The organism is Actinomadura bangladeshensis, from assembly GCF_004348335.1.
GTDB lineage: Bacteria > Actinomycetota > Actinomycetes > Streptosporangiales > Streptosporangiaceae > Spirillospora > Spirillospora bangladeshensis.
The window spans coordinates 1-46,757 of record NZ_SMJW01000025.1 but is presented as its reverse complement, the minus strand read 5'-3'; the positions used below and the strand labels follow the sequence as shown (position 1 = coordinate 46,757).

Genomic DNA, 46,757 nt, shown 5'->3' with positions numbered 1-46,757 from the left:
GGATATGGGCTGATCATGGCGGGGTTTCACGTTTAGACTGGGGGATCACGTCGGCCGACAGTGGAGACCTGATGGAGAGCAGAAACCCCGCGTTCCGGGGGAACGCCTTCGACCCGCGGGCCGGAGGTGCGGCCTACGGCGCACCCGGCTACGGAGCACAGCAGTACGGTACTGAGCAATACGGGGCCCCCGGGTACGCGCCGCCGGCGACCCGGCCGATGACCATGGACGACGTCGTCGTCCGCGGATTCCTGACCCTCGCCGCCCTGGTGGTCACCGCGGCGCTCGCCTGGGCGCTGGTGCCGGTCGAGGCGGCCATGCCCGTTCTCGTCGTGGCGCTCATCGCCGAGATCGGGATCTGGGCGTTCATCACGTTCGGCCGCAAGGCGAACGCGCCGCTGGTGCTGACGTTCGCGGCGGTCTACGGGATCGTCGTCGGCATCATCAGCCACGCCTACAACGACCTCTACCACGGCGTCGTCTTCCAGGCCGTGGTCGGCACCGCGCTGGCGTTCGGCGCCACGCTCGCCGTCTACGCGCTGCGCATCGTGCGGGTGACGCCGAAGTTCGCCAAGTTCGTCATCGCCGCGGGAGCCGCGCTCATCGGGCTGATGCTCATCAACATGGTGGTGTACCTGTTCGGCGGTGAGCAGGGCATCGGCATCCGCGACCCGGGCAGCCCGCTCGCCTACATCTTCAGCGTCGTCGCCATCCTCGTCGGCTGCTTCTTCCTGCTGCTGGACTTCGACGCCGTCGAGCAGGGCGTCCGCCAGGGGGCGCCGGAGAAGTTCGCCTGGTACTGCGCGTTCGGGCTGGTGCTCAGCCTCGTGTGGATCTACCTGGAGATCCTGCGGCTGCTCAGCTACTTCAGCGGACGCGACTAGCCGCAACAACGATCAGCCCCGCGCCGGACGGTGCGGGGCTGATCCGTGCGGGATCTCTGCGCCGTGGTCGTGCGCGGCGGCACGACGGCGGGGGCGTCCGCTGGCGGGATCCCACCGGGTTCTCGGGTCCGGTCCTCAGTAGTGCCGCTCGCGGCGCGTGCGCTCGTGCTCGCGCACCAGCGCGGCCGCGTAGCCGTGCGAGAGGTTGTGCTCGTCGGCCAGCCAACTGCTGCGTTCCTCGCAGCGGGTGAACGAGGGACCGTTCTCGATGGTGGTGAACCACTCGGGGATGTCACGTCCTGTGACTTGCGGAATGCGGGCGATCAGCTTGCTGTGCGTCTCCGGCGAGTGGTTCAGTGGCAATTGGCACCTCCAGGTCGCGGGGCTCTTCCTGCTGACTCTGCAACACCTCTCCGCATGTGACAAGACCCTAACGGGGACCTATCTTTTGCGTTACGTAGATCATTTTTAACGGGGATATTCCCCGGAAAAGCGCAGGTGGCCCGGCGGACGGCCGGGAAGGCCGTACCGCACGGACCACCGCGCGAATTCACGGGGAATCCGTCAGGAGAGGCGCTCCAGGACCATCGCCATCCCCTGGCCGCCGCCCACGCACATGGTCTCCAGACCGAACTGCTTGTCGTGGAACCTGAGCCCGTTGATGAGCGTGGAGGTGATGCGGGCGCCGGTCATGCCGAACGGGTGGCCGACCGCGATCGCGCCGCCGTTCACGTTCAGCTTGTCGTGGTCGATGCCGAGGTCCTCGGCGGACGGCAGCACCTGCGCCGCGAACGCCTCGTTGATCTCCACGAGGTCGATGTCGCCGATGGTCATGCCGGCCTTCGCCAGGGCCTTGCGGGACGCCTCCACCGGGCCGAGCCCCATGATCTCGGGGGACAGGCCGGTGACGCCGGTCGACACGATCCGGGCGAGCGGGGTGATGCCGAGCTCGGCGGCCTTGGTGTCGCTCATGACGACGACCGCGGCGGCACCGTCGTTCAGCGGGCAGCAGTTGCCCGCGGTGACCGTCCCGTCCGGGCGGAACACCGGCTGGAGCTGCGACACCTTCTCGTAGGTGGTGCCGGGCCGGGGGCCGTCGTCCTTGGCGACGACGCTGCCGTCCGGGAGCGTCACCGGGGTGATGTCCTTCTCCCAGAAGCCGTTGGCGAGGGCCTTCTCGGCGAGGTTCTGCGAGCGGACGCCGAACTCGTCCTGCGCCTGCCGGCTGACGCCGCGCAGCCCGGCCACGTTCTCGGCGGTCTGCCCCATCGCGATGTAGATGTCGGGGAGCGTGCCGTCCTCGCGCGGGTCGTGCCACACCGGCGCGCCGCCCTCGCCCGCCTTGGCGGTGCGGGCCTGCGCGTCCCCGAACAGCGGGTTCTGGGTGTCGGGCAGGCCGTCGCTGCTGCCCTTGGCGAACCGGCTGACGGTCTCCACGCCCGCCGAGACGATGACGTCGGCCTCGCCCGCCTTGATCGCGTGCAGCGCCATCCGGGTGGTCTGCAGCGAGGACGAGCAGTACCGGGTGATGGTGGCGCCGGGCACGTTGTCCCAGCCCAGCAGGACGGACACGACGCGGGCCATGTTGTAGCCCTGCTCGCCGCCGGGCAGCCCGCAGCCGAGCAGCAGGTCGTCGATCTGGTCCGGGCCGAGCTGCGGGACCTTCGCCATCGCGGCGGTGATCATCTGGGCGGTGAGGTCGTCGGGCCGGATGTCCTTCAGCGAGCCCTTGAAGGCGCGGCCGATGGGCGAGCGCGCGGTTGCGACGATGACTGCCTCGGGCATAACGGGTGTCTCCTGTCTCAGCGGCCGAAAAGATGTCAACCTACTCACCGGTCACGTCGCCAATCTAACCGCCGGCGGCGGGTCCGTACACGCCGACCCCCCGGCTTTATGGACGGCGAGTCCAATAAGTCCTCACTTACGCCGCTCACCTGCGGCGAATCCCGGTTTCCCGGTGACGTTCGCCCCATGCGGCCGGGACGCCGGGAGGCCGACCCTGGAGGCCACGCCACCGGCCGGTCCGGCGCAAGCGCGGGCGGCGGACCGGCCGGCGCGCGTGCGGCCCCGGCCGCTACCCATGCTCGGCCGCCGGCAGCCCGGCGCGGCGCGACCGCGCCCGCAGGCGGCTGCGGGCCTCGGACAGGCCGGTCGAGCAGCGCGCCGCCAGGCGTGCCGGAGCGATCGCGCCGACCGCCGCGATGCCGGTGGACAGCCGGCGGCCCAGGGCTCCGCGCAGCGGACGCTGCAGCGGATAGCGCAGTGTGGCCCAGCGGCCCCGCGGGCCCCGGTCGTCCCCGGCCACGGACGCGCCCGTGACCTCCGTCCCGGCCCGCTCGGCGGCCTCGGCCGCGGCCAGCGACACCGGGCGGGCGGTCTCGCCGGGCAGGTCCGGCTCCAGGCCGAGCGCGGCCGCCACCGACGGCAGCAGGGCCGCCGCCGCGGTGGCGTAGCCGCGGGCGGACGGGTGGTAGCGGTCCTCGCTGAACATCGCCAGCGGGTCGGCGGCGAACTCGCGCCCGAGCAGGTCGCCGAGGGACACCGAGCGGCCGCCGTGCTCGATGACGGCGATCGTCTGCGCCGCGGCGAGCTGGCGGCAGGCGCGCCGCGCGAACCACCGCAGCGGCTGCATCAGCGGTTTCACCGAGCCGAGGTCGGGGCAGGTCCCGACGACCACCTGGCCGCCCGCGGCGCGCAGCCGCGCGACCGCGTCCGACAGGTGGCGGACGGACTCGGCGGGGGAGACCCGGCCGGTCACGTCGTTCGCGCCGATCATGATGACGGCGATGTCCGGGCGGACCTGCAGCGCCTGCTCGAGCTGGCCGCCGAGGGCCTGCGACCGGGACCCGGAGCGGGCCACGTTCGTCAGCCGCACGGGGCGCCCGGCGATCCCGGCGAGCCCGGTGGCGAGCCGGGCGGCGGGCGTCTCCGCCGGGGTGTGGACGCCGAGCCCGGCGGCGGTCGAGTCGCCGAGCACGGCGAGCGACAGCGGCTCGCCGCCGAACTGCTCGCCGTAGAGGCCGTCGGCCGCGGGCGGGTCGCCGTTGGACGTCGACTGGATGATCCTGCGGGCGAGCCTCGCCTCCACGACGATGAGCCCGAAGGTGACGCCGCCGATCGCGGTGATGCCGCCGCCGCCGTAGGCCGCCGCGGCCGCGATCCGGCGCGCGGTGAATGCTCTCAACATGGTGCGCTGACCCTCCGTGATTAACTACCTACCCGCCCGCCGGTGCTTTGATGCCTGCCCCGTGGATCTCGGCTAACGTCGAAACGGGAAACCTTCCGGAGCCGCGTCCGCTCCGCCGCGCTACCGTCGGCGGATCGGGGACGCGATGCTCAGATCAACACTGAACCGACAAGGAAGTCGCGGTGCACGTACACGACTCGCTCGTCGAGCTGATGGGCAACACCCCGCTCGTTCGACTGCGCAAGGTGACCGACGGCCTGCGGCCGCAGGTGCTCGCCAAGGTGGAGTACTTCAACCCCGGCGGATCGGTGAAGGACCGCATCGCGGTCCGCATGATCGACGCGGCCGAGAAGTCCGGCGCCCTGCGCCCGGGCGGCACGATCGTCGAGCCGACGTCCGGCAACACCGGGGTGGGGCTCGCCATCGTCGCGCAGGAGCGCGGCTACCGCTGCGTCTTCGTCTGCCCCGACAAGGTCGGCAAGGACAAGATCGACGTGCTGCGCGCCTACGGCGCCGAGGTCGTCGTCTGCCCGACGGCGGTGAACCCCGAGCACCCCGACTCCTACTACTCGGTCTCGGACCGGCTCGCCGCCGAGATCCCCGGTGCCTGGAAGCCGAACCAGTACACCAACCCGCAGAACCCGCAGTCGCACTACGAGACGACCGGCCCGGAGCTGTGGGAGCAGACCGAGGGGCGCATCACCCACTTCGTCGCGGGGATCGGCACCGGCGGCACGATCAGCGGCACCGGCCGGTACCTCAAGGAGGCCTCCGGCGGCCGGGTGCAGATCATCGGCGCCGACCCGGAGGGCTCGGTGTACTCGGGCGGCAGCGGCCGCCCCTACCTGACCGAGGGCGTCGGCGAGGACATCTGGCCCGAGACCTACGACCGCGACATCTGCGACGACGTCATCGCGGTCTCCGACAAGGACTCCTTCCTCATGACCCGGCGGCTCGCCCGCGAGGAGGCGCTGCTCGTCGGCGGCTCCTGCGGGATGGCCGTCGTCGCGGCGCTGCGCGTCGCGGAGAAGGCCGGTCCCGACGCGGTGGTCGTGGTGCTGCTGCCGGACGGCGGCCGCGGCTACCTCGGCAAGATCTTCAACGACGGCTGGATGGCCGACTACGGCTTCCTCACCCCGCACAGCGAGGAGGCCCGGGTCGGCGAGGTGCTCACCCGCAAGGGCGGGACGCTGCCGGAGTTCGTGCACGTCCACCCGCACGAGACCGTGCAGACCGCGATCGCCGTCATGCGCGAGTACGAGGTGTCGCAGGTCCCGGTGATGAAGGAGGAGCCGCCGGTCATGGCCGCCGAGGTGGTCGGCTCGGTCGGCGAGACCGACCTGCTCGACATCATGGTGAAGGGCGAGGCGAAGATGTCCGAGCCGGTCGAGCTGCACATGTCGCCGCCGCTGCCGACGCTCGGCTACGGCGAGCCGGTCAGCAAGGCCGTCGGCGTCCTGGAGAAGTCCGGCGCGGCGGTCGTCCTCGTGGACGGCAAGCCCAAGGGCCTCGTCACCCGCCAGGACCTCCTGTCCTTCCTGGCTGCCGCCACCACCGGCTGACCCCCCGCCCTGTCCGGATGCGGCCGTGCCGGACGGGGTGGCGACGGCCGCGCCGTCCCGCCAAGATCGTCCTGTGACCGAGCAGACGATCCTGGCGGGACGGTACCGGCTCGAGAGCCTTCTCGGCCGCGGCGGGATGGGCGAGGTGTGGCGCGCCCGCGACGAGCGGCTCGGCCGCGCGGTGGCGGTCAAGCTGCTCACCGCGCCGCCCGGCGCCGGCGGCCGGACCGAGCCGGCCGCCGCGGCGCGGTTCCGCCGCGAGGCGCGGATCGCGGCCGGGCTGCGGCATCCCGGGATCGCGGCCGTGCACGACTTCGGCGAGGACGCCGGCCGGCTCTACCTGGTCATCGACCTGGTGGACGGCCGCGACCTGAACGCCGTCGTGGCCGACCACCCCGGCGGCCTGCCGCCCGAGCGGGTGTCCCGGCTCGCCGCGCGGATCGCCGCCGCGCTGGAGGCCGCGCACGAGCGGGGCGTCGTGCACCGCGACATCAAGCCCGCGAACGTCATGGTGGACGGCCGCGACGAGATCACCGTGCTGGACTTCGGCATCGCCCGCTACGCCGACGCCGTCACCGACCTGACCGGCAGCGCCGCCATCGGCACGCCCGCGTTCATGGCGCCCGAGCAGTTCGACGGCCGCGCGCCGGTCGACGCCCGCGCCGACCTCTACGCGCTCGGCGCGCTGATGCACGCCCTGCTCACCGGCGCGCCGCCCTACGTCGCCGACAGCATGCCGTCGCTGCTGCACGCGATCATGCTGAGCCCGCCGCCGAGCGTACGGGAGCGCCGCCCCGACGTCCCCGAGGCCCTGGACGGGCTGATCCGCGACCTGCTCGCCAAGGACCCGGCCGACCGTCCCGCGAGCGCCGCCGAGGTCGCCGCCCGCCTCACCGGCGAGCCGGCGCCACCGGAGGAAACGCGCCCCGCCGCCCCCACCCGGATCGCCGCGCCGCCCCGCAGGCCGGCGGCGGCTGCGGCGGGCACCCGACCGGCCGCGCCCGCCGGCGGCGAGCGCACCGCCTCGGCCCGCACCGTGCTCCGCCGCGTCTTCTACGGCGCAGCCGCGGTCTTCGCGGTCGCGACGTTCAACCCGGGCCACCTGGTCTTCAAGGGCGGCGCGTTCGACGAACCGCCGGACTGCCGGGCGATGGCGCCCGGCGACCTCGCGGGCATCGTCCCGTCCACCAGTGGGAACGACGAGGCGACAGCGTGCCAGTGGGCGGTGACGCAGGACCGCAACAAGTGGCTCTTCACCCTGCGCGCCGTCCGCGCGGCCCCCGGTGCGTACAAATCGGGCCCCCGCCGCGCGAGCGACTCGGTCCGGCAGGCGAGGAAGGGCGCGCCGGGCGCCCAGGAGCTCCCGCTGGGCGACGGCGGGCTCCTCCTTGAGGACAAGGACACCCACCGGACGCTGCTCTTCCGCGTCAGCAACCTGGTGGTGCGGCTGGAGGTCGGCTTGTACGGCCGGGACGAGCTGGACATCGAGCCGACCGCGGACAAGATCGCCGGGCAGCTGGCCGGGCGGCTGCGGGACCTGGCCTGACCGACGCGAGAGCGCCGGAGACCTGAGGCGGTCTCCGGCGCTCTCGTTCTTCATACCGGGTTGCGGAGCCGGCCGGTGGGCGGCGTTTCGGGCCGGGCTCCGCAACCCGGCGTCCAGGGGGCTCCTACTGGCGGAACCCGGACGGGACGTAGTCCTCGCGGGTGTCGGCGGGGCCGGCCGGCTGCTTCTGCGGCCGGTCGCCGTGCCCCGGCCACCAGGCCCGGTGGCCCAGCAGCGCGGTGATGCCCGGCACCAGGAACATCGACATGACGAAGGCCGACAGCGCGATGCCGATCGCGACGGAGAAGCCCATCTGCTGGAGCATCGACACCGGCGCGAGCATCATCACCGAGAACGTGCCGGCCAGGATGAGGCCCGCCGCGGCGACCGTCGGGCCGCCGTGGTGGACGGCCAGCGCGGCGGCCTCCCGCGGGCTGTGCCCCTCCTTGGCCTCCTCGCGCAGCCGCGCGGTCATCAGGATGTTGTAGTCGGTCCCGATGGCCAGCACGAACAGGTAGAGGATGATCGGCAGCTGGAAGGTGACGCCCGCTTCGCCCATCGCGCCCTGGAAGACGTACACCGCGGAGCCGAGCGTCGCGGCGAAGCCCAGAAGGACGGCCACCACCAGGTAGAGCGGGGCGACGACCGAGCGCAGCAGCAGTGCCAGGATCAGCGCGATCAGCACCGCCGCCACCGGCAGGATCACCGACAGGTCGCGGTTGTTGACGCTGTTGATGTCGGCGAAGATCGCCGTCGAACCGCCGACGTAGGCGCGGGTGCCCTCCGGCGCCGCCTTGTGCACGGCGGGCGTCAGGTCGTCCTTGACCAGGCTGATCGCCTCGTTGGACGCGGGGTTCTCCTTCAGGATCAGGTCGACGCGGACCACGGACTTGTCCTGGCCGGGGACGGGCTGCTGCACCGCGCCGACACCGGGCGCGGTCTTGGCCGCCTGGTTGAAGGACGCGAGCTGCTGCTCGCTGACCGGCTGCCCGTTGTCGGACTTGATGAACACCTGGACCGGGGTGGTCAGGCCGGGCGGGAAGCCCTTCTCCATGTCCTTGGTCGCCTGCGCGGACTCGGTGTCCTGCGGGAAGCCGGCGGCGAAGTCGTAGTCGGCCTTGAACCCGAGCGCGCCGAGCGCGAGGACGACCAGCACGAGGCCGGACGCGGCGGCGGCGACCGCCGGGCGCTTGCCGACGCCCCGGCCGATGGCCTGCGAGATCGAGCCCTTCGGCTGCTTCTTCCACGCCTTGGACGGCCAGAACACGGCGGTGCCGAGCAGCGACACGAGCGCGGGCATCAGCGTCAGCGAGGTGATGCCCATCACGATCACGGCGATGGCGAGGGACGGGCCCCAGGCGCTGAACACGCCGAACGTCGCGAGCAGCAGCACCAGGAAGGTGACGGCGATGGCGGCGGCGGCCGAGGAGATGACCTCGCCGACCCGCTCCACCGCGGTGATCATGGCGGTCTTCTTGTCGTCGCCGGCCCGCAGCCGCTCCCGGAACCGGAACATCAGGAACAGGTAGTAGTCCGCGCCGATGCCGAAGAGCACGATCAGGATGATGGTGCTGAGACTGTCGTCGCCGGAGAAGCCGAAGATCTTGGAGGCGACGCCGATCAGGCCCATCGAGACCTGCATCGTCACCGTGATCACGATGATCGGCAGCACCGCCGCCAGCGGGGCCCGGAAGATCAGCAGGATCAGGCCGATGATGAGCACGAAGGTCGCGATGCCGACGATCTCGAAGGACTGGTTGAAGGAGTCCTCGTTGTCGACGAAGCTCGCGACGTCACCGCCGACCTTGGCCTCCATGCCGCTGCCCTGCAGCAGCGCCGGAAGGTCCTTGCGGATCTCCTTGACCGCGTCGCCCTGCTTCTCGTTGTCGGCCATCGAGGTGCCCTGCATCGGCACCATGATCACCTGGACGGCCTTGTTCGGCGCCACGGTCTGCGGGCCGGTCAGGAAGTTCAGCACCGTCGCCGGCTTGTCGGCGTTCAGGGACTTGGCCGCCTCCGTCACCTTCGCGGTGTCCTCGGCCGTCAGCGGCTTCCCGTCCGACCGCTTCACGACGATCAGCGAGGAGGTGTCCTCCTGCTGCGGGAACGCCTTCTCAGCGATCTTCATCGCCTGGACCGACTCGTACTTCGAGGGCAGGAAGTCGCCCTGGTCGGACTCGGTGGTGAGCTTGGGGGAGAAGGCGATGATCACGACTGCGGCCACGAGCCACGCCACGATCGTCCACCACGGGTGTCTCACGACGAAGCGCGCGAGCCGAGCGAACATGGGGCTTCCTTAATCAAGGGTCGTTGGGGTACCTCTAAAACGGTAGAGATCACGCGGGCCCTTGGGGTCACCCCCAGCGCCGAAATGAGGGCTGATACCTCCGGGGGAGTGCCTCCTCCTCTAGGAGGGGCGAGCGGTGGATAGCCTCGTACCCATGGACAACGAGGTTCAGTACGGGTTCGAGACCCTGGCCATCCACGCGGGACAGGAGCCCGACCCCGCCACCGGCGCGGTCGTCACGCCGATCTACCAGGTCTCCACCTACAAGCAGGACGGGATCGGCGGCCTGCGCGGCGGCTACGAGTACTCCCGGTCGGCCAACCCGACCCGTACCGCGCTGGAAGCATGCCTGGCCGAGATAGAGAGCGGGGCGCGCGGGCTGGCGTTCGCGTCGGGGCTCGCCGCCGAGGACGCGCTGCTGCGCGCCGTCTGCCGGCCGGGCGACCACGTCATCATCCCGGACGACGCCTACGGCGGCACCTACCGGCTGTTCGCGAAGGTCGCCGCGCCGTGGGGCGTCACCTTCGACCCGGTGCCGCTCGGCGACATCGCCGCGGTGCGGGCCGCCGTCCGTCCCGAGACGAAGATCATCTGGGTGGAGACGCCGACCAACCCGCTGCTCGGCATCGCCGACATCGCCGCGCTCGCGGCGGTCGCGCACGACGCGGGCGCGCTGCTCGCCGTCGACAACACCTTCGCCTCGCCGTACCTGCAGCGCCCGCTGGAGCTCGGCGCGGACGCGGTCGTCCACTCGACCACCAAGTACATCGGCGGGCACTCCGACGTCGTCGGCGGCGCGCTGATCGTCTCCGACCCCGGCCTCGGCGAGCGGCTGGCGTTCCACCAGAACGCGATGGGCGCCGTCGCCGGGCCGTTCGACGCCTGGCTCACGCTGCGCGGCATCAAGACGCTCGGCGTGCGGATGGACCGGCACTGCGCCAACGCGGAGCGGATCGTGGAGATGCTGCAGCGGCACCCGGCCGTCCGGGAGGTCCTCTACCCGGGGCTGCCCGGCCACCCCGGCCACGACGTCGCCGCCAAGCAGATGAAGGCGTTCGGCGGCATGGTCTCGTTCCGGATGGAGTCGGAGGAGGCCGCCGTCCGGGTCTGCGAGCGGACGAAGCTGTTCACGCTCGGCGAGTCGCTCGGCGGGGTCGAGTCGCTGATCGAGCACCCGGGCCGGATGACGCACGCCTCGGCGGCCGGATCGCCGCTGGAAGTGCCCTCCGACCTGGTGCGGCTGTCGGTCGGGATCGAGGACGCGCACGACCTGCGGCGCGACCTGGAGCAGGCGCTCGGCTGAGAACTGGCTGACCATTCCCGCCCCTACTTGATCAAAACATCTATACTCGGCGCGCCAGGTTCGTTAAGGAGGGCCTCAGGGTGCGCAAGGTTCTGGTGTGCGGGGCGGCGTTCGCCGCGACATGTGTCTCCGCCGTGGCGGTCCCCATGGGCGCCCACGCCAACCCCCCGGCGCCGACTCCGTCGTCGGCCGCCCCGTCGCAGCCCGCGACCGGGGAGCCGGGGCCGTCGGGCGGTCCGCAGACCGGTGCCCCGGGGACGGAGTCGCCGTCGGCGTCCTCCACGACGCTGCCGGAGGAGGGCCAGGGCGCCCCGGACGGAGAGCCCGACGGCACCGTCACCGCGCAGGCCGTCATGGTCACCCCCGAGCTGCCGAAGTTCCGCACCTACGCCTACGGGAAGGCCGCCGCGCAGAAGATCGACGCGTACTGGCGCGACACCGGGCCCCGGGCCGTGCCGCGCCCGGTCGTGCTGATCCTGCACGGCGGCTACTGGCTGCAGGGCGACAAGGGCGGCGGCTGGAAGTACTTCGCGCGGCGGCTCACCGAGGAGGGGTTCGTCGTCCTGTCGGCGAACTACCGGCTCGCGCCCAAGGCGCACTGGCCGGCGCAGCGGGACGACTCGATGTCCGCGCTCGCCTTCGTCAAGCGGCACGCCCGGCTGTGGAACGCCGACCCGGCCCAGGTGGCGGTGGTCGGCTCGTCCGCCGGCGGCCAGCTCGCCACCCAGCTCGGCACGCTCGGCACGGGCACCCGGCAGGTCCGCACCGTGGTCGCGCTGTCGCCGCCCAACAACCCCTACCTCGCCTACCAGGACGGCGCGAAGCCCGGCGCCTCGAACACCCAGCGCAAGCTGCGCCAGGCCGTGGTCGACCTCATGGGCTGCGTGCCCGGCGCCCAGACCGGGACGGAGGCCGGCGCCGGCACCGAACCGGAGGCCGGCACCGGCGCGGACTGCTGGCCGCGCGTGGACGACGCCAGCACCGTCACGCACGTCTCACCGGACGACGCGCCGATGCTGCTCATGCACGCCACCGGCGACTTCGTCCCGGTGACGCAGAGCACCGGACTGGCCGCCGCGCTGCGCGCGGCAGGCGTCCAGACCACGGTGAAGACCGTCGAGGGCGACATGCACGCCACGCAGATGCTGAGCGACGAGCATACCTACCCGACGATCGTGAGCTGGCTCAAGAGCCACCTGAAGACCGCCGAGTAGGGCCCTGCGGGCGGACGGTTCATCCGTTCCAGACCATCAGGACGAGGATCACCAGCCAGAGCAGCGCGATGACGCCGGAGATGGCGGCCACCCGGCCGCGCTCCACCTGCGCGATCTCGCCACCTGCGGCGGCGGCCGGAGCGGCGGTGGCCTGCGCGGCCTTCTCCTCTCCCGCCGCGGCCTCCGCGGTGCCCGCCTCGGTGGCGCCCGCGTCCGCGGCGTCGGCGTCGGCGTCGGGGCGGACGGCCACCGCCGTGCGCGCCTCCTCGGCCGCCGCGAGCTCCAGCAGGTGCGCGGCCTTCCGCTGGTCGCGCTCGACGATCAGCAGCAGCACCAGCGCGACGATGAACAGCGTCATGGACACCGTCAGCCACACCTGCGCGAAGTTCCCCTCGGCCAGGCCGAGGCCGAACAAGAAGATGCCCAGCGCGGCGAGGCCGTAGACGCGCGTGGTCCAGTTGAGGAAGCGGACCACGGCCACATTGCGCTTGCGAATGTAGCGGGGGGTGGACATGGTCGCGGCGGTCAGCGGCCCCAGCGTGAAGATCGCGAAGCCGATGTGCAGGATCAGCAGGATGCGATCGGATGTCGACATGCCGCCGACACTAACCCCTCAGCGGCGGCCGCGGCGCACCCGCAGGTAGTCGCTGACGACGTACTCGCCGAGGCGGTCGGCGTCGGGCGCGAAGACCCGGCCGCCGTTGCGCCGCGCGACCTCCTCCACGAACGACACGAGCCGCCGGTCGTCGGCGAGCATGAAGAAGTTCATGGTGGCGCCGCGCCGGGTCATCTTGTCGACCTCGGCGAGGGTGAGGACGAGAGTCTCGGTGGACGGCGGGTAGTCGAACAGCGAGCGGCCGTCCGGGCGCAGGTGCGCGGTCGGCTCCCCGTCGGTGACGACGAGCACGATCGGCTCGAAGTCGGGGTGCCGGTCCAGGTGCCGTCCCGCGATCATCAGCGCGTGGTGCAGGTTGGTGCCCTGCACCATGTCCCAGTCGAGCCCGGCCATCTCCTCGGGGTGCAGCACCCGCGCGTAGTTGGAGAACCCGATGATCTGGATCGCGTCCTGCGGGAACTTGCCGGTCACGAGCGTGTGCAGGGCCAGCGTGGTCTGCTTGGCGACGGCCCACGTCCCGCGCAGCACCATCGAGTACGACAGGTCGACCAGCAGGCAGACGGCCGCGCCGGTGCGCCGCTCGGTCTCGTGGACCTCGAAGTCGTCCACGCCGAGTTTCACACCGCCCGGTCCCACTCCGCCGGGGGCCGCGTCAGCGGGTTCCACGCCGCCGCCCTGCCGCGGCACGCCGCCGTTGATCTCCGCGACCTCGGCGGTGCTCGGCTCGGCCACCTTCGCGAGCGACGGGCGCGCGGCGAGGCCGGTGCCGCCGTCCATGGCGCTGCGGCGGATCGCGTTGCTCACCGTCCGGACGACGTCGAGCGGCTGCTCGTCGCCGAACCGCCACTCCCGGCTGGCACCGGTCAGCTCGCCCGCCTGGCCGGCGTCGCGCTGGTCGTGGTCGCCCTGCCGGCCGGAGGCGAGCTGGGCGAACACCCGGCGCAGCGCGGTCTCGCCGAGCCGCCGCACCGCCTTCGGGGTCAGCTCCAGCCTGCCGCGGTTGCGGCGCAGGTAGCCCTGCCGCTCCAGCTCCTTCTCGATCCGGCGCAGCGCGTCCAGGTCGTCGACGGCCTGACGGCCGAGCGCGCGCCGGACGGCCTCCTCGTCGATGTCGTCGAGCCGCGCGCCGGGGTAGTCCTGCCCGAGCGCCGACTCCAGGTCGCCGAGGTCGGCCAGCTCCGCGAGCGCGGTGGTGGCGTCGCCCATGCCGAGCGGATCGTCGCCGGTCATCTGCTCCGGCTGCCCCCAGCCGAGGTCGGGACGGCGGGCCCGCAGCGCGTCGCCGAGCCGCGTCATCTCCATGGCGAGGCCCGCGTCCTGCATGGCCTGCTCCATGAGCCCGGCCAGCTCGGCGCGCTGCTCGGGGCTGAGCGAGGCGAGCAGCCGGTCCATCGCGGCGGCGCGGCGGGCGAGCGAGTCGACGAGTTCTTCGAGGTTCTGCGGATCGTCGGGGAACATGTCCCCGTACTGCTCCATGAACCGGTCGAAGTCGTCCTGGGTGTGCTCGCCGCGGGCGTCGCGCTCCAGCATCCCGTTGAGCGCGGCCATCATGTCCTTGACCCGCTCCATGGCGGCCGGGTCCTGGTTCTCCAGGGCCTGCTTCATGCCCTGGAACTGAGCGTCCAGGACCTCGCGGCGCAGCAGGTCCTTCAGCTGCTCGAACGTGCGGCGGGCCGCATCGGACCGCCACTGGTAGTCCGACAGCCGGCGGACGGCCTGCGAGGTGTCGGACGGCAGCGCGTCCAATTCCGCCTCGCGCAGCCGCGCGTCGTCGCCCGGGTCGGGGAACAGCTCGGCCCGCTCCTGTCCGATCGCGGTGTCCAGCAGCGCGCGCGCCTGCTCCAGCGTGCCGTCGAGGCGGCCCCGGTCGCGCAGCGCGCGGCGCCGCTCGCGCACCTGGCGCAGCATGTCGTCCAGACCGCGGCGGTTCCGCGCCCCGGGCAGCCCGCGGCGCAGCAGCTCGCGCAGCGCGTCGTCGGGCCGGGTGCCGTCCAGCACCGCGTCGCCCATCGCGTCGAGGGCGTCGCGGACGTCGTACGGCGGGGCGAGCGGGTCGGGCCCGTCCTCGTAGGCCCCGTAGCGATATCGGCTCATCGAAGCTCCTTACGCGTGGAGACCTCAGGTCCGGACGGTCAGGTCCGGTAGGTGGCCGTTCCGTCGGAGCGGCCCTCGGCGGTGTCCTTGGACAGCCGGCGGGTGAGGAACAGCCCCTCCAGGGCGAACTCCAGCGCGGCCGCGGCCTGCCCGGGGGACTCCCCGCTCAGCCCGAGCCGTTCCATGATCTTGGCGAGGCCGGGCACCTGGCCGATGCGGCGCAGCAGCTCGTTCGCCGGCACCAGCTCGCCCGACTCGACGCGCTCGCCGGAGTCGAACTTGTCGAGCAGCCCGGTCAGGTCGGCGGCGCCCAGCGTCCGCCGGTAGGTCTCGGCGACCGCGCGGCGCAGCAGGTGCTCCAGCACCTCCTGCTCGCGGCCCTCCTCGCTGACCTCGAACTCGACCTTGCCCATCAGCGACGGGACGACCGCGGGCAGGTCGCAGACCCGCGCGACGGCGTGCTCCTCGCCGGTGAGCGCGGCGCGGCGCACCGCGCCCGCCGCGACGGTCTCCGCGCCGGCCAGCGCGAACCGCGCCGACACGCCGGACCGCGCGTCCACCGCCGTGGACTCCCGGACGAGCCGGGTGAACCGCCCGATCACCTCGATCAGGTGGTCGGGCACCTCGGCGGGCAGCCCGGCGAGGTCGGCGAAGTCCGACTCCTGCCGGATCAGCGCGAGCTCGGCGTCCAGTTCGAGCGGGTAGTGGGTGCGGATCTCCGCGCCGAAGCGGTCCTTCAGCGGGGTGATGATGCGGCCGCGGTTGGTGTAGTCCTCGGGGTTGGCGGACGCGACGAGCAGCACGTCCAGCGGCAGCCGCAGCGCGTAGCCGCGGATCTGCACGTCCCGCTCCTCCAGCACGTTCAGCAGCGCGACCTGGATGCGCTCGGCGAGGTCGGGCAGCTCGTTGATGGAGAAGACGCCGCGGTTGGTGCGCGGGACGAGCCCGAAGTGCACGGTCTCGGGGTCGCCGAGCGTGCGGCCCTCGGCCACCTTGATCGGGTCGACGTCGCCGATGAGGTCGCCGACGCTGGTGTCGGGGGTGGCGAGCTTCTCGCCGTAGCGGTCGTCGCGGTGCAGCCACTCGACCGGCAGGGCGTCGCCCAGCTCGGCGGCGAGCCGCCGGCAGCGCACGCACACCGGCGCGTACGGGTGGTCGTTGATCTCGCACCCGGCGACCACGGGCGTCCACTCGTCCAGCAGCCCGGCCAGGGTGCGGATCAGCCGCGTCTTGCCCTGGCCGCGCTCGCCCAGCAGCACCAGGTCGTGCCCGGCGAGCAGGGCGCGCTCCAGGTGGGGGAGGACGGTGCCGTCGAACCCCAGGATCCCCGGGAAGCGCGGCTCCCCGGAGCGCAGCCGGTCGAGGAGGTTGCGGCGGATCTCGGCCTTGACCGAGAGCTGCACGTGGCCGCTGTTGCGCAGCTCGCCCAGCGTTGTTCCAGAGCGTGTCGTTTCACGGGGTGTGGATGGACGCACGCGACCGACACTACGTCGCCGTCCCGCGGAATCGCACCCTCCGCCCCTGGATTCGTCCGGTTGGCCCGTCTCGATGATGTTTGGGTGGAGCGCCTCCGGCGGGGGACACTGAGAGTGTGAACGGAGCCGGTGAACGCAGTGAGGGAGGCGGCGCCGATGGCGCGATTCGGTGATGGCCTGGCCCTCGGGCCCGACCTGTCCAGCGCCGCCGAGTCGGCGGTGGAGCAGGCGCTCGCCCCGCTCAGCGCGGCGCCCGACCTGGTGTGCGTGTTCGTCACGGGCGACGACCCGGACGAGATCGAGGCGGCGGCCGTGGCCGCGGAGCGGGCCGCGGGCCCGGCGATGCTGCTCGGCTGCAGCGCGTCCGGCGTGATCGGCGCCGGGCGCGGGGTGGAGGAGCGCGGCGCGGTCAGCGCGTGGGCGGCGGTGCTGCCGGGCGCGCGGCTCGACGCGTTCCGGCTGGAGACCCTCAAGGCCGACGACCGCCTCGTCGTGGTCGGCATGCCGGAGGGGCAGGACGACGACGTCGTCGGCGTGCTGCTCGCCGACCCGTACAGCTTCCCCGTGGACGCCTTCGTGGAGCGCTCCGACGAGGCCCTGCCCGGCCTTCCGCTGGTCGGCGGCCTCGCCGAGAGCAGCGGCCCCGGCGAGGAGGGGCTGCCCGGTGAGCCGGGACGCGGCCGGGCGCGGCTGTTCGTCGGCGGCGAGGTCTACGGGGACGGCGCGGTCGGCGTGGTGATCGGCGGGCCGGTGGCCGCCGCGACCGTGGTCAGCCAGGGCGCCCGCCCGATCGGGCCCGACATGGTGGTGACGAAGGCGGAGGACAACGTCCTCTACGAGCTGGCGGGCGTCCCGGCGCTGGAGAAGCTGGAGCAGATCGTCCTCGGCCTGCCGGAGGACGAGCAGGAGCTCGCCGGGCGCGGGCTGCTCATCGGCGTCGCGATGAACGAGTACGCCGACGAGCACGAGCACGGCGACTTCCTCGTCCGCGGCGTGGTGGGCGCCGACACCGACAGCGGCGCCATCGCGATCGGCGACGTCGTCGACGTGGGCCGCACCGTCCGGTTCCAGGTCCGGGACGCGGGCGCCGCCGAGGAGGACCTCGCCGCGCTGCTCGAACGGTTCGACCTGGCGCCGGTGGAGGGCGCGCTGCTGTTCTCCTGCAACGGGCGCGGCCAGGCGATGTTCCCCGACTCCGACCACGACGCGAAGGTCCTCGACCGCGCGTTCGGCCCGGCCGGGGTGGGCGGGTTCTTCGCCGCCGGCGAGATCGGCCCCGTCTCGGGACGCAACCACGTGCACGGCTTCACCGCGTCCATCCTCGCGTTCGGCCGCCCGGAGGACTCGTGAGCGACCCGACCGCCGGCCCCGTCCTCGCCGTCGACATCGGCGGGACGAAGCTGGCCGCCGCCCTCGTCGAACCGGACGGGCGCATCGCGGCCTACGACCGCGCCCCCACCCCGAACGGGCCGGGCGTGGACGGCGAGGAGCTGTGGCGGGCGCTGGAGGCCCTGCTCGACAAGGTCGCCGCCGACGCCGGCGACCCGCCGCTCGCGGGCGTCGGCGCGGGCTGCGGCGGGCCGATGACCTGGCCGGCCGCGGAGGTGTCCCCGCTGAACATCCCGGCGTGGCGCGGCTTCCCGCTGCGCGAGCGGCTCCGCGCCCGCCATCCGGGCCTGCCCGTCCGCATCCACAACGACGCGATCTGCGTCGCGGCGGGGGAGCACTGGCTCGGCGCCGGACGCGGCCGCGACAACGTCCTCGGCATGGTCGTGTCGACGGGGGTCGGCGGCGGGCTCATCCTCGACGGCCGCCTCGTCAACGGCGCCAGCGGCAACGCCGGGCACATCGGGCACGTCGTCGTCGAACCGGACGGGCCGCCGTGCGCCTGCGGCGGGCGCGGCTGCCTGGAGGCGATCGCGCGCGGGCCGGGCCTGGTGGCTTGGGCGCGGCGGCAGGGGTGGCGGCCCGGCGGCTCCGACCTCACCGGCGTCGAGCTCACCGCCGACGCGCGCCGCGGCGACCCGGTCGCCGGGGCGGCGATGCGGCGCGCCGGGCGCGCCATCGGCATCGCGATCGCGTCCGCGACCCACCTGTGCGACCTGGAGGTCGCCGCGATCGGCGGCGGCCTCTCGCAGGCCGGCCCGCTGCTCTTCGACCCTCTCGACGAGGCGTTCCGGACGCACGCCCGGATGGACTTCGCGCGCCGCGCCCGGATCGTCCCGGCCGCCCTCGGGCAGACCGCCGGGCTCGTCGGCGCGGCCGCCCTGGTCTACGCGCACGATCGCTACTGGAGTGCGGGCTGAGGGCCGCGGGGTGCGAGGATCTAAGAATGAGCGAAGCGAACCGGGGGGCGCGGGGGGTCGTCCCCCCGCAGGAACAACGCATGACCACCGTCAGCGTCGACGACGTCCGAGCTGCGCACGACCTGCTCAGCGAGGTCGCCGTTCCCACCCCCCTGATCCCGTCCCGGGTGCTGTCCGAGCAGCTCGGCGGGCCCGTCCTGCTGAAGTGCGAGAACCTGCAGCGCACCGGCTCGTTCAAGATCCGCGGCGCGTACGTGCGGATCGCCGGGCTGAGCGAGGCCGAGCGGGCCGGCGGCGTCGTCGCCGCCAGCGCCGGCAACCACGCGCAGGGCGTCGCGCTCGCGGCGTCCATGCTCGGCTGCAAGGCCACCGTGTTCATGCCGGTCGGCGCGCCGCTCCCCAAGATCGCCGCGACCCGCGGCTACGGCGCCGAGGTCGTGTTCCCCGGCCCGACCGTGGACGACTGCCTCATCGCCGCGCAGAAGTACGCCGACGAGTGCGGCGCGGTGTTCATCCACCCGTTCGACCATCCCGACGTCGTCGCCGGGCAGGGCACGATCGGGCTGGAGATCGCCGAGCAGTGCCCGGACGTCCGGACGATCGCGGCCCCGGTGGGCGGCGGCGGCCTGCTGGCGGGCATCGCGGTGGCGGCCAAGGGGGCGATGAAGGAGGCCGGCGGCCGGGAGGTCAAGATCCTCGGCGCGCAGGCCAAGCGCGCGGCGGCGTTCCCGCCCTCGCTCGCGGCCGGCCGGCCCGTCGCGGTCGAACTGGAGCCGACCATGGCGGACGGGATCGCCGTCGGCCGCCCCGGCGACCTCACCTACGCCCTGTTCACCGACCTCGTGGACGCCGTCGTGACCGTGACCGAGGAGTCCATCTCGCAGGCGCTGCTGCTCTGCCTCGAACGCGCCAAGCAGGTCGTCGAGCCTGCCGGCGCCGCCGGGGTCGCGGCGCTGCTGGAGCACGCGTACGCGGTCGAACCGCCTGTTGTCGTGGTGCTGTCCGGCGGCAACATCGACCCGCTGCTGCTGTCGAAGGTGCTGCGGCACGGCCTCGCGGGCGCCGGGCGGTACCTCGTCGTCCGCTGCCGGCTGAAGGACCGCCCCGGCGCCCTGATGACGCTGCTGGGCGAGCTCGCCGAGCTGGGCGTCAACGTCCTGGACGTGATGCACGAGCGCATTGCGGCGCGCCTGCACGTCGAGGAGGCCGAGGTCCTCATGCACCTGGAGACGCGAGGGGCCGACCACTCCGAAGACGTGATCGGCCGCCTGCGCGAGAAGGGCTACACCCTCACTCTGAGCTGACCCTCCGTTCACCTGCGGCGTGTTGTTGTTTTCGCCACGCTCATAACACCAACACGCCGCAGGTCAACGTCACAGGGAGGGCTTGCCCTCGGAGTAGAGCCACGCCTTCGCCCAGGCGTCCAGGTTCTTGTGGGAGAGTCGCTCGGCGAAGCGGACGAACTCCGCCGTCGAGGCGTTCCCGTACCGGTGGGCGGCGGGCCACGCCTCCAGCAGCCGGTAGAAGTCCCGGTCGCCGATCGTCTTGCGCAGGACGTGGATCGCCATCGCCCCGCGGTCGTAGACGAGCCCGTCGAAGATGTGGTCGCGGCCCGGGTCGGCGACCTTGCCCTTCCACAGGCCGTCGCTCGCCGGGGTCGCGTAGACGGAGTCGAAGCTCTGCTGGACGGGCGTGCCGTTCGCGTGCTCCGCCCACAGCCACTCGGAGTAGGTCGCGAAGCCCTCGTTCAGCCAGATGTCGGCCCACTTCGCCGGGGACACCGCGTCCCCGAACCACTGGTGGCCCAGCTCGTGCGCGAGCAGCCCGCCGCTCGGGATGCTGCCCGGCCGGCGGCCCAGGTCGTACACGGGGCGCCCCTGCGTCTCCAGCGCGTACCCGACACCGGCCTTGACCACGATCCCGCCCGTCGAGGCGAACGGGTAGCGGCCGAAGACGGACGCCTCGAAGTCGGTGACCGCGGCGGTCTGGTCGTGGAACTTCTTCGCGTCCTCCGGCTTGATCGCCATCGCGTGGTCGGTCGCGGTCAGGTTCGGGATGCCCGCGCCCGTCCGGCCCTTGAGGACGTCGTACCTGCCGATCGCGAGCATGGCGAGCTCGCTGGCCATCGGGCTGCGCATGTCCCAGCGGGTGGTGGTCCAGCCGTGCCGGGTCCGGCTGCCGCGCGGGTCGCCGTTCGCGAGCGTGGTCAGGCCCTTCGGCGCCGACAGCGTGAACGTGTACGTGGCCTTGTCGGTCGGGTGGTCGTTCACCGGGTAGACGGTCGCGGCGCCGAACGGCTGGTTGAGCATGACCGCGCCGTCCGCCGTGGGGATCCAGCCGGACGTGCCGAGCGTCGCGTCGTTGATCGTCGTCGGGACGCCCGAGTAGGCGACCGTCACGGTGAAGTTCCGGTGCTTGCGCAGCCCCTTGCGCGGCGTGATGACGAGCTCCTGCGCGCCCGTCCGCGTGAAGGACGCCTTGTGCCCGTCGACCGTCAGCGAGGAGATCTTCAGCGGGCCGAGGAAGTCCAGGTCGAACCGGGACAGGTTCTGCGTCGCCTTGGCCTTGATCTTGGTGACCGCCTCGATCCCCTTGGTGGCGGGATCGTACTTGAGGCCGATGTCGTAGTGGGCGACGTCGTAGCCGCCGTTGCCCATGTCGGGGAAGTAGGGGTCGCCCGCGCCGGGCGCGCCGGGGGTGAACCGCGCGGTGGCCGCGCCCGCGGGGGCGGCGGTCACCGCGAGGCTCGCGGCGACGCCCAGCGACACGGCGGCCAGGGCTCTGGGGGTTCTGCTCATCGACCTCGTCCTCGGATCATCGGTAAGCCGTCACAACCGTGATCAAGACTTTCTCGCGATCCGGGCCCGTGCAAGCGCGATTTGGTCTCGACTTCGCTCGGAGGAGGCGATTTTGTGGCCGGATCCGGCATCCGGCCCGCCGCTTCGGCCGGTCCCGCCGCTATTTCGCGGGCCGGCCCTTCTGGTACAGCCAGTCGTCGAAGAACGCGTCGAGTTTCTTGCCGGAGACCTTGTTCGCCAGCGCGACGAACTGCTCCGTCGTCCCGCTGGAGTGCGCCCGCTCCTTCGTCCACTCCTGGAGGATCTTGTAGAAGACGTCCTCGCCGACCCGGCCGCGCAGTGCCACCAGCGTCATGCCGCCCCGGTCGTACACCGAGCGGCCGAACATCTGCTTGCGCCCCGGGTTGCCGGGCGGGACGTCCCACAGCTCGCGGCCGCCCACCTCGTACGCCTCGTCGAAGTGCCGCTGGACGGTCTCCCCGCCGGTCTTCTCGTCCCACAGCCACTCGGCGTAGGTCGCGAAGCCCTCGTTCAGCCAGATGTCCTGCCAGCGGGTGAGGCTGACGCTGTCGCCGAACCACTGGTGCGCCAGCTCGTGCGCGACGATCGTCGGCTGCAGGCCGAACGCCCCGTACACCGGCCGGGTCTGGGTCTCCAGCGCGAAGCCGACGTCGGCGTTGTCGATCAGCCCGCCGGTGGAGGAGAACGGGTAGGGGCCGAACAGCCTCGACCACTCCTCGGTGATGTCGGCGTTCAGCTTGTGGAACTGGTCGAGGTCCACACCGGGCAGCGTGGGGTCGACCGCCGTGATGTTCGGGATCCCGCTCGCCGTCTTGCTCGACCGCACGCCGAACCGGCCGACGTCGACGGTCGCCAGGTAGGTGGCCATCGGGTTCTTCACGCGCCACTTCGACGTCGTCATGGCGCGCTTGCCCCTGCCGGCGAGCGTCGCGCCGGGCAGCGTGTGCCGGTGCTGCGCGACGGGCTCGACGCCGGGGCCGCCGCCCGTGCCCGGGCCGCCGGTCGGCGGTGTGCCCGGCAGTGTCGGCGTCCCGCCGGTCCCCTCCGGCGGCGTCTCGGGCTCGCCGTTCGCGATGGCCGTCAGGCCCTGCGGGACGGTGATCTCGAAGTCGAACGTGGCCTTGTCGCTCGGGTGGTCGTTGCTCGGGAACCAGGTGTGCGCGCCGCTCGGCTGGCAGGCGATGAACACGCCGTCGGACGTGCGGATCCAGCCGTACCGGCCGAGCACCGGGTCCGACACCGGCTCCGGGTTGCCCGAGTACTTGATCACCGTGGTGAACTTCGTCCCCTTCTTCAGGGGCTGGGCCGGGGTGACCTCCAGCTCCTTGCCGGCGCGCTGCTGCCGCGCGGCCGCCCCGTCCACCTTGATCGAGGCGACGTCCAGGCCGGTCAGATCGAGGTTGAAGCGGGCGAGGCGCTCGGTCGCGGTCGCGGTGATCGTCGCGGTGCCGTCGAGCTGCGTCGGCCCGTCCGGGGTGATGGTGAGCTTCAGCCCGTAGTGCTGGACGTCGTAGCCGCCGTTGCCGTCGCCCGGCACGTAGTCGTCGCCCGCCGTCGTCGGGCCCGCCGGTCCGGTCGCGGCGCCCTTCGGCGGCCCGCCGGACCCGCCCGGGTCGTCGTCGCCGAGGGGGGGCTGGCAGGCTGCGGTCAGCGACCCCGCGACGGCGAGGGCGGCCAGCCCCGCGGCACCGCGGACGGCCCGCGACCCCCGCGGGCGGGGACTGGGGGAGTATCCGGCCATATGCACTCGCCCAGCCTGCCCGTACCGCACCCCGCCGGGCAACTCGGATGCGCCGGTGGCGGGGTCAGCGGAAGTCGTACGGGTTGGGCGTGTCCGGTCCCGCCTTGACGACGACCGTGTGCGCCACCTTGCAGTGCAGGGCCTGCTTGCGGGAATCGAACAGGATCCACAGGATGTCGATGAGGCCGATGCAGCCGCAGATGCCGCCGAGCACGCTGTAGAACGCCGAACGCCCCACCGCCTGCCCGGTGGTGATCGCCTGCCCGTTGTCGTCCCGGACGACGCGGATCCGCAGCAGCATCTTGCCGAGCGTCTGCCCCCATTGGGCGTGCATCAGCCAGAAGTAGAGGAACGCGACGATGACGCTGACGGCGTTCGTCCCGACCTGGGCGCCGTTGTAGAAGTTCGTGCCCGGCTCCGGGTTGACGACGCGGTCCCAGTTGATGAACGGGATCGAGATCAGGCCCGCGACGATCCCGATGATGATGAGGTCGAGGATGCCGGCGCCGAGCCGCGCCCAGCGGCTCGCCAGTTCGGCCGTGGGACCGCCGTACCCCGGCACGTGCCCGTACCCGGCCTGGCCGCCGTAGGGCGACTGGCCGTAGGGCTGCTGGCCCCCGTACGGTTGCTGGCCTCCGTAGGGTTGCTGCTCCCCGTAAGGCTGCTGCTCCCCGTAAGGCCGTTGGCCTCCATAGGGTTGCTGGCCTCCGTAAGGCTGTTGGCCTCCGTAAGGCTGTTGGCCTCCGTAGGGCTGCTCGCCCTGCGGCGGCTGCCCGTGGGACTGCTGATCGCCGTAGCGGGGGAGGCCGCCGTACGGCTCGCCCTGGTGCGGCCCCGGCCGTCCGGGCTCCTCGTGTCCCTGCGGCCGGTTCTCCTCCGGCCCTTCCCCGGACGCGGGGTCTCTCGGCGGTTGCGTCATGCCGTCAGCGTGGCCGCGCCACCGCCGTCCAAACATCCCCGCGTCCGGGATCGTCCGAAATGGTCACCATTGATGATCAAATATTGCCGGGGTCGTTCGCCCGGCCGGGCGCGGGCGGACGGGCGTACGGGTTCGGCGTCCACGGCGTCGCCTTCATCACCACGGTCCCCGCGACCTTGTCGTGCACCGCCTGGCGCCGTTCGTCCCACAGGATCCAGGCGTTGTCGAGCAGCCCGAGGAGCCCGATGACGGCGCCGCCCGCGGCGAAGAAGTTGATCGCCACCGTCACGAGCGTGATCGCGTAGACGAAGCCCTGCCGGGCGAGCGCCTGCCCCCACGTCACCGCGGACAGGTCGGACGCCTTCACCACCCTGATGCTGAACGCCTTCTTGCCGAGCGTCTGGCCGTACTTGGCGTGCAGGACGGTGAAGTACGCGTAGCCCAGCAGGAAGACGATCAGATACCCGGTCAGCAGCCGCGGGATGTTGTACAGGTCCATCGGGTCGGTGATCGGCTCACCGGACTCGACGGACTCCCGCATCCTGTCCCAGCGGATGGAGAGCAGGGCCGCCGGGATGGCCGCGACGCTGAGGACGATGGTGTCGATGATGCCGGCGCCGAGGCGGGCCATGCGCCCGGCGAGCTCGTTCTGCGGTCCGCCGGGAGCGCCGTAGCCGGGGAGGGGCGGCGCCTGGGGCAGCGGCGGGCCGTATCCGGGCTGGCCGTATCCCGGTTGTCCGTGGCCGGCCGGGGGCGGTGCGGGCTGCCCGTGACCGGCCGCCGGAGGAGGAGGGGCCTGGCCTGGCTGGGCGCCGTACGTCCCCTGGTACGGGGGCGGACGCTCGGACGAGCCGGGCGCCTCGGCCGCCGGAGACTCGCCTCCGGCGCCGGGGGCCGCCCAGTCGCCTTCCTGGGGCTGGGGGTCCTGAGGGGGTTCGCTCATGCCCCCACAGTGTGCCCGCTGCCGGCCGGACCCGGCACACCGCGTCGGCCCGGCTCCGGACGAGACCGCGTCCGGAGCCGGGCCCCCCGAGTCGCGGGGGTTCCGGCGGCGGGGCGTCACAGGTTGCCGCGGCGCTCCTGCTCCCGCTCGATCGCCTCGAACAGGGCCTTGAAGTTGCCCTTGCCGAAGCCCAGCGAGCCGTGCCGCTCGATCAGCTCGAAGAACACGGTCGGACGGTCCTGGACGGGCTTGGTGAAGATCTGCAGCAGGTAGCCGTCCTCGTCCCGGTCCACCAGGATGTGGCGCTTCTGCAGCTCCTCGATCGGCACCCGCACCTCGCCGATGCGGGCCCGCAGCTCGGCGTCCTCGTAGTAGGAGTCGGGGGTGGCGAGGAACTCCACGCCGGCCGCGCGCATCCGGTCGACCGACGCCAGGATGTCGTTGGTGGCGAGCGCGATGTGCTGCACGCCCGGCCCGCCGTAGAACTCCAGGTACTCGTCGATCTGCGACTTGCGCCGGCTCTCCGCCGGCTCGTTCAGCGGGAACTTCACCTTGCGGGTGCCGTCCGCGACGACCTTGGACATCAGCGCCGAGTACTCGGTCGCGATGTCGTCGCCGATGAACTCCGCCATGTCGGTGAAGCCCATGACGCGGTGGTAGTAGTCGGCCCACTCGTCCATGCGCTCGACGTTGCCGACGCAGTGGTCGATCGCCTGGAAGTACCGCTTGTCCGGCCCCGCCACCACGGGGTCGGCTGGCGCGAAGCCCGGCAGGTACGGGCCGGTGTAGTTCGAGCGGTCGACCAGCGAGTGCCGCGTCTCGCCGTAGGTGGCGATCGCCGCGATGGTCACCTTGCCGTGCTCGTCCTCCAGGACGTGCGGCTCCTCCAGGCCCGTCGCGCCCTTCGCGAGCGCGTGCCGGTACGCGTGCTCCACGTCCGGGACCGCGATCGAGAGGTCGACGACCCCGTCGCCGTGCGCGGCGATGTGCCGGCCGATCTCCGTGCCGGCCTTCACCGGCCCGCGGAACACGAACCGGGCGCTGCCGGACTCCAGCACGTGCACCGCCTCGTCGGGGCTGCCGTTCTCGGGGCCGCGGTAGGCGACCCGGCGCATCCCGAACGCGGTCGAGTAGTAGTGGGCGGCCTGTTTGGCGTTGCCGACGGCGAAGACGACGGCGTCCATACCCTTGACCGGAAACTCATCCATGCCAACCAATCTCGGCATACGGCTACAAGGTGCGCAAGAGTGGCTTGAATTGCTGCACAATCTGTACAGTGACTCCCGGAACCCACCGGTATTTCTGTACATCGTGACCACGATCACGGGAGGTGTCGTGGCGATCGACGACCTGGACGCCCGGCTGATCGAGATGTTCGCCGCCGAGCCGCGCGTCGGCGTCCTGGAGGCGTCCCGCCGGCTCGGCGTCGCGCGCGGGACCGTCCAGGCGCGGCTGGACCGGCTCGCCCGGGACGGCGTCGTCGCCGGCTTCGGCCCGGAGATCGACCCGGCCGCGCTCGGCTACGGCGTCACCGCGTTCGTCACCCTGCAGCTGCGCCAGGCGGGCGGGCACGACCCGGTCGCCGCGCGGCTCGCCCAGGTGCCCGAGGTGATCGAGGCGCACACCATCACCGGCCCCGGCGACATGCTGTGCCGCGTCGTCGCCCGCAGCAACACCGACCTGCAGCGCGTCATCGACGTGCTGGTGGACGTGGCGGGCGTGGAGCGCGCCTCCTCGGTGATCTCCCTGGCCAACCAGATCCCCTACCGCACCCTTCCGCTGGTGCGGGCCGCCACCGGAACCCGAGAACGGAACCGCGAAAAATGAGCGGTGCCCTGCCGGTCGGAACGCCCCCGGGCGTTCCGACCGGCAGGGCACCGCGTACATCCATCGGCTCGCGGGCGCGTCTCCGTCGCCGGGCTGCCGACCGGGGACGCCGCCTGGGCGGCGCCCCCGCGCCAGGTGTCGCCGGGTCCCCCGGAGACGCTCTGCACTCGGCCGCGAAAGAGTGCCGCTCCGGCCGGGCGGCCGGGGCCGCCGGGGTGGGCGGTCAGGCGGCTCCGTACGGGGTCGCGTCGAGAATCTCGACCGTCATGGGGCGGCCGTTGGGCAGCGTGTAGGTGGCCTTCTCGCCGACCTTCTTGCCGTCGATGGCGGAGCCGAGGGGAGACTTCGGCGAGTACACGTCGATGGGGGCGCCGACCTCCTCGCGGGAGGCGAGCAGGAAGGTGACCTCCTCGTCGTCGCCCTCGAAGGAGATCGTGACGGTCATGCCCGGGCCGACGACCCCCTCGGTGCGCGGAGCCTCCCCGACGCGCGCGTTCTCCAGGATGCCCTGGAGTTGCAGGATGCGGCCCTCGATCTTGCCCTGTTCCTCCTTGGCCGCGTGGTAGCCGCCGTTCTCGCGCAGGTCGCCCTCCTCCCGCGCCGCCTCGATCTTCTGAGCGATCTCGATGCGGCCCGGGCCCGACAAATGGTCCAGCTCAGCCTTGAGCCGGTCGTACGCCTCCTGGGTGAGCCAGGTGACGTTGTCAGCGCGGGTCTCGGTCACGGGTACTCCTCATCCACATGTTGCGATCCTCACCCGCCCACGCGGGTGGGTGTCACATCGACATGAAGTGCGGCCGGGTGAAACCTCTAGCCTATCCGGTGTGTGCGGGTAAAGGTTCCCTGAACTCGGCGTCCGCAATCCGCCAATCGCGGCTCGGCGCACTCCGGGCGCATCTTCGGTCCGGCCCGTCCGGTCACGCCTTCCGGCAGTCGTGAATCCGGGCTCCGGTCGCGCGTGACGTGGTCGTCAGCGTCTCCGTGCCCTTCACTCCGGACTTCCCGGCCGGCACGGAGACCTCCTTCTTCGCGAGGATCGCGAAGTCGGCGTCGTAGGCGTCGATCGTGCAGCGGACCTCGTCGCCCGCTCCCTTGGCCACCGTGTACGTGATCGTCACCGAGCTGTCGGTGATGTCGTACGAGACGGTTTGTGGCACTATGCCGGGAGTCTGCCCAGCATGGGCGGCGAGAACCCCGATGCCGAGCGCCGTCGACGCCGCGAGCAGGCCGGCGATCACCATCCCGAGCCGGCCGCGCCGGGGTTCGGCGGGCGCCGCGGGTTTCGACACGCTGGTCGTCATGGCGGGGAATCTCCGTGCGGTGGGCGGACGTTGTCAGGGACAATTCTCGTCTGTGCCGGCGCATGCCTCGAACCGGGGGCGCCAAGAAGAGTTCCGAGAGGAAGATCCGTGTCCGAGGTCATCGACGGTACGCCGCTCGACCGGCCGTGCGGCGGCGGCGCCGGGCCGCTGCGGCTCATGGCGGTGCACGCCCACCCCGACGACGAGTCCAGCAAGGGTGCGGCCACGATGGCGAAGTACGTCGCGGACGGCGTCGAGGTGCTCGTCGTCACCTGCACCGGCGGCGAGCGCGGCGACATCCTGAACCCCGCGATGGACCGGCCGGAGGTCAAGGCCGACATCGGCAAGGTCCGCGAGGCGGAGATGGCGCGGGCCCGCGAGATCCTCGGCGTGCGGCAGCGCTGGCTGGGCTTCGTCGACTCCGGCTTCCCGGAGGGCGACCCGCTGCCGCCGCTGCCGGAGGGCTGCTTCGCGCTGGAGCCGCTGGAGACCGCGACCGAGCCGCTCGTGCGCGCCGTCCGCGACTTCCGCCCGCACGTGATGCTCACCTACGACGAGAAGGGCGGGTACCCGCACCCCGACCACGTGAAGTGCCACGAGGTGTCGGTGGAGGCGTTCGAGGCCGCGGGCGACCCGGAGCGCTACCCGGACGCGGGCGAGCCCTGGCAGCCGCTCAAGCTCTACTACCACATGACGTTCACCAAGGCCCGCATCCTCGCCCTCCACACCGCGATGCAGGACGCCGGCCTGGAGTCGCCCTACACCGACTGGATGAAGCGCTTCGAGGAGGAGGGCGACCGGCGCGCCAAGTGGGAGGTCACCACGCGCATCCCCTGCGCCGACCACTTCGAGACCAGGGACCGCGCCCTCCTCGCCCATGCCACCCAGATCGACCCCAACGGGCCCTGGTTCGCCGTCCCGATGGACGTCCAGCGCGAGGCATGGCCGACCGAGGACTACCATTTGGCCAGGTCCCTCGTCGACACCGAGGTGCCGGAGGACGACCTGTTCGCCGGCATCCGGGAGAAGGTGTGTCTGTAATGCCTCCCCTCTACGCCCTGCCGCTGAACGATGACACGGTCAGTCCCGGCGTCCTCGGCTTCGTGGTCTTCCTCGCCCTGCTGGCCGCGACGTTCTTCCTGATCCGCTCGATGACCAAGCAGATGAAGAAGATCCAGGCGCCCAGCGAGGAGGAGCTGAAGCAGCAGGAGTGGGAACGCGCCCAGGAGGCCGGGAGCGCCGCGGCGGCCAAGAGCCCGGCGGACGACGCCTGAGCCCGTCCGGCCCGGTTCGATCGGGCCGCGTCCGGGGAGGACCCCCGTCGTGCGCGCGAACTTCGAGGACGCCTACCGGGGGCTCGCCCCGGCGGCGGCCCGGCTGCTCCGGCTGCTGAGCCTGCCGCCCGGCGACGGCGTCGGGACCGCGGCGGCCGCCGCCCTCGCGGACGTCCCCGAGCCGGAGGCCCGCGACCTGCTGGAGACGCTGGCCGCGCACGGCCTCGTCAGCGCGTCCGGCGACCGGTTCCGGCTCGCCGACGACGTCCGCGACAGGGCGCGGAAGCACGCCGGGCGGGACGAGAGCGAGGCCGCGCTCCGCCGCCTCCTCGACCACACCCTCGCATCCGCGGTGGACGGCGACTTCCAGGGCGCGGCCCTCCTCGACCGCGAACGCTGGTCCGAGGCCGCCGACGTCATGCGGGAGAACCTCGGCCGCGCCGAGGCCGGCGGCGACCGGCGCGAGATCCTGCGGGCCCGCCTCGACCTCGCCCGCGCCCTGACCGAGACGGGCGACCTCGACCGCGCCATCGGGCTCCTCGGCCCGCTCCCGGACGAGTTCGCCGCCCTCCCCGAACCGGACGGCCACGAGCGCGCCCGCGCCCTGACCGCCCTCGGCGAGGCGTACCTGCGCGCGAACCGCCCCGTGGCGGCCACCAACTTCTTCGGCCAGGCCCTGGAGATCCTCCGCAAGGACGGCTCACCGGAAGAGCAGGCGGCCATGTTCGTCCACATAGCCGACGCCGCCCACCAGCGAGCCGACCACGCCGCCGAAACAGCCGCCCTCCTCCAGGCCGGCGATCTGGTCTGGACTGAGGGCGACGAACTCGGCTAGTCGTCGCGCGGTCAGATCTTGCCGTGGTCCCAGCTGACGATCCGGTCGGGCTCCATGACGATGAGGACGCGCTTGGCGAGGGCCTGCTCGATGCCCTCGGCGATGACCGGGTCGATCGGCTCGCCCATCTCCGGGACGGGCAGGCCCGCCATGCGGGAGCCGACGACCATGCCGACCTTGCTGCGGGTCGCGGGGTCCTCGATGATGACGCCGCGGCCGTAGAGGGCGACGCCGCGCAGCTTGCCGTACTCCGTGCCGTCCTCCACCAGGCAGGTCATGGTGGGGTCCCGGCGCAGGTTCAAGACCTTCTGCGACGCCTTGTAGGTGGTGAAGGCGATCTTCCCGTCGAGCAGGGCGTAGAACATGGTGACCAGGTGCGGCTCGCCGTCCTTGCCGATGGTCGCGATCTGCACCTTGAAGTTGTCGGCCAGGTAGGCGGCCACCTCGTCCGGCGTCATCTTGATCTTGTCGCGCTTGCTCCCGGCCAAGGGGGCCTCCCTGAGTCGTCTGTATCGCGCAGATAATAACCAAGCGCTTGCCCGGCTCCGCCACCCGGCACCATGGGGGGATGTCGGTTCGCGATCTGATCGTCCTCGGGTCCGCCAGCGCGGTGCCTACCAGGGCCCGCAACCATAACGGCTACCTGCTGCGCTGGGACGGGCACGGGGTCCTGTTCGACCCCGGTGAGGGGACGCAGCGGCAGATGTCGCGGGCCGGGGTCTCCGCGCACGACGTGACCTGGATCTGCGTGACGCACTTCCACGGTGACCACTGCCTCGGCGTGCCCGGGATCGTCCAGCGCATCGCGCGCGACGGCGTCGAGCATCCGGTGGACGCCGCGTTCCCGGCGAGCGGCGCTCAGTACTGGGAGCGGCTGCGGCACGCCGCCGCCTTCCGCGACACCGACGTGATCCGCGAGCGCCCGCTCTCCGGCGAGCGGATGCCGCTCGACACCGGCGACGCCCCGTTCACCCTGGCCGCGCGGCGGCTGTCGCACCCGGTCGAGGCGTACGGGTACCGGCTGGAGGAGCCGGACGGCCGGACGATGCTGCCCGCCGAACTCGCCGCGCGGGGCGTCCGGGGGCCGATGATCCGGCGGCTCCAGGAGGAGGGCCGGATCACCGCGCCGGACGGCCGCACGGTCACCCTCGGCGAATGCAGCGTGCCCCGTCCGGGGCAGAAGGTCGCGTTCGTCATGGACACCCGGCTCTGCGACGGCGTCCACGAACTGGCCGACGGCGTGGACATGCTGGTCATCGAGTCGACGTTCCTCCACCAGGACGCGGACCTGGCCGCCGAGTACGGCCACCTCACTGCGGCGCAGGCGGGCGCGGTCGCGGCCCGGGCGGGCGTCCGGCACCTGGTCCTCACCCACTTCTCCGAGCGGTACCCCGCCGAGGACGAGCACCGGTACGTGGACGAGGCGTCCGCCGTGTTCGGCGGAGACATCACCCTCGTCCATGATCTCGACCGGATCCCGATGCCGCCGCGCCGCCTAACCGGACTCCAGGAGGGGCAGGATTGACGGCATGGCTGACGAGTGCGATGTCGTGGTGATCGGTACCGGACCCGGGGGAGAGGACGCGGCCGGAAGGCTGGCGGAGGCGGGCCTGTCGGTCGTCGCCGTGGAGTCCCGGCTGGTCGGCGGCGAATGCCCCTACTACGCGTGCGTCCCCACCAAGATGATGGTGCGCGCCGCCGGGATGCTCGAAGAGGCCCGCCGCATCCCCGGGATGGCGGGGCGGGCCACCGTCACCCCGGACTGGGGGACGGTCGCGACCCGCATCCGGGACGAGGCCACCGACTCCTGGGACGACAAGGTCGCCGCCGACCGCCTCACCGGCAAGGGCGTGAGGCTCGTGCGCGGCGAGGGCCGCATCACCGCCCCGAACGAGGTCACCGTCGGCGACCGGGTGTTCCGCGCCCGCCGGGGCATCCTGCTCAACACCGGCACGGCGCCCGTGGCCCCGCCCATCGACGGCCTGGCCGGCACCCCGTTCTGGACGAACCGCGAAGCCGTCCAGGCCACCGAGGTCCCCGGCTCGATCCTCGTCCTCGGCGGGGGTGTCGTCGGCGCGGAGATGACGCAGGTCTTCGCCCGCTTCGGCAGCCGCGTCACCATCGTCGAGGCGGGCGACCGCCTCCTCGCCAACGAGGAGCCCGAGTCGAGCGCCCTGATCCGGAAGGTCTTCGAGCGCGAGGGCAGCACCGTCCGGACCGGCGCGGGCGTCACCGCCGTCACCCACGAGGACGACCGGTTCACCATGCACATCGGCGACGAGGCCCTCACCGCCGAACGCCTCCTGGTCGCGACCGGCCGCCGCCCCAACTTCAAGGGCCTCGGCCTCGACCGGGTCGGCCTGGACGAGAACGCCCGAAGGGTCTCCGTCGACGGCCACATGCGCGCCGCCGACGGCGTGTGGGCGATCGGCGACATCACGGGCATGGGCGCGTTCACGCACGTCTCCATGTACCAGGCGGCCGTCGCCGTCCGCGACATCCTCGGCGAGGAGGGGGCGCCCGCCGCCTACCGCGCAGTCCCGCGCGTCACCTTCACCGACCCGGAGATAGCCTCGGTCGGCCTGACCGAGGCCCAGGCGCGCGACCAGAACCTCCCCATCCGAACCGGCATGTCGCAGATTCCCGAGTCGACCCGCGGCTGGATCCACAAGGCCGGCAACGACGGCTTCATCAAGCTGGTCGAGAACACCGAGTGGGGCACCCTGGTCGGCGCGACCGCCGTCGGGCCGTCCGCCGGCGAGGTCCTGGGCTTCCTCGCGGTCGCCGTCCACACCGAGACCCCCACCGCCGCCCTCCGCGACATGATCTACGCCTACCCCACCTTCCACCGGGCCATCGAAGCCGCCCTCGCCGACCTCGCGACCTGAGCGAGTTAACCGCCCGGGGATATCGCCAGGCTCGGGTTGAGGACCGGAAGGTAGCCTTCCCCGCGCTGTCGTCTCCTTCCGCGTCCAGCTGGGAAGACCAGGACCGATGTGAGGGCCTCCGCAACAAGTGCTCGTCGTTGACGAAGGCTGTAGCCCCCCGTCTCCGGGCGCATACGCCATCGCCGAAGCCGCTCGGACGCCTCGTCGTTGAAGCACGCCTCGACCGCTTCCCAGTCCTCCTTCTCCGCGAGCAGGTCTTGAAGAATCTCCTCAAGAACCGCTGATCGCCGTAGGAAGAGCGTCTGGTCGATGTCGCCGCGCTGCCGGCGTGCGTGAAGTTCCTCCTGTTTGGCCTGGATTGCCGCGAGCTCTCGGGCTCGGGTCCAGGCATCCTGTTGAAGAGTGCCGGGTCGTGCGTCGGTGAGCATGCCGAGGACAAGGTCGGCCACCTCCTGGTCCATGCATTCACCCCGCACTGCACTCCCACCGCATCCGCCATCGCTCTTCGGCCGGCATGCGTACCGGTAGGTCGATCGGCCGGCCTTGGGAGCGCAGCCCGACATGACGCATCTGCAGAGTTGCCCGTCCACCTCCCGGCCGCAGAGGAGGAAGCCGGATAGCAGGTATTTGCGCGGCGTGCGCCCCTTGCCGTCCAGGCTCCGGCCTCCTGGGGCCCGATGGCGCGGTGAGTACCGTTTGCGGACCGTCTCCCATTCGGACGGGCTGATGATGGGTTCCCAACACCCCGGCACGGGCTCGCCGGCGTCGTCAGTGACGACCTCGCCGTTGAGCATCCGCAGCCCCGCGAGCCGGGGGCTGGAGATGATCTGCTTCACCGTCTGGGCCCGCCACGGACCCCCGTTCTCGGTCGGGATGCCGGAGCGAGCGAAGATCTGCGTGATCGAGCCCAGAGGCAGGCCCTCGACGCAGGCCGCCACGGCCTCGCGGATGACCGCCGCTTCGGCCGGCACTACTTCGATGACCCCCGGAGCGCCGCGGACGGGACGGTAACCGAAGACCCGCCCGCCCGTGTGGGCGATTCCCCGCCGTGCCTGAGCGGCGTGCCACCGCCGTGTCCGGTCGCCGCGCCGAGAGTTCTCGCCCATGATCCCGGAGACGTCGTGCCATCCCGTCTCTTCGGCGTCCGATGCGTACAGGTCGCGATGTCCTTGCCAGTCCAGGAAGGCGCGTCCAGGAGCGGCGCGGAACGCGGTGACGAAGCGTTCCCACTGGGCCGGTGTCTTGTAGATCCGGTCGACGTCCACCGTGATCACACCCTCCACAGGTTCGCCATCACCGATGCGGCCGCGATGCAGGTCGGCCAGCATGGCCTCGAATCCGGCGCGCTTCTCGTCGCGGCCCGCCGACCTGTCGTTGTCCGTGTACTGCTTGATCACGACGGCCCCGGCGTCGCGTGCCATCGCTTCGCAGGCGGCGTGCTGGGCCTCCACGCCGAGGGCCGCGGCGAGCGTCCGCCGCTTCCCTGACAGGTCGCTGATGCGCGCATACGCGATCAAGAGCGGTTGTGCCGGGCTCATCTCATCTCACCTTCCGGAAGGGGCTTGCCGAGGTCGGTGAAGTTACAGTCCGGGGCCGACATTTCACGGACGGTGGCGGTGAGAGGGGGTGCCAGGACATGTGAGAGGCTGGAGGGGTGAACCGACTAGCTCAAGCTACGTCGCCGTATCTCCTTCAGCACGCCACCAATCCGGTCGACTGGTGGGAATGGGGAGAGGAGGCGATCGCGGAGGCTAATCGGCGGGACGTGCCCATACTGCTCTCAGTGGGGTACGCATCCTGCCATTGGTAGCTCCGCTGAACTCACTGGTGTCATGTGATGGCTCACCAGTCCTTTGAGGACGATGAGACCGCGCGCGTCATGAACGAGCTGTTCGTGAACATCAAGGTGGACCGCGAAGAGCGGCCGGACATCGACGCCGTCTACATGGAGGCGACCCAGGCCATGACGGGCCAGGGCGGGTGGCCGATGACGGTGTTCATGACCCCGGAGGGACATCCGTTCTACTGCGGGACGTACTTCCCGCGCGCGCAGTTCCAGGCGCTGCTGCAGGCCGTCCACAAGGCGTGGACGGAGCAGCGCGACGACGTCGTGGGGCAGGGGCAGCAGGTCGTCGCGGCGCTCAGCTCGCGGGGTTCCGGGCCGGCGGGCACGGAGGTGCCCGGTGAGCAGGCGCTCGCGCAGGCGGTGAAGGCGCTCGCCGGTTCCTACGACGCGGTGCGCGGCGGGTTCGGGGGCGCGCCCAAGTTCCCGCCGTCGATGGCGCTGGAGTTCCTGCTGCGGCACCACGCGCGGACGGGTGACGAGGAGTCCCTCGCGATGGCGTCGCACACCCTGGAGGCGATGGCCCGCGGAGGGATGTACGACCAGCTAGGCGGCGGGTTCGCGCGGTACTCCGTGGACGCCCGGTGGGTCGTCCCGCACTTCGAGAAGATGCTCTACGACAACGCCCTGCTGGCGCGGGTCTACGCGCACTGGTGGCGGCTCACCGGCACGCCGTTCGCGCGGCGGATCGCGCTGGAGACCTGCGACTGGATGCTGCGCGACCTGCGGACGAACGAGGGCGGCCTCGCCTCGGCGCTGGACGCCGACAGCGAGGGCGTCGAGGGGAAGTACTACGCGTGGACGCCCGCGCAGCTCCGGGAGGTGCTCGGCGAGGACGACGGCGCGTTCGCCGAGGGCCTCTTCGAGGTGACGGGGACGTTCGAGCACGGGACGTCGGTCCTGCAGCTCTTGAGCGACCCCGACGACGCCGACCGGTACGAGCGCGTCCGGACGGCCCTGCTGTCGGCGCGCGCGCACCGGATCCCGCCTGCGCGGGACGACAAGGTCGTGGCGGCGTGGAACGGGCTCGCCATCGCCGCGCTGGCCGAGTGCGGCGCCCTGTTCGACCGGCCCGATCTCGTCCGGGCGGCCGAGGAGGTCGCGCGGCTGCTGGTGGACGTGCACGAGCGCGACGGGCGCCTGGCGCGGACGTCCAAGGACGGGGCCGCGGGCGCCAACTCCGGCGTCCTGGAGGACTACGCCGACGTGGCCGAGGGCCTGATCGCCCTGCACGGCGTCACCGGGGACCCGCATCACCTGCGGATGGCCGGCGAGCTGCTGAACACCGTCCTCGAACGGTTCGCGGACGGGCAGGGCGGCTTCTACGACACGGCCGACGACGCGGAGCGGCTGTTCCGGCGGCCGCAGGACCCGACCGACAACGCGACCCCGTCCGGGCAGTTCGCGGCGGCGGGGGCGCTGCTGTCGTTCGCGGCGCTCACCGCGTCCGACTGGCACCGGCAGGCCGCCGAGGCGGCGCTGGCCCCGGCCGGGGCGCTCGCCGGCAAGCACGCCCGGTTCGCCGGGTGGGGGCTGGCCGTGGCGGAGGCGCACGCGACCGGCCCGGTCGAGATCGCGGTGGTCGGCGATCCGGACGATCCGCGCACGCGGGCGCTGCACCGGACGGCCCTCATGGCCGTCGCGCCCGGCGCGGTGGTGAGCGTCGGCCCGCCGGACGCCGAGGGCGTGCCGCTGCTGGAGGGGCGCGGCCTGGTGGCGGAGGTCCCGGCCGCGTACGTGTGCCGCGGGTTCGTGTGCCGGCTGCCCGTGACGACCACGTCCGATCTGACCCGCGAACTACGTGGGCAATTGGACTGACGGTCTACTTTGTGGCAGCGTGACCTTGCTCTCGTTCCCGCTTGGTGTTACCAAGGAGTAGCCGGGCCGGATCTGACCCGATGGGGCCGGACGGGCGAGGGTGCCGGGTGGTGGTCCGGGTATCTGGACGGTGGCAGCCCGCCTGGGTCATAGTCGTCCCGGGGCCGGTGGGCCGGCCGGGACGCAGGACGACCTTCGAGGAGTGCAGCAGTGGGAAAGCCGAACCGCCGGGTCCTACCGACGATCATCGGCGTTTCGGTGCTGACCACGCTCGCCGCCAACGTCGCGGTGCTCGTCGCGCACGACGACGCGCCCGCCGCCCCGCCGCGGACGCAGCAGCAGCGGGCCCGGTACGTCGCCGCGTCCGGCAGCACGAACCTGTCGCCCACGGCGGTCGCGCCGCTCGGTAAGCGGCTCACCCCGCACGTCCTCGTGGCGGCGCCGACGACGCTGCCCGCCGACGTCGTCCAGCGGGTCCGCGGCGCCAAGGGCGTGCGGGGCGTCGAGGTCGTGGACGCCGTGCAGGGCATGGTCGCGGGCAAGCGGGTCGGGCTGATGGGCGTGAACCCGTCCACGTTCCGCAACTACACGCCGAAGCCGACCGCCAAGTCGGACGCGCTCTGGCGCAACCTGGCGGCCGGCGACGTCGCGATCTCGTTCACGATGGGCAGCGACGGCGGCGTCAAGCTCGGCAGCCAGGTCCCCGTCGGCGGCGAGCACCGGCAGACGCAGCTGCGCGTCGGCGCGTACGCGACGATGGGCATCAGCGACGTCGACGCGGTCGTCTCGCACGGCACCGCCCAGGCCCTCGGGATGCCGAGCGGCAACGCGATGCTGATCAGCGTCCCGAAGAGCGAGCCGAAGGCGTTCATCAAGAAGCTCCGCAAGGTGCTGCCCAAGCAGGCCAAGGCCGTCGCGGTCAACCCGGAGATCGACTTCCCGAAGAGCGGGAACCTGCCCGCCTCCAACGGCCAGGTCATGACCGCCCGGCAGGTGCAGACGGTGATCAAAGCGGCGTACACGCGGCTCGGTTGGCCGTACGTGTGGGGCGGCGAGTCCGAGGCTGAGGGCGGCTACGACTGCTCCGGCCTGATGCAGTACGCGTTCGCCAAGGCGGGCATCAGGCTGCCGCGAGTCGCCGCCGACCAGGCCCGCGCCGGCTGGGTGATCCCCTACAGCAAGGCCGAGCCGGGCGACATGCTCATCTGGGCGAACGACCCGACCGCCCCCGGCTACATCTCGCACATCGCCCTGTACCTGGGCAACGGCAAGATGATCGCCGCCCCCCGGACGGGCACCGTGGTGCAGGTCCAGAAGGTCTACACCCGCAACATGCGCGGCGCCGTCCGGGTGAGCCCCAAGACCGCCGCCAAGGTGGCCGCCGCCATCGGCTGACGGTGCCATCGGCTGACGACGCCTACAGCGGGCAGCCGCGGGCCAGGAATTCGAGGTAGTGGTCCAGGAGGGCCGGGAGGTCCTCGTAGGTGACCTTGTCCTCGATCAGGCGGTTCATGGCAGCCTGCATGACGCCGAGGACGGCCCAGCTGAACGCCTCCACGTCGGGATCGTCGGGGGCGCGGCCCGTCCGTTCGCCGATGGCCTCGCTCATCAGGTCGAAGGTGCCCCGCATCGACTCGAACATGCGGCCCCGGACGGCGGGGACGGTCGCGGCGAGCCGCAGCCGCGTCCGGAGGACCTCCAGATCGTCGGCGTACAGCTGCGGCAGGATCTCCCGCAGCATGGCGCGCAGCGCCTCGATCGCCGACACCTCGGGCGGCTGGTCGCGGATGATCTGCGCCATGATCGGGTCGTACTCGTCGGTGACGACGACGTCTTCCTTGGTGGGGAAGTAGCGGAAGAACGTGCTCGGCGAGATCTCCGCCGCCGCCGCGATCTGCTCGACCGTCGTCTCGTCGTACCCCTGCTCGCCGAACAGCCGGAGGGCGTGGTCCTGGATCGCCCTCCGGGTCCGCAGCTTCTTGCGCTCCCGCAGCGGGAGGCGGGAGAGCCGGTCTTCCAGCCGGTCGATGGCGTGCTCAGGGGACGACGTGCTCATGGGTCGATTCTCGGTCATCGGCGGCGGGCACCGCACCTCCGGCGGCGCGGCGCGGCATGAACAGCCACAGCAGGACGGCGGCGGCGAGCGCGGCGGCCCCGCAGGCGGCGAGCACCGCGTCCATGCCGTGGACGTAGGCGCCCCGCGCGGAGGCGAGCAGCGCGCCGTCGTCCAGCCGGGCGGCGACCCGGACGGCGCCGCCGATGGAGTCGCGCGCCGCGCCGGCCGCGTCGGCGGGCAGGTGGCCGGTGGAGACGCGGTCGCGGTAGACGGCGGCGAGGAGGCTGCCGAGGCCGGCGACGCCGAGCGTCCCGCCGGTCTGGCGCAGGGTCTGGACGAGCCCCGAGCCGCGTCCGGCCTGGTCGGCGGGGAGCGCGGCGAGCACCGCGTCCATCGCGGGGATCATCGTGAGGCCCGAGCCGATGCCGATGACGACCAGCCACGGGACGGTGGCCGCGTAGCCGTCGCCGGCCGCGGTGAGCGCGCCCCAGCCGAAGCCGGCGGTCAGCACCAGCAGGCCCGCGACGATGACGGGCTTGTGCCCGGTGCGGCCCGCGACCCGGTCGGTGGCGAGCGCGCCGGCCATCAGGCCGAGCAGCATCGGGATCAGCCGCATCCCGGTGTCGAAGACGTCGGCGCCCTGGACGGCCTCCAGGTACTGCGGCAGGACGAACAGGATCCCGCCCAGCATGAGGTTCGCGGTGACGGCGGCGACCATCGCCCAGGTGAACGATCTGTCGCGGAACAGCGCCATGTCCAGCATGGGCTCGGCAGCCCGGCGCTCCCACAGCACGAACCCGGTGAGCAGGAGTACGGCGAGGACGAGCATGGCGCCGACGAGGGGGTCGGTCCAGCCGCGGGCCGGCGCCTCGATGACCCCGTACACCAGCGCGACGAGGCCGCCCATCGACAGGGCGGTGCCGGTCAGGTCGACGCGCGGCGCCGCCGGGTCGCGGGTCTCGGGCAGCAGGAGCGCGACCGCGAGGCCGCCGATCACCACCACCGGGACGTTGATCAGGAAGATCGAGCCCCACCAGTAGTGCTCCAGCAGCCAGCCGCCGAGCAGCGGGCCGAGCGGCAGCCCGAGCGCGTTGGCCGCCGACCAGACGGCGACGGCCCGGGTCCGCTCCTCCGGCGGGAACACCGCCGGCAGCATCGACATGGACAGCGGCAGGACGACCGCCGCGCCGAGCCCCATGAACGCGCGCGCCGCGATGACGCCGCCGGTGCCGCCCGCCAGCGCCCCGGCGAGCGAGGCGGCGCCGAAGACGGCGAGGCCGGCCAGCAGCATCCGCTTGCGGCCGAGCCGGTCGCCGAGCAGCCCGGCCGGGAGCAGGACGGCGGCGAAGACGACCAGGTAGGAGTCGACGATCCACTGCAGCTCGCCGATGCTCGCGTGCAGGTCCTCCGACAGCGTGGTCAGCGCCACGTTGAGGATCGTCATGTCGAACCCGAGCGCCAGCATGCACAGCGACAGCGCGCAGAGCCCGAGCCAGCGCCGGGTGTGTCCGGACTTCATGGTTGCAGCCTCCAAATGACTGTCCCTATGAAATGAGAGTAACTCTCAAAAGATGGTTCATGTCAAACGGGCCGATGGGCTGGCGTGCTCCGCGTGGGGAGCTGTAATTTTAATTACATGACTACGAGTGAAGCGGCCGAGGAGCTGCGCGGCTGGTTCTCCGGGCGGCTTCCGGACGAGTGGTTCGACGGCCCGCCGGAGGTCGTCCTCGACCGCGAGGAGGCCAGCGTCATCGGCCGGCTGCCGGTGCCGGCGGCGGCCGAGGCGGTGTCGGGCGCGGAGCGGGCCGGCGTGATCGCCGGGCACGTCCAGCGCTTCCGCGAGGAGACCCGCGAGCGGCGCATCGGCATCGCGCGCGAGGCCGAGCAGCGCTTCGGCTACAAGGTCTCCTGGGGCATCGAGTGCGACGGCGAGCGGGAGATGTTCACCCACCTGTCGGTGCCGGTCATGACCCGGCTGCGGCAGCCCGAGCGGCGCGTCCTGGACACGCTCGTGGACGCCGGCGTCGCGCGCAGCCGCAGCGACGCGCTCGCCTGGTGCGTCCGGCTCGTCGGCAAGAACACCGACGCCTGGCTCGCCGAGCTGCGCACCGCCCTGCAGCACGTCGAACGCGCCCGCGCCGCCGGCCCGAAGGCCTGACCCGCGCGGACGGAGCGCGGGGGTGGTACCCCGCGGCCGGAGCAGGCCGACCATCCCTTACGGGCCCGGCCCCGCACTACCCTGACCTCATCGAAACGGCGGGATGAGTGCGGCGGCCGCGCCATAATTGAGCGTCCTCCCGGCAGGGAGTGGGTCGCTCGAAGGGAAGCCCATATGGGGGTTCGGCGTACGGGAATGCCGCGCATCGGGAAGCCGCGCGGAGGGCGGAGCGAGGGGGCGCGCCGCCGTCCCGCCGAGGGCGGCCGGCTGGTGTCCGCCGTCCGCCGCAGCCGCCCGTACGCGGCGGTCCGGGATGTCGTCTACCGGCTGTACGAGCGCCGGGTCGAGGCCGACCTGCCCACCGATGTCACCCCTCGGCACGTCGGCGTCATACTGGACGGGAACCGGCGTTGGGCCAGGTCGATGGGCCTGGCCGACGTCAACACCGGGCACCAGCGCGGCGCCCAGAAGATCTCCGAACTGCTGCAGTGGAGCGCCGAGGCCGGGGTCGAGGTCGTCACGCTGTGGCTGCTGTCCACCGACAACCTGAACCGGCCCGCCGCCGAGCTCGACCCGCTGCTGGAGATCATCGAGAACACCGTCCGCAAGCTCGCCGCCGACGGCTGGAACGTCAAGCCCGTCGGCGCGCTCGACCTGCTGCCCGATAAGACCGCCCGCGTCCTGAAAGATGCGGGTGAGGCCACATCCGGCGCTCCCGGCCTGATTGTGAACGTCGCGGTTGGGTATGGAGGTAGGCGTGAGATCGCTGATGCGGTGCGCTCACTGCTCATCGAGCAGGCGAGCCGGGGCACCAGCATCGAGGAACTCGCCGAGTCCCTCGACGTGGAGCACATCGCGGAGCATCTCTACACGCGCGGCCAGCCGGACCCGGACCTGGTCATCCGCACCTCGGGGGAGCAGCGTCTCTCCGGCTTCATGCTCTGGCAGAGCGCCCACTCGGAGTTCTACTTCTGCGAGGTCCACTGGCCGGACTTCCGCAAGGTCGACTTCCTCCGGGCCATGCGCTCCTACGCCGCGCGGCACCGGCGCTACGGTACCTGACCGTCCTTCGCGGACCACCGCCCCCTCGCGGGCGGACCTGCGCGCCACCGGTAGGTTCCCCAGAGTCAGGGAGATCGAGTGGCCACATCCTCCGCGCGCCGTCCCGGCACGTCCGGGAACACCTCCGGAACCTCCGTTCCGGAGCGGCGCACGTACGTCCTCGACACCAGCGTCCTGCTCGCCGACCCCGGGGCGCTGACCCGGTTCGCCGAGCACGAGGTCGTACTCCCCATCGTCGTCATCTCCGAGCTGGAGGCCAAGCGCCACCACCCAGAGCTCGGGTACTTCGCCCGGCAGGCGCTGCGCACGCTGGACGACCTGCGGCTGCGGCACGGCCGGCTGGACGAGGCCGTGTCCGTGGAGGGGCCGCACGGCGACCAGGGCGGCACGCTCCGCGTCGAGCTGAACCACTCCGACCCGAGCGTCCTGCCGGACGGCTTCCGGCTCGGCGACAACGACACCCGGATCCTGTCGGTGGCCGGCTGGCTGGCCCACGAGGGGCGGGACGTCGTGCTCGTCTCCAAGGACCTGCCGATGCGGGTGAAGGCGTCCGCGGTCGGGCTCGCCGCCGAGGAGTACCGGGCGGAGCTCGCCGTCGTCGAGTCGGGCTGGACCGGCATGCGGGAGCTGGAGGTGCCCGCCGGGCCCGTCGAGGAGCTGTACGAGACCGGGAGCACCGACCTGGAGGAGGCCAGGGACCTGCCCTGCCACACCGGCCTGCGGCTGCTGTCGGAGCGCGGTTCCGCGCTCGGCCGGACGCTGCCGGACAAGTCGGTGAAGCTGGTGCGCGGCGACCGGGAGGTGTTCGGGCTGCGCGGCCGGTCCGCCGAGCAGCGGATCGCGCTCGACCTGCTCATGGACGAGGACGTCGGCATCGTCTCGCTCGGCGGCCGGGCCGGCACGGGCAAGTCGGCGCTCGCGCTGTGCGCGGGCCTGGAGGCCGTCATGGAGCGGCGCCGGCACCGCAAGGTCGTGGTGTTCCGCCCGCTGTACGCGGTCGGCGGCCAGGACCTCGGCTACCTGCCCGGCTCGGAGAACGAGAAGATGTCGCCGTGGGCGCAGGCCGTCTACGACACGCTGTCGGCGGTGACGACTCCCGAGGTCATCGAGGAGGTCGTCGACCGCGACATGCTGGAGGTCCTGCCGCTCACGCACATCCGGGGCCGCTCGCTGCACGACGCGTTCGTCATCGTGGACGAGGCGCAGTCGCTGGAGCGCGGCGTGCTGCTGACCGTCCTGTCGCGGATCGGCGCCGGGTCGCGGGTCGTGCTGACCCACGACGTCGCGCAGCGCGACAACCTGCGGGTGGGGCGGCACGACGGGGTCGCGGCCGTGGTGGAACGTTTGAAGGGCCACCCGCTCTTCGCGCACGTGACGCTGACCCGGTCGGAGCGGTCGCCGATCGCCGAGCTGGTCACCGACATGCTCGGTGACGTGGGCGCGTAGCGGGCGGACGGGAGCACATCGTAACCCCGGCGGGGCCTGGTGCGGCCCGCCGGGGTTTCTTGTCTCAGAACACGTTCATCCATTCCCTACGGAACGTGATCAGCAAACCCCGCACCGTCGAACTGTGATTAAGGTCACATTGCCCGCCACTTCGGGGCAGATGCCCAGGCCGGTCAGGGGTTTCGGTGCTTCGTCCGGGGAGTTGCCAACGATCCCACCGGCCGCATTTGTCTCGTTTCGGTTGCGAAGCGGCCCGCAGACTCCGGCATTGTGTCTCCCCGTAAGCACCCCCCGAGCGGTGCCAGGCCGGAGCGCGGCCCCCCAGTACGACGCGCCCCGGACGCGGCGCCGGCCCGGTCCCGGAGCCGCGCGACGTCCCGGCGGTCCGCAGGGCCGGGGGTGGAAACAGCTCGTGCGCGTGCCCATGCGCGTGCGACCGTCGGAAGGACCGCCTTGTACGGAGACCGTCCCGGGTCCCCTAGGCGAGACGATCGACAGAACTTCGACCTCCCGGCCCCCGTCGCCGACGCGATGGCCGCCTTCGAGGCGGCTGCCCCGGCCCCCGGCCCGGCCGCGGCGCGCGAGAACGCGCCCCCGGTGACCGCGCCGCAGCCGGCCGTGCCGCGGGTGCCGCACGAGGACGATGTGCGGGTCGCCGGCACCGACCGCGCCCGCGCCGGCGCCCCCGCCGGCGACACGCTCGGCTTCCAGGCCATGCGGCCGGACGCGCCGGAGCCCCTGCGCACCGGTGTCTCCGCCGGGGAGCCGCACGACGAGATCGGGTCCGGCCGGCCCGCGCCGCAGGGCGCGCGCCGGGGCGGGACCGGCGGCTCCGGCCGGCGCACCGGCCTGCGGATCGCCGCGGTCGCCGCGGGCGCGGCCGTCGTGATCGGCGGCGGCGCGGTCGCCGCGTTCGCGCTGACCGGCGGCTCCGGCGACGGCGGCGACACCGCCGCGACGGTCGAGCCGTCCCGGCAGCTCGCCGATGCCGCCGCGCCCAAGGTCGACCCGAAGGTCCTGGAGCAGCAGCGCCGCGAGCTGGCGCTGGAACGCGCGTCCCGCGCGACGCGCGAGGACGACGGCAAGGGCCCGGCCATCCGCCCCAAGGGCGCGCCGATCCCGACGAAGAAGCCGGAGCCGAAGAAGGACACCGGCAGTGGCGGCGGGCCGGTCGGCGACCCGGTGCCGAAGGGCGAGGCGCAGGAGATCGCCAAAAAGCTCATGCCGAGCTTCGGCTTCACCGGCGATGGCGAGTTCGGCTGCCTGGTCAAGCTCTGGGACCGGGAGAGCGGCTGGAACACCCACGCGGCCAACCCGTCGGGCGCGTACGGGATCCCGCAGGCGCTGCCCGGCTCCAAGATGGCGAGCGCGGGCCCCGACTGGCAGAACAACGCCACCACGCAGATCAAGTGGGGCCTCGGCTACATCAAGGACCGCTACAAGACGCCCTGCGGCGGCTGGTCGCACTTCCAGTCGGCCGGCTGGTACTGATCCGGGCCCGGCGCGTCCCGGCGCCCCTGCGGGCCGCTGGGACGCGTACAAGCCTCACTTGCCGGACGAGCCGGTCATCCGCAGCACGTCGAGCGCCTCGTCGAGCTGCTCGACGGTCAGCTTCCCGTCGTCCACGTAACCGCGTTCGAGCACGACCTCGCGGATCGTCCGGCGCTCCTTCAGCGCCTGCTTGGCGACCTTCGCCGCCTCCTCGTAGCCGATGTAGCGGTTCAGCGGCGTCACGATCGACGGTGAGGACTCGGCGTACTCGCGCATGCGGTCCGCGTCGGCCTCGATGCCGTCCACGCAGCGGTCCGCGAGCAGCCGGGACGCGTTCGCCAGCAGGGTGATCGACTCCAGCACGTTGCGGGCCAGCATCGGCAGCATCACGTTCAGCTCGAAGCTGCCGGACGCGCCGCCGAACGCCACCGCCGCGTCGTTCCCGATGACCTGCGCGGCGACCTGCGCCACCGCCTCGGGGATCACCGGGTTCACCTTCCCCGGCATGATCGACGAGCCGGGCTGCAGGTCGGGCAGCCGGATCTCGGCGAGCCCCGCGCGCGGGCCGGACCCCATCCAGCGCAGATCATTGGCGATCTTGGTGAGGCTCACCGCGACGGTGCGCAGCGCGCCGCTCGCCTCCACCAGGCCGTCCCGCGCGCCCTGGGCCTCGAAGTGGTCGCGGGCCTCGGTCAGCGGCAGCCCGGTGGCCCGCGCGATCTCCGCGATGACGCGGGCGGCGAAGCCCTCGGGGGTGTTGATGCCGGTGCCGACCGCCGTACCGCCGAGCGGCAGCTCCGCGAGCCGCGGCAGGACGGCCTCCAGCCGCTCCACGCCGTGCCGGACCTGCGCCGCGTAGCCGCCGAACTCCTGGCCGAGCGTCACCGGCGTCGCGTCCATCAGGTGCGTGCGGCCCGACTTGACGGTGGTCGCGAACTCCGCGGCCTTGCGCGCCAGTGCCGCCTCCAGCTGCCGCAGCGCCGGCACCAGGTCGTTCAGGACGGCCCCGGTCGCCGCGATGTGGATCGACGACGGGAACACGTCGTTGGACGACTGGGAGGCGTTCACGTGGTCGTTGGGGTGGACGGGCCGCCCGAGCCGCTCCTCCGCCAGCGTCGCGACGACCTCGTTCGCGTTCATGTTGGACGACGTCCCGGACCCGGTCTGGAACACGTCGATCGGGAACTGGTCGTTCCACCGGCCGTCCGCGACCTCCCAGGCGGCCTCGGCGACGGCGCCGGCGATGTCGGCGTCGAGGATGCCGAGTTCGGCGTTCACCGTCGCCGCCGCGGCCTTGATCCGGCCGAGCGCGGCGATGTGCGCGGCCTCCAGCGTCCGCCCGGAGATCGGGAAGTTCTCCACCGCGCGCTGCGTCTGCGCCCGCCACTTGGCCGCCGCCGGCACCCGCACCTCGCCCATGGAGTCGTGCTCGACCCGGAACCCCTGCTCGGACATGGAAGCCTCCCGCTGCGATCTTCGGCCGTCCCTCATGCCAGCCCGCCGCAAGACTCCCGCATTCCCCGGGGTGGGCCTTCTCACTCCCGGTTCCGGCTCACCCCTTGTTCAGGGTGTAGTTCTTGCGCTCCTTCGGCTTGCCGGCCGGCTCCTCCTTGCCGTTCACCCACACGTCGCAGGCGGACGCGTCGTAGACCACGGCGTTGAGGCGCGGCTGGTCGTACTGCCGCAGGTCGCCGGTGCGCAGGCTCTCGTCGGTGAGCACGGTGATCGTGTCGCCGGGCACCGAGACGAAGATCTTGCACTCGTCGGTGCGGGCCCGTACGACCAGCGTGCTGGACTCGACCCCGGGCGGCACCGCGGCCTGCGGCGGGCCCGCCGGGGCGGAGGACGTGGCGGCGGCGGTG

At 72.4% G+C, this 46,757-nt stretch carries 39 protein-coding genes and 1 pseudogene; 20 read left to right on the top strand and 20 right to left on the bottom strand.

The window, feature by feature from the left end; translation table 11 throughout:
* The first annotated feature begins 71 nt into the window (after window positions 1–71).
* Entirely contained in the window at window positions 72–884 is an 813-nt protein-coding gene (locus E1284_RS07730) for a Bax inhibitor-1/YccA family protein (protein WP_131938305.1), read from the top strand.
* Window positions 885–1,019: 135 nt separating this feature from the next.
* Here the strand turns inward: E1284_RS07730 and E1284_RS07725 are convergent, their stop codons facing one another.
* From E1284_RS07725 to E1284_RS07715, 3 genes are all read right to left on the bottom strand, one after another.
* Entirely contained in the window at window positions 1,020–1,247 is a 228-nt protein-coding gene (locus E1284_RS07725; RefSeq protein ID WP_131938304.1) for a DUF4287 domain-containing protein, read from the bottom strand.
* A gap of 201 nt (window positions 1,248–1,448) precedes the next feature.
* Entirely contained in the window at window positions 1,449–2,669 is a 1,221-nt protein-coding gene (locus E1284_RS07720) for an acetyl-CoA C-acetyltransferase (RefSeq protein ID WP_131938303.1), read from the bottom strand.
* A 289-nt stretch (window positions 2,670–2,958) separates the two neighbouring features.
* Complete coding sequence (locus E1284_RS07715; protein WP_131938302.1) at window positions 2,959–4,071, bottom strand: SGNH/GDSL hydrolase family protein; 1,113 nt, start codon at window positions 4,069–4,071, stop codon at window positions 2,959–2,961.
* A 182-nt stretch (window positions 4,072–4,253) separates the two neighbouring features.
* On the opposite strand from E1284_RS07715, the gene E1284_RS07710 reads away from it, so the two are divergent.
* Together E1284_RS07710 and E1284_RS07705 are read left to right on the top strand one after the other, a co-directional pair.
* Window positions 4,254–5,633: a cystathionine beta-synthase gene (locus E1284_RS07710; protein ID WP_131938301.1), complete on the top strand. Its 1,380-nt coding sequence runs from the start codon at window positions 4,254–4,256 to the stop codon at window positions 5,631–5,633.
* A 73-nt stretch (window positions 5,634–5,706) separates the two neighbouring features.
* Window positions 5,707–7,179 (top strand): serine/threonine-protein kinase, encoded by a 1,473-nt coding sequence (locus E1284_RS07705; protein WP_131938300.1) that lies wholly within the window; start codon window positions 5,707–5,709, stop codon window positions 7,177–7,179.
* Between the two features lie 124 nt (window positions 7,180–7,303).
* Here E1284_RS07705 and E1284_RS07700 read toward each other — a convergent pair whose 3' ends face one another.
* On the bottom strand, window positions 7,304–9,466 hold the full coding sequence (locus E1284_RS07700; protein WP_131938299.1) for an MMPL family transporter: 2,163 nt from the start codon (window positions 9,464–9,466) through the stop codon (window positions 7,304–7,306).
* Between the two features lie 154 nt (window positions 9,467–9,620).
* Here E1284_RS07700 and E1284_RS07695 point away from each other — a divergent pair, with 154 nt between their 5' ends.
* Both E1284_RS07695 and E1284_RS07690 read left to right on the top strand, forming a co-directional pair.
* A complete protein-coding gene (locus tag E1284_RS07695; RefSeq protein ID WP_131938298.1) occupies window positions 9,621–10,769 on the top strand; it encodes a cystathionine gamma-synthase in 1,149 nt (382 codons plus the stop codon).
* A gap of 80 nt (window positions 10,770–10,849) precedes the next feature.
* Window positions 10,850–11,983, top strand: coding sequence for an alpha/beta hydrolase fold domain-containing protein (locus E1284_RS07690; RefSeq protein ID WP_243714324.1), 1,134 nt, complete (start codon window positions 10,850–10,852; stop codon window positions 11,981–11,983).
* Between the two features lie 19 nt (window positions 11,984–12,002).
* Here E1284_RS07690 and E1284_RS07685 read toward each other — a convergent pair whose 3' ends face one another.
* From E1284_RS07685 to E1284_RS07675, 3 genes are read right to left on the bottom strand one after another with little or no spacing between them, the layout of a single operon-like run.
* Entirely contained in the window at window positions 12,003–12,578 is a 576-nt protein-coding gene (locus tag E1284_RS07685) for a hypothetical protein (protein WP_131938297.1), read from the bottom strand.
* Window positions 12,579–12,596: 18 nt separating this feature from the next.
* Window positions 12,597–14,693, bottom strand: coding sequence for a vWA domain-containing protein (locus tag E1284_RS07680; RefSeq protein ID WP_131938296.1), 2,097 nt, complete (start codon window positions 14,691–14,693; stop codon window positions 12,597–12,599).
* A gap of 38 nt (window positions 14,694–14,731) precedes the next feature.
* Window positions 14,732–16,168, bottom strand: coding sequence for a sigma 54-interacting transcriptional regulator (locus E1284_RS07675; protein ID WP_207923616.1), 1,437 nt, complete (start codon window positions 16,166–16,168; stop codon window positions 14,732–14,734).
* 156 nt (window positions 16,169–16,324) lie between these two features.
* Between E1284_RS07675 and E1284_RS07670 the strand changes: the two genes are divergently transcribed.
* From E1284_RS07670 to ilvA, 3 genes are all read left to right on the top strand, one after another.
* Window positions 16,325–17,518, top strand: coding sequence for an FIST signal transduction protein (locus E1284_RS07670; protein ID WP_131938295.1), 1,194 nt, complete (start codon window positions 16,325–16,327; stop codon window positions 17,516–17,518).
* Window positions 17,515–18,474: an ROK family protein gene (locus E1284_RS07665; protein WP_131938294.1), complete on the top strand. Its 960-nt coding sequence runs from the start codon at window positions 17,515–17,517 to the stop codon at window positions 18,472–18,474. The genes E1284_RS07670 and E1284_RS07665 overlap by 4 nt, the downstream gene beginning before the upstream one ends.
* An 80-nt stretch (window positions 18,475–18,554) precedes the next feature.
* Window positions 18,555–19,778: a threonine ammonia-lyase gene (gene ilvA / locus E1284_RS07660; RefSeq protein ID WP_131938293.1), complete on the top strand. Its 1,224-nt coding sequence runs from the start codon at window positions 18,555–18,557 to the stop codon at window positions 19,776–19,778.
* Between the two features lie 69 nt (window positions 19,779–19,847).
* Here the strand turns inward: ilvA and E1284_RS07655 are convergent, their stop codons facing one another.
* From E1284_RS07655 to hppD, 5 genes are all read right to left on the bottom strand, one after another.
* Entirely contained in the window at window positions 19,848–21,272 is a 1,425-nt protein-coding gene (locus tag E1284_RS07655; protein WP_131938292.1) for a M1 family metallopeptidase, read from the bottom strand.
* A gap of 160 nt (window positions 21,273–21,432) precedes the next feature.
* Window positions 21,433–23,034, bottom strand: a complete 1,602-nt coding sequence (locus E1284_RS07650; protein ID WP_131938309.1) for a M1 family metallopeptidase — start codon at window positions 23,032–23,034, stop codon at window positions 21,433–21,435.
* Between the two features lie 64 nt (window positions 23,035–23,098).
* The gene (locus E1284_RS07645) at window positions 23,099–23,953 is read right to left on the bottom strand and encodes an RDD family protein (protein WP_165965164.1); all 855 of its coding nucleotides are present in this window, start codon (window positions 23,951–23,953) and stop codon (window positions 23,099–23,101) included.
* Between the two features lie 76 nt (window positions 23,954–24,029).
* Window positions 24,030–24,896, bottom strand: coding sequence for an RDD family protein (locus tag E1284_RS07640; protein ID WP_131938290.1), 867 nt, complete (start codon window positions 24,894–24,896; stop codon window positions 24,030–24,032).
* Window positions 24,897–25,012: 116 nt separating this feature from the next.
* A complete protein-coding gene (hppD, locus tag E1284_RS07635) occupies window positions 25,013–26,104 on the bottom strand; it encodes a 4-hydroxyphenylpyruvate dioxygenase (RefSeq protein WP_207923615.1) in 1,092 nt (363 codons plus the stop codon).
* Window positions 26,105–26,207: 103 nt separating this feature from the next.
* On the opposite strand from hppD, the gene E1284_RS07630 reads away from it, so the two are divergent.
* Window positions 26,208–26,723 (top strand): Lrp/AsnC family transcriptional regulator, encoded by a 516-nt coding sequence (locus tag E1284_RS07630; protein WP_279433029.1) that lies wholly within the window; start codon window positions 26,208–26,210, stop codon window positions 26,721–26,723.
* A 223-nt stretch (window positions 26,724–26,946) separates the two neighbouring features.
* On the opposite strand, the gene greA is transcribed toward E1284_RS07630, so the two are convergent.
* Together greA and E1284_RS07620 are read right to left on the bottom strand one after the other, a co-directional pair.
* Window positions 26,947–27,447, bottom strand: coding sequence for a transcription elongation factor GreA (gene greA / locus E1284_RS07625; protein ID WP_131938287.1), 501 nt, complete (start codon window positions 27,445–27,447; stop codon window positions 26,947–26,949).
* A gap of 193 nt (window positions 27,448–27,640) precedes the next feature.
* Window positions 27,641–28,024, bottom strand: a complete 384-nt coding sequence (locus E1284_RS07620; protein ID WP_131938286.1) for a DUF4307 domain-containing protein — start codon at window positions 28,022–28,024, stop codon at window positions 27,641–27,643.
* Between the two features lie 177 nt (window positions 28,025–28,201).
* On the opposite strand from E1284_RS07620, the gene mca reads away from it, so the two are divergent.
* The 3 genes from mca to E1284_RS07605 are packed head-to-tail and all read left to right on the top strand — an operon-like array spanning window position 28,202 to window position 30,133.
* On the top strand, window positions 28,202–29,065 hold the full coding sequence (gene mca / locus E1284_RS07615; protein ID WP_131938308.1) for a mycothiol conjugate amidase Mca: 864 nt from the start codon (window positions 28,202–28,204) through the stop codon (window positions 29,063–29,065).
* The gene (locus tag E1284_RS07610; RefSeq protein ID WP_131938285.1) at window positions 29,065–29,298 is read left to right on the top strand and encodes a hypothetical protein; all 234 of its coding nucleotides are present in this window, start codon (window positions 29,065–29,067) and stop codon (window positions 29,296–29,298) included. The genes mca and E1284_RS07610 overlap by 1 nt, the downstream gene beginning before the upstream one ends.
* 49 nt (window positions 29,299–29,347) lie before the next feature.
* On the top strand, window positions 29,348–30,133 hold the full coding sequence (locus tag E1284_RS07605) for a tetratricopeptide repeat protein (RefSeq protein ID WP_131938284.1): 786 nt from the start codon (window positions 29,348–29,350) through the stop codon (window positions 30,131–30,133).
* A gap of 11 nt (window positions 30,134–30,144) precedes the next feature.
* Here E1284_RS07605 and E1284_RS07600 read toward each other — a convergent pair whose 3' ends face one another.
* Window positions 30,145–30,621: a pyridoxamine 5'-phosphate oxidase family protein gene (locus E1284_RS07600; protein WP_131938283.1), complete on the bottom strand. Its 477-nt coding sequence runs from the start codon at window positions 30,619–30,621 to the stop codon at window positions 30,145–30,147.
* Between the two features lie 80 nt (window positions 30,622–30,701).
* On the opposite strand from E1284_RS07600, the gene E1284_RS07595 reads away from it, so the two are divergent.
* On the top strand, window positions 30,702–31,658 hold the full coding sequence (locus E1284_RS07595) for a ribonuclease Z (protein WP_131938282.1): 957 nt from the start codon (window positions 30,702–30,704) through the stop codon (window positions 31,656–31,658).
* Window positions 31,659–31,662: 4 nt separating this feature from the next.
* Entirely contained in the window at window positions 31,663–33,021 is a 1,359-nt protein-coding gene (locus E1284_RS07590; RefSeq protein ID WP_131938281.1) for a dihydrolipoyl dehydrogenase family protein, read from the top strand.
* Window positions 33,022–33,026: 5 nt separating this feature from the next.
* Here the strand turns inward: E1284_RS07590 and E1284_RS07585 are convergent, their stop codons facing one another.
* Window positions 33,027–34,559, bottom strand: a complete 1,533-nt coding sequence (locus E1284_RS07585; protein ID WP_131938280.1) for a recombinase family protein — start codon at window positions 34,557–34,559, stop codon at window positions 33,027–33,029.
* Between the two features lie 116 nt (window positions 34,560–34,675).
* On the opposite strand from E1284_RS07585, the pseudogene E1284_RS07580 reads away from it, so the two are divergent.
* Window positions 34,676–36,682: pseudogene (locus E1284_RS07580) on the top strand (thioredoxin domain-containing protein).
* A 210-nt stretch (window positions 36,683–36,892) separates the two neighbouring features.
* A complete protein-coding gene (locus tag E1284_RS07575) occupies window positions 36,893–38,077 on the top strand; it encodes a C40 family peptidase (protein ID WP_131938279.1) in 1,185 nt (394 codons plus the stop codon).
* A gap of 22 nt (window positions 38,078–38,099) precedes the next feature.
* On the opposite strand, the gene E1284_RS07570 is transcribed toward E1284_RS07575, so the two are convergent.
* On the bottom strand, window positions 38,100–38,738 hold the full coding sequence (locus tag E1284_RS07570) for an acyl-CoA-like ligand-binding transcription factor (RefSeq protein WP_131938278.1): 639 nt from the start codon (window positions 38,736–38,738) through the stop codon (window positions 38,100–38,102).
* A complete protein-coding gene (locus E1284_RS07565) occupies window positions 38,719–40,257 on the bottom strand; it encodes an MFS transporter (RefSeq protein ID WP_131938277.1) in 1,539 nt (512 codons plus the stop codon). The genes E1284_RS07570 and E1284_RS07565 overlap by 20 nt, the downstream gene beginning before the upstream one ends.
* 117 nt (window positions 40,258–40,374) lie before the next feature.
* Between E1284_RS07565 and E1284_RS07560 the strand changes: the two genes are divergently transcribed.
* The 4 genes from E1284_RS07560 (at window position 40,375) to E1284_RS42945 (ending at window position 44,895) form a co-directional block, all read left to right on the top strand.
* Window positions 40,375–40,896, top strand: coding sequence for a hypothetical protein (locus tag E1284_RS07560; protein ID WP_131938276.1), 522 nt, complete (start codon window positions 40,375–40,377; stop codon window positions 40,894–40,896).
* A gap of 174 nt (window positions 40,897–41,070) precedes the next feature.
* A complete protein-coding gene (locus E1284_RS07555) occupies window positions 41,071–41,958 on the top strand; it encodes an isoprenyl transferase (protein ID WP_239067261.1) in 888 nt (295 codons plus the stop codon).
* 78 nt (window positions 41,959–42,036) lie between these two features.
* Window positions 42,037–43,404, top strand: coding sequence for an RNA 5'-3' helicase PhoH2 (locus E1284_RS07550; RefSeq protein ID WP_131938275.1), 1,368 nt, complete (start codon window positions 42,037–42,039; stop codon window positions 43,402–43,404).
* A gap of 453 nt (window positions 43,405–43,857) precedes the next feature.
* Window positions 43,858–44,895 (top strand): lytic transglycosylase domain-containing protein, encoded by a 1,038-nt coding sequence (locus tag E1284_RS42945; protein WP_243714323.1) that lies wholly within the window; start codon window positions 43,858–43,860, stop codon window positions 44,893–44,895.
* A gap of 54 nt (window positions 44,896–44,949) precedes the next feature.
* On the opposite strand, the gene E1284_RS07540 is transcribed toward E1284_RS42945, so the two are convergent.
* Both E1284_RS07540 and E1284_RS41285 read right to left on the bottom strand, forming a co-directional pair.
* The gene (locus tag E1284_RS07540) at window positions 44,950–46,350 is read right to left on the bottom strand and encodes a class II fumarate hydratase (protein ID WP_131938274.1); all 1,401 of its coding nucleotides are present in this window, start codon (window positions 46,348–46,350) and stop codon (window positions 44,950–44,952) included.
* 97 nt (window positions 46,351–46,447) lie between these two features.
* A partial coding sequence (locus tag E1284_RS41285; protein WP_165965163.1) for a hypothetical protein occupies window positions 46,448–46,757 on the bottom strand: 310 nt, incomplete at its 5' end.

Excerpts from the sequence above, each read along its gene's own strand:
- E1284_RS07730 (WP_131938305.1), top strand. The coding sequence starts at position 72 with ATGGAGAGCAGAAACCCCGCGTTCCGGGGGAACGCCTTCGACCCGCGG.
- E1284_RS07720 (WP_131938303.1), bottom strand. The coding sequence starts at position 2,669 with ATGCCCGAGGCAGTCATCGTCGCAACCGCGCGCTCGCCCATCGGCCGC.
- E1284_RS07715 (WP_131938302.1), bottom strand. The coding sequence starts at position 4,071 with ATGTTGAGAGCATTCACCGCGCGCCGGATCGCGGCCGCGGCGGCCTAC.
- E1284_RS07700 (WP_131938299.1), bottom strand. The coding sequence starts at position 9,466 with ATGTTCGCTCGGCTCGCGCGCTTCGTCGTGAGACACCCGTGGTGGACG.
- E1284_RS07695 (WP_131938298.1), top strand. The coding sequence starts at position 9,621 with ATGGACAACGAGGTTCAGTACGGGTTCGAGACCCTGGCCATCCACGCG.
- E1284_RS07685 (WP_131938297.1), bottom strand. The coding sequence starts at position 12,578 with ATGTCGACATCCGATCGCATCCTGCTGATCCTGCACATCGGCTTCGCG.
- E1284_RS07680 (WP_131938296.1), bottom strand. The coding sequence starts at position 14,693 with ATGAGCCGATATCGCTACGGGGCCTACGAGGACGGGCCCGACCCGCTC.
- E1284_RS07670 (WP_131938295.1), top strand. The coding sequence starts at position 16,325 with ATGGCGCGATTCGGTGATGGCCTGGCCCTCGGGCCCGACCTGTCCAGC.
- ilvA (WP_131938293.1), top strand. The coding sequence starts at position 18,555 with ATGACCACCGTCAGCGTCGACGACGTCCGAGCTGCGCACGACCTGCTC.
- E1284_RS07655 (WP_131938292.1), bottom strand. The coding sequence starts at position 21,272 with ATGAGCAGAACCCCCAGAGCCCTGGCCGCCGTGTCGCTGGGCGTCGCC.
- E1284_RS07650 (WP_131938309.1), bottom strand. The coding sequence starts at position 23,034 with ATGGCCGGATACTCCCCCAGTCCCCGCCCGCGGGGGTCGCGGGCCGTC.
- E1284_RS07645 (WP_165965164.1), bottom strand. The coding sequence starts at position 23,953 with ATGACGCAACCGCCGAGAGACCCCGCGTCCGGGGAAGGGCCGGAGGAG.
- E1284_RS07640 (WP_131938290.1), bottom strand. The coding sequence starts at position 24,896 with ATGAGCGAACCCCCTCAGGACCCCCAGCCCCAGGAAGGCGACTGGGCG.
- hppD (WP_207923615.1), bottom strand. The coding sequence starts at position 26,104 with ATGGATGAGTTTCCGGTCAAGGGTATGGACGCCGTCGTCTTCGCCGTC.
- E1284_RS07620 (WP_131938286.1), bottom strand. The coding sequence starts at position 28,024 with ATGACGACCAGCGTGTCGAAACCCGCGGCGCCCGCCGAACCCCGGCGC.
- mca (WP_131938308.1), top strand. The coding sequence starts at position 28,202 with ATGGCGGTGCACGCCCACCCCGACGACGAGTCCAGCAAGGGTGCGGCC.
- E1284_RS07610 (WP_131938285.1), top strand. The coding sequence starts at position 29,065 with ATGCCTCCCCTCTACGCCCTGCCGCTGAACGATGACACGGTCAGTCCC.
- E1284_RS07595 (WP_131938282.1), top strand. The coding sequence starts at position 30,702 with ATGTCGGTTCGCGATCTGATCGTCCTCGGGTCCGCCAGCGCGGTGCCT.
- E1284_RS07590 (WP_131938281.1), top strand. The coding sequence starts at position 31,663 with ATGGCTGACGAGTGCGATGTCGTGGTGATCGGTACCGGACCCGGGGGA.
- E1284_RS07585 (WP_131938280.1), bottom strand. The coding sequence starts at position 34,559 with ATGAGCCCGGCACAACCGCTCTTGATCGCGTATGCGCGCATCAGCGAC.
- E1284_RS07570 (WP_131938278.1), bottom strand. The coding sequence starts at position 38,738 with ATGAGCACGTCGTCCCCTGAGCACGCCATCGACCGGCTGGAAGACCGG.
- E1284_RS07565 (WP_131938277.1), bottom strand. The coding sequence starts at position 40,257 with ATGAAGTCCGGACACACCCGGCGCTGGCTCGGGCTCTGCGCGCTGTCG.
- E1284_RS07560 (WP_131938276.1), top strand. The coding sequence starts at position 40,375 with ATGACTACGAGTGAAGCGGCCGAGGAGCTGCGCGGCTGGTTCTCCGGG.
- E1284_RS07555 (WP_239067261.1), top strand. The coding sequence starts at position 41,071 with ATGGGGGTTCGGCGTACGGGAATGCCGCGCATCGGGAAGCCGCGCGGA.
- E1284_RS07540 (WP_131938274.1), bottom strand. The coding sequence starts at position 46,350 with ATGTCCGAGCAGGGGTTCCGGGTCGAGCACGACTCCATGGGCGAGGTG.